At 51.6% G+C, this 48,168-nt stretch carries 45 protein-coding genes and 2 riboswitches (1 of these 47 running past the window's edge); of the genes, 31 read left to right on the forward strand and 14 right to left on the reverse strand.

Annotated elements, in window-relative coordinates; translation table 11 throughout:
- The 3 genes from L6H98_RS26430 to L6H98_RS26440 form a co-directional block, all read left to right on the forward strand.
- Positions 1–1,240, forward strand: partial view of a glycosyltransferase family 39 protein gene (locus L6H98_RS26430; protein ID WP_236420676.1) — the 3' portion only. Its footprint begins 350 nt before the window's first position; 1,240 of the gene's 1,590 nt are visible here — the last part of the coding sequence; the start codon falls outside the window, past its left edge; its stop codon occupies positions 1,238–1,240.
- Positions 1,230–1,823: a hypothetical protein gene (locus L6H98_RS26435; RefSeq protein ID WP_236420677.1), complete on the forward strand. Its 594-nt coding sequence runs from the start codon at positions 1,230–1,232 to the stop codon at positions 1,821–1,823. Before L6H98_RS26430 ends, L6H98_RS26435 begins: the two co-directional genes overlap by 11 nt.
- Positions 1,824–2,220: 397 nt before the next feature.
- Positions 2,221–3,204 (forward strand): phosphotransferase, encoded by a 984-nt coding sequence (locus L6H98_RS26440; RefSeq protein WP_236420678.1) that lies wholly within the window; start codon positions 2,221–2,223, stop codon positions 3,202–3,204.
- A gap of 80 nt (positions 3,205–3,284) precedes the next feature.
- Here L6H98_RS26440 and L6H98_RS26445 read toward each other — a convergent pair whose 3' ends face one another.
- On the reverse strand, positions 3,285–3,851 hold the full coding sequence (locus L6H98_RS26445) for a hypothetical protein (RefSeq protein ID WP_236420679.1): 567 nt from the start codon (positions 3,849–3,851) through the stop codon (positions 3,285–3,287).
- Positions 3,852–4,088: 237 nt separating this feature from the next.
- Here L6H98_RS26445 and L6H98_RS26450 point away from each other — a divergent pair, with 237 nt between their 5' ends.
- Genes L6H98_RS26450 through L6H98_RS26465 form a run of 4 tightly spaced genes read left to right on the forward strand, consistent with a single transcriptional unit; the run spans position 4,089 to position 7,404 of the window.
- Complete coding sequence (locus tag L6H98_RS26450) at positions 4,089–4,661, forward strand: RNA polymerase sigma factor (protein WP_236420680.1); 573 nt, start codon at positions 4,089–4,091, stop codon at positions 4,659–4,661.
- A complete protein-coding gene (locus tag L6H98_RS26455; RefSeq protein ID WP_236420681.1) occupies positions 4,636–5,481 on the forward strand; it encodes an ABC transporter permease in 846 nt (281 codons plus the stop codon). Before L6H98_RS26450 ends, L6H98_RS26455 begins: the two co-directional genes overlap by 26 nt.
- Positions 5,462–6,337 carry an ABC transporter ATP-binding protein gene (locus L6H98_RS26460; RefSeq protein ID WP_236420682.1) on the forward strand — a complete coding sequence of 292 codons (876 nt, stop codon included), beginning with the start codon at positions 5,462–5,464 and terminating at the stop codon, positions 6,335–6,337. Before L6H98_RS26455 ends, L6H98_RS26460 begins: the two co-directional genes overlap by 20 nt.
- Positions 6,334–7,404 (forward strand): ABC transporter permease subunit, encoded by a 1,071-nt coding sequence (locus L6H98_RS26465; protein ID WP_236420683.1) that lies wholly within the window; start codon positions 6,334–6,336, stop codon positions 7,402–7,404. Before L6H98_RS26460 ends, L6H98_RS26465 begins: the two co-directional genes overlap by 4 nt.
- A 414-nt stretch (positions 7,405–7,818) precedes the next feature.
- Here the strand turns inward: L6H98_RS26465 and L6H98_RS26470 are convergent, their stop codons facing one another.
- The gene (locus L6H98_RS26470; protein WP_236420684.1) at positions 7,819–8,304 is read right to left on the reverse strand and encodes a hypothetical protein; all 486 of its coding nucleotides are present in this window, start codon (positions 8,302–8,304) and stop codon (positions 7,819–7,821) included.
- Positions 8,305–8,524: 220 nt separating this feature from the next.
- On the opposite strand from L6H98_RS26470, the gene L6H98_RS26475 reads away from it, so the two are divergent.
- The gene (locus L6H98_RS26475; protein ID WP_236420685.1) at positions 8,525–9,451 is read left to right on the forward strand and encodes a copper amine oxidase N-terminal domain-containing protein; all 927 of its coding nucleotides are present in this window, start codon (positions 8,525–8,527) and stop codon (positions 9,449–9,451) included.
- Between the two features lie 201 nt (positions 9,452–9,652).
- Here the strand turns inward: L6H98_RS26475 and L6H98_RS26480 are convergent, their stop codons facing one another.
- The gene (locus L6H98_RS26480; RefSeq protein ID WP_236420722.1) at positions 9,653–10,057 is read right to left on the reverse strand and encodes a CBS domain-containing protein; all 405 of its coding nucleotides are present in this window, start codon (positions 10,055–10,057) and stop codon (positions 9,653–9,655) included.
- A 148-nt stretch (positions 10,058–10,205) separates the two neighbouring features.
- Between L6H98_RS26480 and L6H98_RS26485 the strand changes: the two genes are divergently transcribed.
- From L6H98_RS26485 to L6H98_RS26510, 7 genes are all read left to right on the forward strand, one after another.
- Positions 10,206–12,311 (forward strand): penicillin-binding transpeptidase domain-containing protein, encoded by a 2,106-nt coding sequence (locus tag L6H98_RS26485; protein WP_236420686.1) that lies wholly within the window; start codon positions 10,206–10,208, stop codon positions 12,309–12,311.
- Between the two features lie 106 nt (positions 12,312–12,417).
- Positions 12,418–12,546: a hypothetical protein gene (locus tag L6H98_RS31290; RefSeq protein ID WP_290371496.1), complete on the forward strand. Its 129-nt coding sequence runs from the start codon at positions 12,418–12,420 to the stop codon at positions 12,544–12,546.
- Between the two features lie 185 nt (positions 12,547–12,731).
- A complete protein-coding gene (locus L6H98_RS26490; protein WP_236420687.1) occupies positions 12,732–13,970 on the forward strand; it encodes an FxLYD domain-containing protein in 1,239 nt (412 codons plus the stop codon).
- A gap of 12 nt (positions 13,971–13,982) precedes the next feature.
- Complete coding sequence (locus L6H98_RS26495) at positions 13,983–15,131, forward strand: trypsin-like peptidase domain-containing protein (RefSeq protein WP_236420688.1); 1,149 nt, start codon at positions 13,983–13,985, stop codon at positions 15,129–15,131.
- Positions 15,132–15,254: 123 nt separating this feature from the next.
- Positions 15,255–15,851, forward strand: coding sequence for a TetR/AcrR family transcriptional regulator (locus tag L6H98_RS26500; RefSeq protein WP_236420689.1), 597 nt, complete (start codon positions 15,255–15,257; stop codon positions 15,849–15,851).
- Positions 15,852–15,939: 88 nt separating this feature from the next.
- A complete protein-coding gene (locus L6H98_RS26505) occupies positions 15,940–17,163 on the forward strand; it encodes an MFS transporter (RefSeq protein ID WP_236420690.1) in 1,224 nt (407 codons plus the stop codon).
- Positions 17,164–17,365: 202 nt separating this feature from the next.
- Complete coding sequence (locus tag L6H98_RS26510; protein ID WP_236420691.1) at positions 17,366–17,533, forward strand: DUF3934 family protein; 168 nt, start codon at positions 17,366–17,368, stop codon at positions 17,531–17,533.
- A 74-nt stretch (positions 17,534–17,607) separates the two neighbouring features.
- On the opposite strand, the gene L6H98_RS26515 is transcribed toward L6H98_RS26510, so the two are convergent.
- A complete protein-coding gene (locus tag L6H98_RS26515) occupies positions 17,608–18,669 on the reverse strand; it encodes a hypothetical protein (RefSeq protein ID WP_236420692.1) in 1,062 nt (353 codons plus the stop codon).
- 332 nt (positions 18,670–19,001) lie between these two features.
- On the opposite strand from L6H98_RS26515, the gene L6H98_RS26520 reads away from it, so the two are divergent.
- The 3 genes from L6H98_RS26520 to L6H98_RS26530 all read left to right on the forward strand — a co-directional run bounded on the left by L6H98_RS26520 (position 19,002) and on the right by L6H98_RS26530 (position 20,966).
- Positions 19,002–19,625: a deoxynucleoside kinase gene (locus L6H98_RS26520; protein ID WP_236420693.1), complete on the forward strand. Its 624-nt coding sequence runs from the start codon at positions 19,002–19,004 to the stop codon at positions 19,623–19,625.
- Positions 19,622–20,278 carry a deoxynucleoside kinase gene (locus L6H98_RS26525; RefSeq protein ID WP_236420694.1) on the forward strand — a complete coding sequence of 219 codons (657 nt, stop codon included), beginning with the start codon at positions 19,622–19,624 and terminating at the stop codon, positions 20,276–20,278. Before L6H98_RS26520 ends, L6H98_RS26525 begins: the two co-directional genes overlap by 4 nt.
- Before the next feature lie 208 nt (positions 20,279–20,486).
- Entirely contained in the window at positions 20,487–20,966 is a 480-nt protein-coding gene (locus L6H98_RS26530; RefSeq protein WP_236420695.1) for a hypothetical protein, read from the forward strand.
- A gap of 630 nt (positions 20,967–21,596) precedes the next feature.
- On the opposite strand, the gene L6H98_RS31450 is transcribed toward L6H98_RS26530, so the two are convergent.
- The 5 genes from L6H98_RS31450 to thiM all read right to left on the reverse strand — a co-directional run bounded on the left by L6H98_RS31450 (position 21,597) and on the right by thiM (position 25,106).
- Positions 21,597–21,692 carry a hypothetical protein gene (locus tag L6H98_RS31450; protein ID WP_356724477.1) on the reverse strand — a complete coding sequence of 32 codons (96 nt, stop codon included), beginning with the start codon at positions 21,690–21,692 and terminating at the stop codon, positions 21,597–21,599.
- 141 nt (positions 21,693–21,833) lie between these two features.
- Entirely contained in the window at positions 21,834–22,580 is a 747-nt protein-coding gene (locus L6H98_RS26535; protein WP_236420696.1) for a MerR family transcriptional regulator, read from the reverse strand.
- Positions 22,581–22,819: 239 nt separating this feature from the next.
- Positions 22,820–23,485 carry a thiamine phosphate synthase gene (thiE, locus tag L6H98_RS26540; protein ID WP_236420697.1) on the reverse strand — a complete coding sequence of 222 codons (666 nt, stop codon included), beginning with the start codon at positions 23,483–23,485 and terminating at the stop codon, positions 22,820–22,822.
- Positions 23,485–24,297, reverse strand: coding sequence for a bifunctional hydroxymethylpyrimidine kinase/phosphomethylpyrimidine kinase (gene thiD, locus L6H98_RS26545; RefSeq protein ID WP_236420698.1), 813 nt, complete (start codon positions 24,295–24,297; stop codon positions 23,485–23,487). Before thiD ends, thiE begins: the two co-directional genes overlap by 1 nt.
- On the reverse strand, positions 24,294–25,106 hold the full coding sequence (gene thiM, locus L6H98_RS26550; RefSeq protein WP_236420699.1) for a hydroxyethylthiazole kinase: 813 nt from the start codon (positions 25,104–25,106) through the stop codon (positions 24,294–24,296). Before thiM ends, thiD begins: the two co-directional genes overlap by 4 nt.
- Positions 25,107–25,377: 271 nt before the next feature.
- A riboswitch (TPP riboswitch) is annotated at positions 25,378–25,477 on the reverse strand.
- 218 nt (positions 25,478–25,695) lie between these two features.
- Between thiM and L6H98_RS26555 the strand changes: the two genes are divergently transcribed.
- From L6H98_RS26555 to L6H98_RS26595, 9 genes are all read left to right on the forward strand, one after another.
- Positions 25,696–26,571, forward strand: a complete 876-nt coding sequence (locus L6H98_RS26555; protein WP_236420700.1) for a radical SAM/SPASM domain-containing protein — start codon at positions 25,696–25,698, stop codon at positions 26,569–26,571.
- A gap of 322 nt (positions 26,572–26,893) precedes the next feature.
- Complete coding sequence (locus L6H98_RS26560) at positions 26,894–27,562, forward strand: pectate lyase (RefSeq protein ID WP_236420723.1); 669 nt, start codon at positions 26,894–26,896, stop codon at positions 27,560–27,562.
- A 192-nt stretch (positions 27,563–27,754) separates the two neighbouring features.
- Positions 27,755–27,864: riboswitch (TPP riboswitch) on the forward strand.
- Between the two features lie 212 nt (positions 27,865–28,076).
- A complete protein-coding gene (locus L6H98_RS26565) occupies positions 28,077–28,670 on the forward strand; it encodes an ECF transporter S component (RefSeq protein WP_236420701.1) in 594 nt (197 codons plus the stop codon).
- The gene (locus L6H98_RS26570) at positions 28,671–30,146 is read left to right on the forward strand and encodes an ABC transporter ATP-binding protein (protein ID WP_236420702.1); all 1,476 of its coding nucleotides are present in this window, start codon (positions 28,671–28,673) and stop codon (positions 30,144–30,146) included.
- A complete protein-coding gene (locus tag L6H98_RS26575; protein WP_236420703.1) occupies positions 30,121–30,915 on the forward strand; it encodes an energy-coupling factor transporter transmembrane component T in 795 nt (264 codons plus the stop codon). Before L6H98_RS26570 ends, L6H98_RS26575 begins: the two co-directional genes overlap by 26 nt.
- Positions 30,916–31,055: 140 nt before the next feature.
- The gene (locus tag L6H98_RS26580) at positions 31,056–33,320 is read left to right on the forward strand and encodes a PQQ-binding-like beta-propeller repeat protein (RefSeq protein ID WP_236420704.1); all 2,265 of its coding nucleotides are present in this window, start codon (positions 31,056–31,058) and stop codon (positions 33,318–33,320) included.
- Positions 33,321–33,451: 131 nt separating this feature from the next.
- Positions 33,452–34,234 carry an ATP-binding cassette domain-containing protein gene (locus L6H98_RS26585; RefSeq protein ID WP_236420705.1) on the forward strand — a complete coding sequence of 261 codons (783 nt, stop codon included), beginning with the start codon at positions 33,452–33,454 and terminating at the stop codon, positions 34,232–34,234.
- A complete protein-coding gene (locus L6H98_RS26590; protein WP_236420706.1) occupies positions 34,224–34,892 on the forward strand; it encodes a methionine ABC transporter permease in 669 nt (222 codons plus the stop codon). Before L6H98_RS26585 ends, L6H98_RS26590 begins: the two co-directional genes overlap by 11 nt.
- A gap of 41 nt (positions 34,893–34,933) precedes the next feature.
- Positions 34,934–35,770 carry a MetQ/NlpA family ABC transporter substrate-binding protein gene (locus L6H98_RS26595; RefSeq protein WP_236420707.1) on the forward strand — a complete coding sequence of 279 codons (837 nt, stop codon included), beginning with the start codon at positions 34,934–34,936 and terminating at the stop codon, positions 35,768–35,770.
- A 419-nt stretch (positions 35,771–36,189) separates the two neighbouring features.
- Here L6H98_RS26595 and L6H98_RS26600 read toward each other — a convergent pair whose 3' ends face one another.
- Positions 36,190–37,419 (reverse strand): nitrate/nitrite transporter, encoded by a 1,230-nt coding sequence (locus L6H98_RS26600; protein WP_236420724.1) that lies wholly within the window; start codon positions 37,417–37,419, stop codon positions 36,190–36,192.
- Positions 37,420–38,250: 831 nt separating this feature from the next.
- Between L6H98_RS26600 and L6H98_RS26605 the strand changes: the two genes are divergently transcribed.
- Both L6H98_RS26605 and L6H98_RS26610 read left to right on the forward strand, forming a co-directional pair.
- Positions 38,251–40,971: a beta-glucosidase gene (locus tag L6H98_RS26605; protein WP_236420708.1), complete on the forward strand. Its 2,721-nt coding sequence runs from the start codon at positions 38,251–38,253 to the stop codon at positions 40,969–40,971.
- Between the two features lie 102 nt (positions 40,972–41,073).
- The gene (locus tag L6H98_RS26610) at positions 41,074–42,618 is read left to right on the forward strand and encodes a glycoside hydrolase family 30 beta sandwich domain-containing protein (RefSeq protein ID WP_236420709.1); all 1,545 of its coding nucleotides are present in this window, start codon (positions 41,074–41,076) and stop codon (positions 42,616–42,618) included.
- A gap of 209 nt (positions 42,619–42,827) precedes the next feature.
- On the opposite strand, the gene L6H98_RS26615 is transcribed toward L6H98_RS26610, so the two are convergent.
- From L6H98_RS26615 to L6H98_RS26630, 4 genes are all read right to left on the reverse strand, one after another.
- Positions 42,828–43,616, reverse strand: coding sequence for a formate/nitrite transporter family protein (locus tag L6H98_RS26615; protein ID WP_236420725.1), 789 nt, complete (start codon positions 43,614–43,616; stop codon positions 42,828–42,830).
- 384 nt (positions 43,617–44,000) lie between these two features.
- On the reverse strand, positions 44,001–44,411 hold the full coding sequence (locus L6H98_RS26620; RefSeq protein ID WP_236420710.1) for a hypothetical protein: 411 nt from the start codon (positions 44,409–44,411) through the stop codon (positions 44,001–44,003).
- Positions 44,412–44,520: 109 nt separating this feature from the next.
- The gene (locus L6H98_RS26625; protein ID WP_236420711.1) at positions 44,521–44,742 is read right to left on the reverse strand and encodes a bacteriocin immunity protein; all 222 of its coding nucleotides are present in this window, start codon (positions 44,740–44,742) and stop codon (positions 44,521–44,523) included.
- 140 nt (positions 44,743–44,882) lie between these two features.
- The gene (locus L6H98_RS26630; RefSeq protein ID WP_236420712.1) at positions 44,883–45,875 is read right to left on the reverse strand and encodes a zinc-binding dehydrogenase; all 993 of its coding nucleotides are present in this window, start codon (positions 45,873–45,875) and stop codon (positions 44,883–44,885) included.
- Between the two features lie 164 nt (positions 45,876–46,039).
- On the opposite strand from L6H98_RS26630, the gene L6H98_RS26635 reads away from it, so the two are divergent.
- A complete protein-coding gene (locus tag L6H98_RS26635) occupies positions 46,040–46,930 on the forward strand; it encodes a LysR family transcriptional regulator (protein ID WP_236420713.1) in 891 nt (296 codons plus the stop codon).
- Entirely contained in the window at positions 46,927–48,027 is a 1,101-nt protein-coding gene (locus tag L6H98_RS26640) for a beta-eliminating lyase-related protein (RefSeq protein WP_236420714.1), read from the forward strand. Before L6H98_RS26635 ends, L6H98_RS26640 begins: the two co-directional genes overlap by 4 nt.
- Positions 48,028–48,168 lie beyond the last annotated feature (141 nt).

Consider the following 48,168-nt stretch of genomic DNA (forward strand, 5'->3'; position numbering starts at 1 on the left):
GTATGACCAGGACTATTCCTCGTTTGATACGACTGGTTATCTGCACATGTTTCCGTTCAACTATTCGATCGTATTGATTTTGAAAACCTTGTTGTACCTATTTCCGGATAACTATCTGGTCATCAAGCTGTTTAACATTTTGTGCACGCTCGTAACGACGTTAATGATCTATCTCATCTATAAACAACTCCATGCCAAATCGGGCGGGCGCGATTACGGGGTTCTTGTCCTGGCAGCAACTTACCTGCCTGCCTTATTTATGAACAACTTGATCTATAACGATGTTATTGCCACCGCGCTGCTTACGTCGAGCCTGTACTTCCTGATCCGGTTCCTGAAGGAGAAAACGTACAAGTGGGTCGTCGCTGCCGCCATCTTGTTGGCCCTTGGCAACGACCTGCGCAGCATCGGCGCGATTGTGTTGATCGCGGCAATCCTTTGTATTCTTTTAAATATCAGGAGCCTTGGCTTCAAAAAATTCATGATTTCCATCGGCGTGCTCGCGCTTTTATTTAATGTCCCGGGGTGGACGCAGAAATGGGCCCTGCAATCCGTCGTGAATGAGCCTGTCGGCGAAAACGCCGCACCCGTCTATATGTGGTTGAACATGGGGATTAACCTGGAGCGCTTCGGGTTCTGGGATAACCGGGAAAGCTACGCCATCTACCAGAGAGAAGCGAATTATAACAAAGCCGAAAGTACGGAGTTGTTCAAGCAGGAGATCGGACGAAAGCTGTCGGAAGCCAGCGCGGGCGACCTCGTGAGGATGTATACGAAAAAACTCATTTGGACCTGGACCGAAGGAACTTACCAAATGGATCGGTACGGCATCGGCAATGGCAGTTCGTTTGGCATGGGCAGAGGTGGGGGCGGAATCGACGGTTCCTATAGTTATGCCACTGCCGCCACGGATTGGTTCCAAGGGGATTCGGCACCTCGAATCGGCATTTTGTGGGTGGTATACACCATGAACGTGCTGATTTATGTTTTCGTGCTCGTCCGGTTAATCGGCGGAATTCGGGCCAAGAGATATGACGAGGTTTCGTTGATATTGGTTATTCTCGGGTTTATCGGATTTTATTTGCTCTGGGAAATCAAATCGAGGTATCTTTTTCCGGTGTACCCGCTGCTGCTCGTGCTTGCTTATATGGGATTCAAAGATGCGCATGACTCGATATTCCGAAGAAAACTTGGCGGGGAACGCATTTCCCCAGGAAAAGGTGATCCATATGCGAAGTAAAGCACTGTTCACATTGTTGATATCGGCCCTTATCGGCTGTTCCGTCCTGCTCACGGCTTGCGATGCCATCACGGCCCAGAATATTGAGAGAACCGGCGCTCCCGGTCAGGGAATGAACGGATTTCCCGGCATGAATGGCGGGGGTGGCATAGATGGTGGCGGCCAAGGCATGAGCAGAGGCGGCCGCATGAACGGCGGCGGAACGAATGGCCGAAACGGCGATGGTGCCGAAGCGATGCAAGGCATGATGGATGCCGACGTTACGGGTCGGATCGTCTCCATAGAGGGTGGCACGATTACGGTGGATCTGTTGGAACAGGAGCAAACGGATGCGACGTCCAATCAAGGGCGACAATGGAATCCGGCAGACGGAAATACAGGGCTGAAAGAAACCGGTGTAGAAATGAAAATCAGCGTCAGCGACGACGTTCAGATCAGTCGGGGGATGACCATGGGCGGTCCGAATAACCGATCCGACTCCAGTGACGACATGTCATTGTCCGACCTGAAAACAGGCGATGTCATTCGTTTATGGTACAAGGACAACACCGAAACGGCAGCACGAATCGTTGTTCAATCCTAGGTTGAGGTAATGGCCATTGCCATATCGATAACTTGTGGATTATTATGGAAGTAACTTTGTTTCCCGAAGGGAGTGAGCGTCATGAAACGACGGGCTAAGATGATGCCAAAAGCGACTACAATTAAGGTGATCGTGAACTGAATAGATGGGTGGACCGACGAGGACAGAACGAAGTGAAAGCTGCTTCGGTTGGTTATTTGGAGTCTGCCGAGATATAGGGATATAACTGCTCATTTTCCTGGTGTTGATGAGGTTTGTTTGCTTATGCATTTTGCAACTTCCTCGTGCATCACGAATTTTTAAGCCGCAGGCATAGCCTGCGGCTTTTTGCGCGCAAAAATAGTCGTTCGGACTTTGCAAGAAACCTACATTAAACGGTCAAGAAGGAGAACTGCCCATGCTAAAGTTAAAATATTTATTTAATAACACCGATCTCGCCGAGATGATCTTGAAAAATTGGAGTTACGATCCCGAGTCTCTGGACATGTTCCGGTATTACCGCATATCCTCTAATGCCGTATATCCGTTCAGGGACCAGGGAGAGACTCGCTTGCTTCGTTTCGCCCCGGTTCAGGAAAAAGATAGAACCAATCTATACGCCGAACTGGAGGTTCTCGGATATCTTCGACAGCGTGACTATGGGGCGATGGAGGCGGTGCCTTCCCATGCAGGAACAAAGCTCGCGGAGGTCAGCACGCCATGGGGCACGTACTACGCTTCCGTGTTCAAGCGGGTACCCGGCACGCAGCTGAGCAGTACGGTTCTGAGCGACCAGGCCATATACAGCTATGGTCAGGCGCTAGGCAAGCTTCATCAACTGAGCCGGGATTATACGCCGGTGCAGGCTAAACGCTGGAGTTATGCCGATGTGCTGGACTGGATGCAGGAGGTTCTGAGGGAATTTCCGGATGAGACCGATGCCGCTCATGAAGTGGAGTTGCTCCGTACACATTTGGCAGCATGGCCGGTGACCAAGCTCAATTACGGATGTATTCATTATGACTTTGAGCCGGATAATGTCTTCTATGACGAAGAAAGTCAGTCTTGTTACGCCATTGACTTCGATGACGCCATGTACCACTGGTATGCGATGGATGTGGAACAGAGTCTGGATAGTTTGCGTGATGAGATTGAGCCGGAGCGTTGGGAACAGGCAAAGCAGACGTTCATGCAGGGGTACTGGGCCGAATCAGGAGACTCCTATGACATGGAATCCATGTTCCCGGTTTGCAGGCGCTTTGCCAACGTATACCGCTATGTACGTATGCTGCGGTCTGCGGCAGAACGGTGGACGCATGAGCCGGATTGGATGAACGTTCTAAGATCAAGGCTGGCTGAACGGATGAAGGAAGCAGCGAAGGGATTTGGCCAGAAGATTTAAAGTCGATCCCAAGAAAGAGCACAGGCTATTCCCGGTAAAAGGGAGAGTCTTGTGCTCTTTCTCCTCATGGATCATGAAATCTAGTACAGATTCAGATCAAAATCAGGCTCACACATATAATCAATCGGGTAGAGGTCGTCCCGAGCGGAGATCAACGCGCGGAAGTGGAGGTAGAGAGGACGAGGATGTTCCGCAACACCACCAACACGATCAGGGGCAAGCTCTGCTACCACGAAAACATCCTCGGCATTTGTGCATTTATAGATGACATTCTTTGGATTGCACACTTCCTCCATATAACTGTAAGTCATGACATGAAATGATCGGCCGCGCCAATTCGTCTTAATCACTTTATAGGACTGCGTCCGTACAAGATCAAGGTAACGCTCCAGCGGAAACGTATGCTCAAATTGAGAAATATATCCTTTATGATCCACATCAATTGTAAATTCCACATCATAGCTTTCGTGAAATTCTTCCTTGTACGTTCCCTTCATCATCGTCATCGCATCAAAGTGCGATCCGAAATTAAGGTCTTCTATGTAAGAGATGGCAATGAGTTCAGGATCAACATGATCGGTAATTTGGCTGTTGCTGGAAGCACCCTTGCTAAAGCGGGATGGCTGAAGTTCAATCGATCCAATCATACTTCCCGGAAAACCGGGACTGCAGGTTATTCGCATAGTCATCTCCTTCGTTGTTAGTCACTAATTAGACGAACAGGTGAGGGGAAAGTTTCACCAGAATAAGGAAGTCAATATGAGACCAATTCTGATGAAGACATAGTTGCATCAGGAACTTGTCTATATCCAAATAAATGAATAAACATTTTTGATCTTTTATGGTCAAATTATCGTTAATTGAATTGAGGGGGTGAGGGAGCGTTGAATGATGAAGAGTTGATTCAGGAGATTCGTGAAGGCAGCCGGGCTGCCATGGAAGTGCTGGTGAAGCGGCATTATAAGTCGATATTCGCTTATGTGTACCGGAAAACGGGAGACTATCATACCGCTTATGATCTAACCCAAGAGGTATTCGTAAAAATGATGAAGTCGCTTGACAGCTACCGGGATAACGGAAAATTCAGTCACTGGCTGCTGAAAATTGCAGTAAATCATTGCCTGGATTATTTTCGGGGACGCGATTTCAAGCAACAACAGAGAGAAAGTGAGTTAACGGAAGAGGCGCTCCCTGCCAGCGAACACCAGAATGTATGGAACATATTCCATAAAAAGCTTCAGAACGAACAGGTCAGGCAGGCGGTATTAAGTTTGCCTGAGCATCAGAGGGACGCGGTGATCCTGAACTATTACAACGGATTGAAGATCAGGGAGGTTGCCGAGCTGACGGGAGCAAATGAATCGACAGTGAAGTCGCGCATACGCTTGGGCATAGCGAAATTAAGGGAAATCATTCTGGGAGGTGGACGGGATGAAACGAAGAGGACAAGGAGATAAACGAAATCGGGCAGCTGAATTGGAGATGGAGGAGTACAACGTAATTGCTTCTTATCTGGACGAGTATGCGGTCGATTTTCCATCCGAAATGGAGATCGACAGAACGATCAGGGCATTGGATGCCCATATGCCGGATCCGGCGAGCGTTCGCCCGAAACCATCATACGGAAGGCGGATGAGGGAATTATTCCAGCTTGTTCGGGGGGAGGTCGCGGTTTTCCACAAATCATACTGGTTGGTTTGTTCCCTGCTCCTGCTGCTCGGATTTTGGCTGGGAACACACAGTAAAATCGATCCTTACATGAGCGGTCTCGTACTGGTTCCCGTACCTTTTGTGCTTGGATTGCTGGAAGTATTCAAAGGCAGGGATCATGGGCTCATGGAAATCGAGCTGACCTGCAAAATTACGGCACAACAGCTGATGCTGACCCGTTTGATCGTTGTACTCGCAGCAAATATGGCATTTGTACTTCTCCTTATGCTAGCGATATCCGGTGGAACAGGCAGTTCCATCTTATGGAGCGGAGTCGGTCTATGGTACGCACAGCTGATGATCGCTGCCGGGGCCAGTCTGTGGTTGGCGATGCGTGTCAGGGGTGGAGCGGCTGTCAGTATCTTTCTGACGCTATGGTTCGGACTGATATGGCTTGCATTAAGTAATCCCAAATTCATTGCGCTCGTTCAATCGATCCAGCCGTCAGTACTTATAATCGCCGCCTTATGCGGAGTGATCCTGTTGAGCAGTCAGATCTACCAGATGGCGCGAAAATACACATCACAAGCGGAAAGAGGTTATTCCTTTGATATTGACCATGGATAACGTATCCAAGAAATACAGGAACAAGTGGGCTGTGAAATCGTTCTCGCTGGAGCTGTCCAGCGGTGGCGTTTATGGGCTGCTCGGACCGAATGGAGCGGGCAAAACAACGTTGCTTCGCATGCTTGTAGACATCTCCAAGCCGACGTCAGGACAGATTCTGCTGGATGGGCAACCCATCCAACAGATGGGGGACCGTTATCGCAGCATATTGGGTTATATGCCGCAGCGATTCGGATTTTACAACCGTTTCAGTGCTCATCGGTTTCTCATGTACATGTGTTCGCTCAAAGGGTTGAGTGTGAGTCAGGCCGGTGTTCGCGTGCAGGAAACTTTGCGGATGGTTGATCTGGAACAGCAGGCCCAGCATAAAATCCGTACGTTCTCTGGGGGCATGAGGCAGAGACTAGGCATTGCGCAAGCCTTGCTGAATGATCCGCAAATTCTAGTCCTCGACGAACCTACGGCAGGTCTTGACCCCAAGGAGCGTATTCGATTCCGTAACATTATCGGGGAGCTGGGAAGAGACCGGATTGTACTGTTATCGACGCATATTATCTCTGACCTGGAGTTCTCGTGCAAGGAAATGATTCTGATGAACGAAGGTCAACTGATCACCCGGAACACGCCGGAAGAGATCATGAACAGGATGCAGGGCAGCGTTTGGAAGGCAACGCTAACTCAGCAGCAGCTTGCCGAGCTTACCTCACATTTCAAAGTAAGCGGCTTGTCCTATCAATCGGATGGCATCGTAGCCAGAATCCTGGCCAAAGAACAGCCTGTACCGCATGCTGTACCGGAGACACCTCGCCTAGAAGACGTATATATGCACTATTTTGACGAGGAGGCGACATCGTGATTCGTTTAACCCAATATGAATTTGCTAAAATAATCACGCGTAAAAGCGTTTATCTGGCACTCGCCGGACTGCTTGTGCTTCTTGCTTTGTATGCCTGTTTCGGGCATCCCGGGCCATTGAACGGTACATCATACTATAAACCCTATGAAGGAGCCATTACGGAGGAGAAGGTTCAAGCTGCGCAGGATCAGAAGCAAAGCGAGGGTTACAGTGAAGAAAAGAATCAGAATCGATATGGCGTATTTTATGACATTTCCATATTTTCACCGGAATCCATCAAAAACTACGCCAGATATGATGACAGCGGGAATGTCATGAAGCGAACCGTAACCGTCTCCGAGATTCACTACAATAAACCATGGGGCTATCTGCTGGAATACATTGATCAATTTGGAGTGCTCTTTATGATGATCATCATTCTGCTCGGACTGGCGCCCGTATTTGCAGAGGAATATTCACGGGGAACCGCTGCATTACTACGCAGCAGCAAACGGGGAAGAAGCCAAATCGTTTCGGCTAAATTAATGGCCTCCATGTTATATGTCGTGCTATGCGTCATACTGTTTACAAGCGTCAATTTGTTGATCTACTGGTTAAGGTTTGGGAATTTGGCTGGAGCAGATACGCCTATCCAGAGTGTTGGGATGTATTTTCAGGGCTTTTACTATGAGTTCTCTCCTTATCGGTTATCGGCGGTTCAGTATTATGGAGTACAGTTGGTCACTCACCTGGCAGGCAGTCTGGTCTTTGCATGTGTTGTGTTATGCGTTTCTGCGCTTAGTTCAACGTCGTTTGTTGCCATCATCATTAATGTTGCGATTGTAGGCGTGCCTTATCTGGCATTCGATGTGTTGAACTTCAACCCGGGATGGGCCAAGTGGATTGAGGAATTTTCATTCAGTACAATGATGCGGGTAACGAGGCTGTTCCAAACGCAGGCAAGCTATTCGGTATTTGGACTGGAGCTGTCCTATTTAAATTTGTATATGATCATCATGGGTGTAGTTACGATTGGCGTCGTATTTGGTACTTATCGTACATTCCGCACTCGCGAGGTTTTTTCTTGATGAACCCGCTATAGAAACCGCATTAATCAATCACACTAGGCCACTGTGAGTGCAGTACCATCTTCCGATCGCTGTTATCCAAAATAGTCCGCAATGTTTTGCGGGCTTCTTCTTTTCATGTTATGAGCAGAATGTGATGTTTCCAAACGTTCTTCGATTTTGATACATTGTGGATATACTTTTCGGAGGAGGAGGGCATCACTCGGACGCGGATGTTTATGAAATTCAAAGATTGAGCCGCCGGGAGGCAGAGGGAACATATGTCTTCAATGCCCCGAATGCCAGCAGCGCTCAGCTGTATACACACTATGGACAGCAGTTTGACATAGCACACGCGATTTCCGAGGTCGTCAGGCTCCGAAAAAGTACCTAATTTTCCCCATTAATAACAGTCAACAAGACTTCCACTAATCCCTAATCAATTAACGCAACTCTCCATGACTCATCTTTATTTTTTGTAAATGTTGTGGTGTGCATCTTAAGTTCTTTTTCATCTCCGCTTGTTCTGTAATAGAATACGATGTTAATTCTTCCGTTTTCGGAGGATTGGTCGATGATATAAGGTGTCCCGACAAATTCAAAGTCTTCATCGTTTTCTAGTAAAAACAGTTGACTATTCGCTACATCCTCTGAAACAAAACTATTTTTAAAGGCAGTTTTATTTTTCGCTGCCCATGCGGTTAAATTCTCTTTGAATAGGATAACGATATCTTGATATTTCTCATCATATTTCATTTCATCTAGTGAAAGTCCTTTTTTGAAGGGGCCCAGCTTATTGATATCTACTTCCTTTGGATCCTCAACCAGCACACTATTGCTTGGGTTCGTGTTCTCAGAGTTACTTCTACATGCCGTTAAGATCAAACAAACACACAAGATTGCAAAAGAAAAAATACGCATAGGAAAATCCCCCCAATAAGAGCTTCAAATTCGGAATCAACGGGACGTTCTTTGATGATAAAACTGCTCGAGATCGCAAATCTACCAAATAAACATTGATTTATATAATATAACGTTACGTAACACTGTATGAAAATGTATTATTTTATTTTTTTAAGTAACCTTATGTCTTTTTTTGCGTCTATAAATATAAAGATTGTAAATTTTGGGAGGTTTTCTAATGAAGAAATTAGCACTGTTTTCTTTGGCTGTTCTATGTTCTTCGCTGTTGGTACTTCCAACCAATGAGGCAGCTGCAGCTGTGCAAAGTTCAAAAGGAACACAGGTTGTTGTGAATAATAACGACTTAGATTCAAAAGAAATTCTCAACAAGAACAATCAGGTGTTTTTTAGTTTGACTTCACTCAAAAGTTTAGGTGGGTTAACGTTTTCCTGGAATAATACTACAAAGCAAGTGACAGTGAAGGGGAGCGACACAAACTTGCAGTTGACAATGAATAAAAAAGTAGCGCAAAAAAATGGAGCTTCGGTTTCATTAAGTACTGCTCCATTTATTCATAACGGTAAAACAATGATCCCCTTACGTTTTGTTGCAGAAGCGTTGGACGGTTCAGTAACATGGAATCAAAAAACCCAAACTGCATTTGTTTCGAAACCAAGCACGAAACTGCTGACTGATGTGAAGAGCAATGTTTTAAGCACAGCAAGAAATGCTGCGATTAATCTTCCTAGAGTTTCACAGCTCGCGGAGGAATTTGAACCATCTATAGAAACAGCCAGTCTTCAATATTATTTTCCGAAAAATACAAAAGATCGATTCATCGAAGTCAATAATAATGTAATCCGTTATTATCAAATTACGAATAACACAGCTTACCTTAAGTGGCAAGCTTTCATTGGGGAAAAGGCCGCTACGCAGCAAAATCTTTATTTCATAAACGGCTCCTTTACAAAAGAGAACGGTTCATTGCCCAATTTTAAAGATACGACATTCGCCAGCTTTCGCTGGATGCCTCATATTACTTCTACTGGATATGGTTTAATCAATAAGGAGAATTGGAAGGATGTTGAGTTTAAAGAAGCTGAAGTTCCCGAAGCTGATCTGAAGGAAAACTATATTATTGTCGATATTCCTGAAGAAAAATAATTGGTAAAGTTATAACAACGACTGACCCGACTGACGTAATGGCAAAGAAATCTGAATACGTATAGCGGATATTTGTTCTTGTGAAATCAGGAAAGGTGATGCACTAAAATTTTATAATTATGATAAAAAAGGCAAGCAACAAGCGTTTCAGCTCGTTGTTTGCCTTTCGAATGCCCGGCGGTCGGGCTGTGTTCGATTCCATTAATCCGAAATGTTGCGTGTGTAGTATTCAATGATGTCTTTGCGCCGGATGATGCCGAGAAAAACCCGGTCCACATCGACGACCGGCACGAAATTCTGGTCTGCGGCAAGCGTCAGCATGTCTTCCATTTCAGCCTTGATGTATACGCATTCATTGTAGACCCGGTTTTTGATTTCATGCACCGGTACCTGGTCCATGTTATCGAACGTCAATCCGGGGGTGCTGCGCATCTTCCATAACAAATCGCCTTCGGACAGTGTTGCAACGTATTTTCCATCCTGGTCAATGACGGGAATGGCGGTGTAGTGCTGGGATTCAAGCTGCTCAATGGCTTCCTTCATGGAGGCGGAGGACTTGATATAGGCCACTTCTGCTTTGGGGAGTAAAAAATAGCTGATTTCCATCATCGGGCTCCTTTGCTGTAAATTTCGTACTTACATTATACACATATTATGTGATGTTCCGGCTAGGTCTAATGATAAATTCGTCATATTTGTTTCATTGTTTCTCGGGCTCAGGAATTCTATAGTGTATCATAGAGGTGATTTGACGATGAAATCGAAACGCAAACTGATGTACGGATTGCTGCCCATTCTGTTCGCAGGCGGGATCGGTATGTACCTATATATGCAGAGCAACAAGGCGCCGGAACCCAAACCCGAAGTCGTCGTGGAACAATACATAGATCATTTGCAAAAGAAAGAATTCGACCAGCTCTACGGCTTGATGACGCCAGCTTCGTTGGAGGCCTCCGGAATGAACCGGGAGCAGTTCGCGGAAAAGTATAACGCGATCTACTCCGGCATGCAGGTTTCGGCGGTCAAGGCAGAGCTGAAACCGCAGCCTGTGGCGGAAACGCCTCAAGACGGCGGCACAACGAGCGGGAAAAAGACTGAAGGAACGGAGGGGCCTGAACAGGATCCCAATACCTACAAGGCTGAATATACATTGCGATTGACCACCTTTCTGGGTGAAGTGAATGAAACGCAAAGCTTGAATCTGGTGAAGCAGGAGCTGGACGATGGCGGCAAGGTATGGCGGATCGAATGGCAGCCGTCCATGATCTTGTCCGATATGGTCAAAGGCAGCAAGGTGAGGGTGCGGACGCTGCTGCCGGAGCGAGGCGACATTGTCGATCGGGATGGATTGCCGCTGGCAACCAAGGGGACTGCCCTAGAGTGGGGCATCGTTCCGAGCAAACTGGGTGACGCCCCGGATCAGATGATTGCCAGCATCGCGCAGCACTATAACGTATCCGAAGATGCAATTAACAAGGCGATAAACCAGAGCTGGGTCAAACCGGACTATTTCGTGCCTATCGCCATGACGGACGATGAACGAATACCGGCAGCGCTGAAAGGCGTTCAAATCCAGACGAAAGAGATCAGGCAGTATCCATTGGGTGAAGCAGCCGCTCATTTGATCGGTTACGTGCGGAAGGTGACCCGGGAGGATCTGGAGAAAGACGCGGAAGGATACTACCGGGCGGAAGACTGGATCGGCAAGGCGGGTCTGGAGCAGTCATTGGAGAAGCAGCTGCGCGGGGAACGCGGAGGAGTGATCGAGATCACGGATGAGAATGGCAATATGCGTTCCGAGGTATTGCGCAAGGATGCCGTTAACGGGCAAAACATTCAATTGACGATTCGCACCAAAACGCAAAAAGAGCTCTATAAGACGTTATCCAGCGGCGGAGATGCCGGCGCGATGGTTATGATGGATCCAACGAAAGGGGATCTGCTCGCCCTGGCGAGCGCTCCTTCCTATGACCCGAACAAAATGGTTACGGGGTTGACGCAGGCGGAATGGGACGCTTATTCCTCGAATGAACAGCTTCCGTTCGTTAACCGGTTCACTAACCGCTATGCGCCCGGCTCAACCTTTAAAGCCGTCACGGCGGCGGCAGGTTTGATGGAGAAGGTAACTACGCCGGATAAGAGTCACGGCATTGCCGGACTGCAATGGAGGAAGGATGCGAGTTGGGGAGGTTACTACGTAACCCGGGTCAAGAACGTCTCTCCGGTGAACATGGTGGATGCACTCGTGTATTCGGACAATATTTATTTTGCGATGGAAGCACTGGAGATGGGCAGCGAGCGGTTCATTGACGGCATTCGCAAATTCGGCTTTGGCGGCAATTTTGGATTGGACGAATTGTATTTGAAACCAAGCCAGTATGCCAACGAAAACAACAAGGAGCTGAAGTCGGAGGTATTGCTGGCCGATACGGCTTATGGTCAGGGTGAAATGTTGATGTCCCCCATTCACTTGGCCACGGCATTTACTCCCTTTGTGAATGAGGGGAAAATGGTGAAGCCGGTCCTGATTTCCGGGAAGGAAACGTCCGCTCCGGAAGTGGTCATCACGCCAGAGGCAGCTAATACGGTGAAAGATGCACTGGGCGAAGTGGTATCCCGGTCAGGAGGGACGGCCCATTCATTAAGCACGCTTCCGACCAAACTTGCTGCCAAAACCGGAACGGCCGAGCTGAAGGCGAAGAAAGGGGAACGCGGGCAGGAGAACGGATTTTTCGTGGTGTTTGATACCGAGCAGCCAAGCTTTCTGCTGGCCGCGGTCATTGAGAACGTAAACGGAAGGGGCGGCAGTCATCATGTCGTCGACAAGCTGAAGCCGTTTCTTGAGAAATGGAATGGATAAGCCGTGAGCCATCTCCCATGATGCATGATAATAATAGACAACGCCAAAAAACTTTCCGGGTTACCGGGAAGTTTTTTTGGTTTTCGCGACCAGGGTGCATTCACACGTGGACCGCAGCCGCCTGAACTTCAAAGCCCGTCAAACGGCACATGCCAATGTGGGACAGGGTGGCAATGCTTTTGCATTCAACGCCAATGAAGTCGGGGACATCCGGGTGCGTGCAGGACGGCAATAACAACGAAGAAGGAAAGGGATGCCGCTTTCGGGCGGGTCTCTTTTTTTGCTGCAGGATATGGTGCAATTTCCCTTTTTGCTATATGATAAATGTCGATTCGTGAAGTGTCGCAGTTAGCGGCGGTAGCATCAACAAGCAAGCTTAGCATAGGATACATACGTTCTTTGGCAGATGGAGGGATTCGGGTGTATTGTCATGTGTGTGGGACCAAGAGCAGCCCCGGAGATGTCGCATGCGGAAAGTGCAAAACGAAGTTAATCAGCGCCAGTACCACGGAAGAGCAGATTTGGGCGGAAACGGCCGTCGGATTGGAAATGGGAGCAGAGTCCGCCCCATTGCTCTCCAGGCAGCAGTCTGCTCCCCAGCAAAGCGGGGGCGGGATCGGCCGGGCTTGGAGCATTCTCGTTCCACTGCTTCTGGCTGCGATCGTAGGAGCATTATTGACGTACTATTACAACCAGGAAAGCGCAGTGAATGATGAAGTGTTGACGTTGCACGAGCAGGCCGAGAAGGCGGCGTTGGAGGGAAAGTATGCGGAAGCGCTGAAGCTGCTTGATGCGGCCCTCGAAAAACGGCCAAACGTGGAAGCATTGACCGAGGATCGTCAGATCGCGGCGAAAGCCTTCAATCAGATGAATCAGTTGAAGCAGGCTGCCGAGAGCCTGAAAACCGGCAAGCTGTCGGAAGCGAGCAAAACGCTTCAAGCCGTGGCCAAAGCGCTCAAGGAGCGTGAAGAACCGGCATTCGACAACGTGCGCAGCGAACTCGGCAAGCAGCAGGTGACGCTGTCCGTGTTGAAAGTGAAAAAGGAAATCGACGGCCTGACTACAGTGTCTGCCCTTGCTGAAAAATTGGAGACCGTATCGGCCTTGAAAGGCAAAGAAGCTCAAGCGGTGCAAAAGCAAATTATCGACAAATTGGCAAGCATCAGTTATCAAGATGCAGAACAGCTGGTGAAGAAGAAAGACTTCACGGCAGCATTGCAAACGGTGGATCAAGGGCTTTCTTACGCGCCGGAGAATGAGAAGCTGACCGAATATCGGGAACGGGTTTTGAGCGAAAAAAAGGCATTCGAAGAGGCCGAGGCGGAGCGGATCCGGCTGGCTGAGCAGCAGGCTGCCGAAGAAGATTTGAAAAACCGTACGGCAGCGGTAAGCGTGCTGGATTTGCAAGCTGAACTCGACGAGTATGGCGATCTGTACATTGGCGGAACCGTCGTGAACAATGCCACCCGTCCGATCTGGTCGGTCGCGCTGACGATCGATATTTACAGCACCGACGGCTATTATATTGGCCAAACCGAAGCGTACGTGTACCCGGGCACATTGGCAGCCTCTGAACAAGGCAGTTTTGAAACGTATTACTACGGCGTGTACCAGTCGGCAAACGTGTCCGTGTCGGGTGCAACCTGGTATTTGGAATAGGAGGCATCGGACATGTCCAAACGAATATGGGGCACCATCATTTCCAGCGCGGTTATTATCGGTGCCGGGGCAGCGGGGGTCTTCTACATTCACCATATTTCAGCCCAGCAGCTGGAGCAGCAGAAGCCGCGTCTAGCCGTGGTGCCGGTGAAGGAAGAGAAGGGCCAAGCGAAAAACGAATCGACCGCAGCTGCGCCAAAAACGATCAAACAGATCATTGAGGACAGTCAGAAAAAAGTCGTTACCATCGAGACCGGCGGCGGACTTGGCTCCGGATTCCTGTATAACGAACAGGGGGATGTAGTGACCAATGCCCACGTGGTAGAGGGTTATACGGAGGTGACGATTCGTACCCTGAACCATGAAGAACTTACGGGCACGGTCATTGGCATCGGGGAGGAAACCGACGTCGCCGTGGTCAGGGTGCCTGGCCTGAAAAAGGTGAAGCCGCTCCCGATCGCCAAATCGAAGGCGGAGATCGGCGACGAAGTCTTGGCCCTCGGCAGCCCGCTTGGCTTTGAGAACACCGTGACAACAGGCATCATCAGCGGTCTGGGACGAAGCTTTGAGATCGACTCCTATATCTACAGCAATCTGTACCAAATCTCGGCACCTATTACCCATGGGAATAGCGGCGGGCCGCTCATCAGCGCGGAGACGGGCGAAGTGCTCGGCATCAATTCGGCCGTCGTTGAACAAGAGGGCGGGATCGGCTTCAGCATCCCGATCACCAGCGTGTTGAAGCAAGTGCAGGCCTGGTCCAGCGCAGGGTCCAATGCGGTGGCCGCAAAGACAGGCAAAGGCGATGCTTCGCAGACCAGTGTGGATGGGCAGCTTGCTGAGGACCTGGTGAAAGCTTTTTATGGAAGCCTTAATGCAGGGGATTACGTTACCGCTTATGCTTTTCTGGGAAGCGAGTGGCAGAGCGGGACCAGCTACACCAAATTCCGCGAAGGTTATATCAACACCAGCTATGTCACGATTGGCGAGGTTTCATCCGCCTCCAAGGGAGAGGAAGAGATGGAGGTCAAGGCCGTCATCACTGCGGATGAGCGAAGGGACGGCGAACGGGTGACGAGCAAATATAAGGTGACGTATCAGCTCGGTTACGAGAACGGACAGCTTAAAATTTTACATGGGCAAGGCAAAAAGATGAAATGAATGAAAAACTTCTTTATTGGGGAAAAGAGATATAACTCTTTTCTCCTTTTTGATTGCTTATATGAGCATGATTTGTTAAAATACAGAACGAACGTTCAGTATCAAGAAAGCGAAGTGGAGTCTATGAACAAGAAACAGCTTCAAACCGAGCAGACCAAACGCAAACTTGCGGAAGCCTCCAAGGCGCTGTTTGCCCAGAAGGGGTACAAGGCAACGTCGATCGAAGACATTGTCTCAGCCACAGGCAGCAGTAAGGGGAATATATACTATCATTTTAAAAGCAAGGAAGGCTTGTTCCTCTACCTCATTGACGAATGGAACCGGGAATGGGAGGAAAGCTGGGCTGCAAAGGTTCATATGTATCCTACCTGCACGGCCAAAATTTTCGGGTTGATGGAGCATCTGGTGATGGATGACATGAACCACCCGTTGACCAAGGCGGCGGATGAGTTCTTCACCGGGGAGAAGAAAGCCAACGATATCGAGGAACGGATCGACCAGATCATGAAAGACCATATTCAATTCAACCGAAACCTGATTCGAGAGGGCATCGAAAACGGGGAGTTCAAGGCAGACAATGTCGACCATCTGGCGATCCTCATGGAGAGCACCATCATCGGTCTGAGCCAGATGTCGCGCGGGATGGAGCCAGAACAGGCGCTTGCGCTGTATCATCAGGCCGCAGAAGTTTTTTTGCACGGCATTTCAGTTACCAAATAGCCGACCTGACCTTATTATTACGTTCTAGCGATCAGGTCGGCAACTCAAACCAACGGATTTTTTCTAAGACATATGGAGGAAGCAAATCATGGCATTGTTAACACGAAACAGGGGCGCACTGCTGCTGTTGATGCTTAATATTTTTCTGGTGTTTACGGGCATAGGACTGGTCGTGCCGATCATGCCGGCATACATGGACCTGTTGCACATTTCGGGTACGACGGTGGGACTGCTCGTTGCAGCCTTCTCGTTTACCCAGTTTCTGTTTTCTCCCATTGCGGGCAGGTGGTCCGACGCATGGGGACGCAAAAAGATCATCGTCATCGGCATGTTGTTTTTTGCCGTTTCGGAGTTCATGTTCGGCGCAGTGAACGCGCCGGTGCTGCTCTTTGCTGCCCGGATGCTGGGCGGAATCGGCGCAGCGATGATTTTCCCGGCCGTCATGGCCTACACGGCAGACATTACGTCGGACGAAGAACGCGGCAGAGGCATGGGCCTGATCAATGCGGCCATCACGACCGGATTCATCATCGGGCCGGGGATCGGCGGTTATATTGCCGAATTCGGCATTCGCGTTCCTTTTTACTCGGCAGGGGTTGCCGGATTGCTGGCAGCGATCATTACATTGGTCATTTTGCCTGAATCGGTACGCCAAACTGCAGAACACAACGCACCGGCTGGGGCCAATGCGGTGAAGGAGAAAGGGCCGGGCCTGGTTACCCAGCTGCTTCGATCCTATCGGGAGCCGTATTTCTTCAGTTTGATCATCGTTTTTGTCATGGCCTTTGGATTGGCTAACTATGAAACGGTATTTTCCTTGTTCGTCGATCATAAATTTGGATTTACAACGAAAGATATCGCCTTCATTATTACTTTTGGCTCGATTGCAGGGGCCGTGGTGCAGGTTGCGTTCATCGGATGGCTGCTGAATCGTTTTGGCGAAAAGTTGGTCATCTCGGTATGTCTCTTCTTCGTTGCGGTATTTATTCTGCTTACGCTGTTCGTTCATACGTACTGGCTGATTTTCGTCGTAACCTTCGTCGTGTTCCTGGGCATGGACATTTTGCGTCCGGCGATCAGCACGCAGATGTCGAAGCTCGCAGAAGAGCAGCAAGGCTTTGTGGCCGGACTGAATTCGGCATACACAAGCCTTGGCAACATTGCTGGCCCAATCGTGGCTGGCGCGTTGTTTGACGTCAATATCAATTATCCGTACGTATCCGCGGCTGCGGTGCTGACTGTCTGCTTCCTGCTCTCAATCCGATTGATGAGAGGCACCAAAGCGACGGGGCAACCGAAAGCGGAGATGTAATGCAATCATTCGATACATCGTTTGTTCAACGAGAAGAACAGGTCAGCTACACGAAAGTGTAACGGACCTGTTCTTTTTTGGAGGTAATGATGGCGATTTTTGTTATAATAAAAGTTGTTGAACTGAATAATATGGACTGGGTTGCCTAACAAGTTGCCAAGAACGATTATTTGAGCATATACGGGATCATTGGAGTGATAACATGAGCAAATCCAAAAAGGGCGGCACGGGTCGCGGTACGGGCAAAAAAGGCTGGAACCGTTGGCAAGCCAGCGCTAATCGGGCCAAAAGTGCCCCGAAGCCTTATAAAAGCAAAGGCACGAAGCGGAAGAACGAGGCCGGGGAGGCCGGAGGAACGACCGAGCGATAGAAAGCTGATACGTACCCCACATCAGAATAGTTAAAAAAGAGATCTGACTGGATTCCAGGCAGATCTCCTTTTATTTAATGTTGTTTAATGTCAAGTTCCTTATAAGTTTTTATGTAGTTTTTGTAGTCCGCTTTAACACGCTCAAACCTGCTCGCAGGTGTATAAAAATAAATTTCGATAAAGTGGTCGGACGTTTCAAGAAACGTATCCAATTGTCCGATTTTGCGATTGTTTACTTCTTTATAGTACTCAATTTGGATTCCCTTTAATCCGTTGATCGTGACTGCTGCCGGTTTCGGTAGGGGATCAGATCCGGCTAGGCTATCAAGCAAGGGTTCATAAAAATCTTTTAGCTTTGTTTGCGAGTCAAATTCGTTTTTGGAATTACGGAAGATGACCAAATAATCTTGATTGGCCCCATTGCTTACCTCCAAGACGGACTCGGGATTTATTTTTTGTTTGTTTATTTTCCAATTGGAAGGTAATCGGATTTCGAAAGGCGAGAACATTCCTCCATTGCCATGAGGAGACAAATAGGGAGAAGAACTCATGATATCCGCGTTTGCTGGGTTATCGTTCATAATGCGAACGCTCTGAACCGCTTTTTCGAACAGCTTAGTGTCCGAGGAATTAAGCGGAGACTTGGACGAGTATGAGACAATGTTAAAGTGCTGTTCGCTTTCGAAAATGACGTAGATGTTTCCGAATACGGACCGGCCATTATCAATGTTGGCTTTCTTATAATATGCTTGATGCTCATTGATCTTCATGTTGCCCTTATCAATTTCATACTCTTTTGCATTCATGGATTCCTGTGTTTTATGTATGTTTTTTTCATATGTAGCTACATAATCTTGAAGTGAGGTGTCTGACGCGTAATCCGCGCGGTTCTTTCGATCAATGCGGAGTATTTTGGACTTATCGGCTGGAATGGCCTTTAGTAACGAGGGACTTTTGTAATCCGTATCGGTTCTCCAATCTGTAGGCAACGTGATGCTTACTTCCTCATACATCGAAAAAAGTTCATGCTCGGTAAAGGCCTTATCGCTACTGCCAGGCATGGTTGAGCAGCTGGTCAGGACGATCATGATAAATAGGATCAATGTTATTTGAATGGTTCGGTTATGAGACGACACGTCCGAAATCCTCCTTCTCCATTTTTCTTCAGATGATTCCTTAAGGTAAAGGGTTATTTTACCATTTAGAGAAAGGAAAGAGTATACATCTTAAGTATTACATTACACGTTTCTATTAGTTAGAAATTGTATAAATATGAAAAAATAATTACATAACTATGAATAACGTTGAAATGATTTGGGAAATGTTGTTAATCTTGTGCATTGGATATTAATTTTGAAAAAAATCCTCATAAAAATAAAACCGGGCTATTCGGAAGCTGTGATACAATAGGTGGGGTCTATATTAGAGACGGTCACACGCAAAAGGTATGAGGAGGAACAGGCACACAATGAACGCAGCCCCGTTTATTGCCGTGGAGGGTCCGATCGGAGCGGGGAAAACAACGTTGGCAACGATGCTTTCCCAAGAGTTCAACCTTCCATTGGTCAAGGAAATCGTAGAGGAGAATCCGTTTTTGGCTTCCTTCTATCAAAATATCGATGAGTGGAGTTTTCAGCTGGAAATGTTTTTCCTGTGCAACCGGGTCAAGCAATTGGAAGACACGGGCCTTCAATATATTGCCCAGCAAAAACCCGTTATTTCGGATTATCATATCTATAAAAACATGATTTTTGCGAGTCGGACGCTGAAGGGCCCGAAACGGGACAAGTATCAGCAAATTTATCATTTGCTGACCGATGACTTGCCCAAGCCAAATGTCGTCATTTATATCGAAGCTGAGCTGGACACGCTCATGTACCGCATTAACAAACGAGGCCGTTCTTTCGAACAGGACATGGACCCTGCATATATGGAGCAATTGATCGCGGATTACAAAACGGGCATGGCTGCGCTCGCGGCACAGCCCAACCCTCCGGCCATTCTGAAGGTAGATGCGGAGCAGCTGGATTTCGTGGAATATCCTGAACACTTCAGGCAGATCGTCAATCAGGTAAAGGAGTATATCATATGAATAAATACGGCATTCCGGCGAATGCGTTGATCACCGTGGCAGGCACGGTCGGCGTGGGCAAGTCCACATTGACCGCTGCCCTGGCCGAGCGGCTGAATTTCAAAACCTCCCTGGAAAAGGTCGACCATAACCCGTACCTGGAGAAGTTTTATCACGATTTCGAACGATGGAGTTTCCATCTGCAAATCTATTTTTTGGCTGAACGTTTCAAGGAGCAGAAGAAAATTTTTGAACTTGGCGGCGGTTTCGTACAGGATCGTTCCATTTACGAGGACACCGGCATTTTTGCGAAAATGCATGCCGATCAGGGCACGATGTCTGCCACGGATTTCGAAACCTATAGCAGTTTGTTCGAAGCAATGGTGATGACGCCGTATTTCCCGCATCCGGATGTGCTGATCTATTTGGAAGGCAGCTTGCCATCGATCCTGAACCGGATTCAGATCCGCGGGAGAGAGATGGAAATTCAGACGGACCGTTCCTACTGGGAGCACATGCATGAACGCTACTCCGTATGGATCGACCAGTTCACGGCTTGCCCCGTGCTGCGCCTGAACATCGACGAATACGACGTGCACGACCCGGCCTCGCTGGACGATATTTTGAAACAGATTGCATCGGTCATTCAGCTGTCCCAAGCCACCAAAGCCTGATTGATTTCTCATCGTACGGAATGAAACCTCTTGCTCTACGTTGATGACACGTTATGCGTGGATTCGCGAAAGGCAGGAGGTTTTTTGTCGTTTAAGCTAGGCCTATAGATTTATATAGCTAGAAAAATGTTGAATTAAAGGATATCATGTGTTTTTATGTAAGAGGTGAATTCTGGAATTTTTATTAGTTTAGGAGGAGTAAAGGAAAGTGGAAAGCGAAAAAAGATTCAGCATTGTTTTACCCATCGTGGGCGCATTGATCGCTGCCGTTCTGGGCGGAGCGTTGTGGGCTGTCATAGCCGCGCAAACGGAAAAGGAAATCGGTTTAATTGCGATCGTGATCGGAGCAATGGCGGGATATGCCGTCGTGTTGTTCTCCAACAAACGAATCGCGACGATTCATAAGATCATTGCGGTCGTTTTTTCGCTCGTGGGCATTTTGCTCGGGAAATATTTCACCGCAACGTATTTCACCGCCGAGCTGTTCAACGATACAAGCGTGATGGATCTGGTGTTTACGGGTGAAATGATCTCCGCGTTCGCCGAAAACATTCAGGAGTATTTCAGCGATCCGCTGGATGCACTATTCATTTTGCTGGCCGTGGTATCGGCTTGGCGAATTCCGGGCCGTATGTCCAAAACGAGCTTGGCGTCGGAAGCATCTTCGGGGGAAGCGCCGAGAGCGTAACGTTTTCTACGGCAAGGCTATAGCTAGCGAGATAGGTATATGACGGAAGCGTATCTTCGGGGAATTTTTTGGTTGGCTATATAAAACGCAAAAAACCTATACACGTTAACGGAGAGGCAGAAGCAACCTGGACAGCGAAGCGTTCTAAAAGCTTTCTGAAGAAAAGCTGCAGCGGTGGGATTACAGCGATTGGAAGATGGTACTGCACTCGCGGTGGCCTTGTGTGATGGATTAGTGCGGTTTATATTGTTGGATAACGAAGGGATCACAAACCGGAGCGAATGGCGCATTCACCAGCGTTGTTTGCATTGCGGCCGGGAGTGTGAGACGAAGTTATGCTCGAAATGGCCTATATCATTAAACCAGTTCCGTAAATGGACGAAGAATACTGCAAAAAGGAGTGAATGGCACGGTGGAAGCACTACCGTGTGAATTCACTCCTTTTTCATCTCTAACGAATCTCAAGCACCTTATATGGCCGGAAAACGTGTGTGCATGGGAATCCCCGAAGAGCGCGAAGAAAAGCAGACGAAAGCACGATAAAAGGCATGATAAAAGGCATGATAAAAGGCATGATAAAAGGCATGGTTAATAGTACGACGAAAATGATGAAGACGTCCGCCGTTTGAGTCAACAGCCTGGGCCGGCAAAGGTGCATCGAAACGTTTCCGCGATCGAATCCATTTCCTGCCTCTGTCCAGGCGCTGCCTTCAGCTTCACGAGCATCAATTTCCGCGACAGCTAGGGAGCGGGATCAAGCGAATGGGCTTGGGTTGCGTCGACCAGCTTGCTCAACTGCAGGATCCGCCGCCATAGGCAATCGAGCAGCAGACTGTGGTACAGGTTGTAGGCCAGTAGGTTGGATGCCTATGGAGTCACCCGGTCGGCATACGCGGCCATCGCGTCACGCATAAATACGGCCAGCCCTTCGCCGAATTTGTCGATATTGCGGGTAAAACGCTCGTCGTCCACGTACATTTGTCCCAATCCGCGGAAAGCCTCCGGCGAATAACTTCCCATTTCGTTCAGGAAATCGTACCAAGCGGCAATCGCGGTTTGTGCTTCCTCGGAAGAAGGTGACAGATGGCGCAATGCTGCGAGGTTGCGGTATATTTCATTCATTCGCTCGCCCAGAGCCTGCTGCTCTTGCGGAGACTGTTGGCCCAAGCGGGCATGCGCCTGGTCTACTGCTTCATTTCCCCAGCGCTGCCGGGCCTCCTGTTCATATGGGTTCCGGCTGAAATCAAAGCCTTCGAATTGTTCTTTGGCCGTCATGTGAATCTCTCCTTTCCAGTGTTGAACGGTTTTATCGATCGTGGCAATCATACGATCGATCCGGTCCCGTCTTTCCAGTAAAATGCGGCGGTGCATGTGAAACGCTTCCTCTCGATCGAAGGAAGGGTCGCTCAGGATATCCTTGATTTCTTTTAAAGAAAAGTCGAGCTCCTTGAAAAACAAAATTTGCTGCAGCTTTTCCAGATTGGCGTCCGAGTATAGACGATATCCGGATGAAGTGGTTTCGTCCGGAGTCAGCAGCCCGATCTCGTCATAGTGATGCAGCGTGCGCACGCTGATTCCGACGAGCTCGGAGACCTCCTTTACTTTCATGGCCATGAAATCCAACCTCCTTACACCACCGATTGTACAGGGTCACGTTACGTGAGAGTCAACAGGGAAAAAAATGTTCCAGCGAAGCATTTTCAGCCATAAATTTTGGTTTATGGGTGTATCGCCGAAGCATTCGCGGTGAGCAGCCGCGCCAAACCGAAAGCAAGCTTGGGAGTATAAGCCGGCAATCACTCGGACCTTGGTGCGCGGGGCCTCATGATGTATGGGGATGCGCGTGTGCGCGGCTATGCCTGCATCCCGCGCACCGCAGCCGCCAGCTCCGCAGCGGCTGCGCGCACGTCGACCGCGCCTGCGACGGCGGAGATGACGGCCACGCCGTCAGCCCCCGCCGCCATGACGGCGGCCGCGGTATCGGCTGCAATGCCGCCGATACCAACCAGCGGAACCGCGATGCCTGCGGCGCGCAGTTCCGCAATCCCGGCGGGGCCCAGCACGGCGTGGGCATCCGCCTTCGAGCGCGTCGGGTACATCGGCCCGACGCCAAGGTAGTCGGCGCCCGCCTGCACGGCACGGCGCGCCTCGGTCACGGAGTGGGCGGATACGCCAAGCATCCGCCCGGGTCCGATGCGGGCGCGCACCAGCGCCGCGTCCGCATCGTCCTGGCCGACGTGCACGCCGTCGGCCTGCAGGGCCACGGCCAGCTCCACGTCATCGTTCACGATGAACGGGATGCCATGCTGGCCGCACACCTCGCGCAGGCGCTCCGCAAGCGCGATGCGCGCCGTGCCCGTCAGGGCGCCAGTTCCTTTCTCGCGGAACTGGAACAGCGTGATGCCGCCAGCAATAGCCTGGCGCAGCACCTCAACCGGGTCATGGGTCGCATTCACACTGCCCATGACCAGATACAGCCGCATGGCGCGGCGCACCCTTTCCATGTCCAATCGTTCCATTACAACGCACCCCGCAATCTGCGCCCATACGCAAAATGGTTCGTCGGCCCGTGGCCTGCACCGATGCCGAGCTCATCCTCAATCGCCGCCTGTATGAAAGCACGAGCCGTTTCCACCGCTTCAGGCACCGCCGATCCTTTCGCCAATTCAGCCGCAATCGCCGCCGAGAAAGTGCAGCCCGTACCATGGGTATGACGCGTCAGAACGCGTGGGTTCTCGAAATAATGAAAGGAATGTCCATCATACAGCACATCCACGACGGAGCCGTGATCGCCTGCATGGCCGCCTTTGATCAAGACGTAGGCAGAGCCCATCTGCACGATGCCCCGTGCCGCTTCTTCCCGCGAAGCCAAACCGCCAATGGACATGCCTGCGAGCAGCTCGGCTTCCGGAATGTTGGGCGTGGTTACCAACGCAAGCGGCAACAAATCCGAAATGAGCGTCTGCACCGCTTGCTGCTGGAGCAGGGGGGCACCGCCCTTGGCGACCATGACCGGATCGATGACCAGTTTGGGCCAGCGATACGTCCGGCATTTTTCCGCGACAATCCGGATCAGGTCCGCGCTGAACAACATGCCGGTCTTGACGGCGCCTGGATAGAGGTCGGTTCCGATCGAGTCGAGCTGCGCGGCCACGCCTTCGTTCGGAACAGCGAAAACACCTTGTACACCGAGGGTGTTCTGCGCAGTGATGGTGGTGATTGCACTCATGCCGTACACGCCGAGCTCCTGAAAAGTTTTCAGGTCGGCTTGAATGCCCGCGCCGCCGCTGCTGTCCGAACCGGCAATCGTGAGAGCTTGCGGGATCGTCATCGTGCACCTCCGGCAGCTTGCCGAATTTGCGACCGTTCTGTCACCAGTGCCGGCGTGACTTGTGCCAGTTGGTTCAGCAGCTCGATTTGGAAGCTGCCGGGACCTTGTTGTGCCGTTCGTTCTGCCGCTTGTTCGGCGGCTATGCCGTAGAAGGCCAGCGCTTCGGCAATGCTGTCTAATCGTTCGCGCCCAGGCTCCGCAATCGCGGCAAACGCCCCGATGACCGAACTCAGCAGGCACCCGGCTCCGGTGACACGGGTGAGCAGGGCATGGCCATTGCCGATCACGTAAGTGGTTTCGCCGTCGGACACTACGTCTTCCTGACCGGTTACGGCTGCGATGCAGCCGAGCTGCTTAGCGGCACGCTCCGCAATGTGGATGCGGTCGCCTTTACCGTGTCCTGCATCCACGCCTTTAATCTCCCAGTTCTCCCCGATGACGTTGGCCACCTCGGCGACATTGCCGCGCAGCACGGTTAGCTGCAGTTCATGGACAAGCTTGCGTGCCGTTTCGGTGCGATAGGCCGTGGCTCCTGCGCCAACCGGGTCGAACACGACGGGCACGCTGTGGGTATTGGCTGCGCGTCCGGCAAGACGAATCGACGTCACGACGTCCTCATTCAACGTACCGATGTTAAGCACGACGGCTCCGGCCATTTTGGCAACGTCGGCGACCTCTTCATGAGCGTACGCCATGAAAGGAGAGGCGCCCAATGCAAGCAGGCCGTTGGCGGTAAAAGGAGCTACGACAATGTTGGTAATGTTGTGGACCAACGGATTTTGGGTACGAACGCGTTCCAAATAGGACATATGTGAATGCCTCCTCATCAAGAATAGGTATTTCTGCGCGCTGGTTTCCGGATCGCAGGAAGATCAGTGAAGGGATGACTGGAAATAAATTCTGTCGCGGTGTGTTCGGCAACAACGATCGCATTGCGCGTTCTGGCATCTGCCCAATCGCCCGATGCGCCCCGTGACAAACAAAGCCCCTCCCATTTCCAAGGAAACGGGAGGGGCTTTTCAACGCAAATAGGGATACATGTCTTACGCAAGCCATACCCCTTGCATAATGTATTAATTGGTAAAGTCCGCTCCACTTCCCTACGCTGGTATGATCCAGATCAGGTTCAAAGGGTCCGAAAATCATTCGTCTCAGCCGTGAGGCTCCCCTAGTGACTGTTTGCAGCTTATGCAGTTGTGCATTCAGCATACCTCACAAGTGCGGATGGTGTAAATAGGACCCGGAGGGGCGAGATCCTTTCCGGCTGGAGCTGGAGAAATCCGTAAGTCGATTTACCTTGCTTGCGGAACCCGATATAATAATAAAGGCGCATTTTGGCCGCATCACGAATGAAGTCGGGAAGGGACTCATCCCCCTGACTGGAATGGGGACCACGCATTGAAAACGTTCAAAAAGGTTTATATAGAGATCACGAGCATTTGCAACCTGGCCTGCAGCTTCTGTCCGCAGACGAAGCGAGCCAAAGGATTTATTGATCCGGAAACGTTCAGCATGGTGCTGGATCAGATCAAGCCGCATTCAAGTTACATCTATCTGCATGTCAAAGGCGAACCGCTGCTTCATCCCAAAATCGATTTGCTGCTGGACATCGCCCATGAGAAGGGTTTCAAAGTGAATATTACGACGAACGGAACGTTGCTGCCGAAAACGAGACACAAGCTGCTCGGCAAGCCGGCACTGCGCCAGATGAACTTTTCCCTGCACAGCTTCGACGGGCATGAGGGCTCCAAAGATCGCGAAGGGTACCTGAGCAACATCTTTTCGTTTGTGCATGAAGCGACGAAGCATAACGTCATCGTGTCGTTCAGATTGTGGAATTTGACGCAGGACAATTTCACGAATGCCCAGAAGCAGCGCAACCGCGAAACGCTCGATCACTTGGAGCGAGAATTCAATCTGGATTATAAAATCGAGGAAAAGGTCGTACCGGGCAGCGGCGTCAAAATCGCGCCGAACGTGTACCTGAACCAGGACCATGAATTCCAGTGGCCAAGCCTGGATGCGCCGGAGGATGACGGTAAAGGATTTTGCCATGCGTTGCGCACGCAAGCCGCGGTGCTTGTGGATGGAACGGTGGTTCCGTGCTGCCTGGACGGCGAAGGCGTCATTAATTTGGGGAACGTGCATGAACGTTCCTTCTCGGAGATTGTGGAAGGCGAGCGCGCCAACAATCTGTTCTATGGTTTTTCGAGACGCGAAGCGGTGGAGGAGCTTTGCCGCAAATGCGGATACCGCCAGCGCTTCGGTGCGTAGGATTGGATTTTGAATAAAAAGACGGGGACGGCTTGATTTCAAGTCGGCCCTTGTTGTCTTTCATCTGAAGGAAAATAAGGTAATTCCAGCACACCGAGAGTTAACAACGGCAGATGCGATGTTCGGAACGGGTACGGATAGGTCTCATTTTCTCAGAGCTGGCGTGAATGTCGGAGAGATGTGAACTACGGATTATTCTTGGAACGTTCCTTTCCTGATAGGATGAGGTTGCGGCCAGGACAAGCGGAGCTGTGCATCTGCGAGGCTTGCCGACAAACCGCCCGTAATGGCGGAAAATCCGATCGCCAAGGAGGAATTCATGATGAAAAAAATGTTGACCGTACTTTTGTCCGCCGGTTTGGTTGCCTCATTGTTTGCTGTGATTCCCGCAGCGGCAGCGCCCGAAATCGTCAAAACGACGATTATTGTCAAAAAAGGCGAAACGTACGACGGTAAGGGGAAAAGCGTGGCTGCCGATCCGAACACGTTGGGAGACGGAAGCCAGGCTGAGAACCAGAAGCCCATTTTCAGGCTTGAAGCAGGCGCAACCTTGAAAAACGTAGTCATTGAAGCTCCTGCTGCCGACGGCGTTCATTGTTATGGCAGCTGCAATATCGAAAACGTGACCTGGAAGGATGTCGGCGAGGACGCGCTAACCCTGAAATCCTCCGGCACCGTTAACATAACGGGCGGAGCGGCGTATAAGGCGTACGACAAAGTATTTCAGATGAATGCCTCGGGAACGATCAACATCAAAAATTTCAGGGCAGACGACATCGGCAAACTGGTGCGCCAAAACGGAGGCACCTCTTATCAGGTTACGATGAGTGTGGACAACTCCAACATCTCCAACGTCAAGGATTCGATTCTGCGCACGGACAGCAGCTCGACCGTCGGCAAAATCACCAATACGCGGTATTCCAAGGTGCCTACGCTCTTCAAAGGGTTCGCCTCCGGCAAAACGAGCCAATCGGGCAATACGCAATACTGAATCATCAGCGACGCGATTGCCAGAGAGTCATCTCTAATGTTCAAGAGTCTTGCCTGACCTTTGCGCCAACGATTGCCGATTCTACCGAAGGCATTCCTGTGATGGGGATGCCTTCACTATCGCTCGTGCATAAATGGGGAATGATTCGGGATTGCCACAAATACCCTTCTGTTGTACAGTATAACCATTGAAATAACGAAAGCCGGGAGCTCAATGAAGTTGGGCTGAGAGGGTGGCCTTGTGCCGCTGACCGTATCTGATCTGGGTAATGCCAGCGTAGAGAACCATTCGATCCATGATGGGGAAAATAAACACGCAATTCGTGCACACAACGTCTCATGAATTCGGCAGCATATCCTTTGCCTTATTCCTGAATGGGATAAGTGTGGGTTGTCCTGTTTATGTGCCATTTTCCGCCCATGTTTCGTCAACTGTACGCATGGCCTGCCCGATATCGGGGAGGCTTTTTTGTTATTTTCAAACTACTGATGATAAGAGAAGGGGAGTAGAGAAAATGGTAAATGCGGGGAGCAGCAACAAATTAAGATTAACGGATATTTTGGTCACGATCGTGATCGCGGTTGTATTCGGGGTGATCTACAAAATATGGGGACCGACCTATGATCTGATGAAACCGTTCGGCGTGCATGCCGAGCAGATGATCTACGGTATGTGGTTCATGGCGGGAACGTTTGCCTTTCTCGTCATTCGCAAGCCGGGCGTTGCCATTCTGGCCGAGGTTGCGGCCTCCACGGTCAGCGCTTTCCTCGGCAGCGAATGGGGCATGTCCACGCTTGTATACGGGCTGCTGCAAGGGCTGGGCGCGGAAATTTTCTTTGCGGCATTCCTGTATCGGAAAACGAATTTGCCCGTGACCTGCCTGGCGGCCATCGGGGCAGGACTTGCTTCGCTTATACTGGATTACCAATACGGATACATCGAGTCCCTCTCGACTTGGAACTACACCCTGTTTATCGGGTTCCGCCTGATCGGCAGCGCCGTGATCGCAGGCGTATTTGCCTATTATTTGGCGAAGGCACTGGAGCTGACCGGCGTGACCCGTACGTTAAGACCTGCATCGAAGCAGGATTACGAGGCATTGGATTAAATGCACAGGCAAGAATGCGTGCGGGAAACCGGGCTAGCAGCGGGCATCGTGAACTTGAGATGCAAATTCCCCGGGGAACAAGGCCTGTTGTTTCAAGGGCTCTCTTTATCGGTGAGCCAAGGAGAGAAGGTGCTGCTGCTGGGAGCAAGCGGATCGGGAAAATCCACGTTGCTGCAAATATTGAGCGGAATCATTCCGCATGCGGTGGAGATGCCCATGAAGTGCGACGACATTCTGGTGCCAAAGCGGGCAGGCATCGTGTTCCAGGACCCGGATGCCCAGTTCTGCATGTCGCATACGGATGAGGAAATTGCATTCGTGCTGGAGAACCGGAACGTTCCTCGGGAGCAAATGGCAGCGCGGATCGGCCTTGCTTTGCAGCAGGTCGGGTTGGCCTTCGAGGGCCATCGTGCTCCGATCCAATCCCTGTCCCAGGGCATGAAGCAGCGGCTGGCCATTGCTTCGATTCTTGCGCTGGAACCGGACGTATTGTTCATGGACGAACCGACGGCGCTGTTGGACGGGGAAGGCACGTCGCAGGTCTGGGATACGGTGAAACGGATCGCCCATAACAAAACCTTGATCATCGTGGAACACAAAATCGACGAAATCGTGGACTGGGTCGATCGGATCGTTGTGCTGTCCCCCGAAGGGCAGGTCGCCGCGGACGGTCCGGCAGCGCAAATATTTGCGGAGCAGCGGGACCTGCTCAGGTCATATGGCATTTGGTACCCGGGCGTATGGGAGGAACAGGGACAGCAGGCAGGGAGCGCGGCAGAGCCTGAACCTGCCGTGCGGCAACGACTTCGCGAGGAACCTGTACTGGAGCTGCGCGACGTCATCGGATGGCGGGGCAGCACCGAGGTGATCCGGGTCAACAAGCTGGAAGTCCGCCCCGGCGATTGGATCGGCGTCGTTGGGGCCAACGGTGCCGGCAAAAGTTCGTTGCTGCTGTCCATGATGCATATTCTGAAAACGACGGGGGACTATCGCGTGATGGGGAAACCCGCCGGCACGACGCAGCAGCTGGCGGAACGGATGGCCTTTGTGTTTCAGAACCCGGAATTCCAGTTCGTGACGAACTCGGTTGTGGACGAAGTGGAATTTTCGCTGCTCGGTACCGCAATGTCACCTGCAGAGAGGCAAGCAAATACGCTGGGCATGCTGGAGGAATTCGGGCTTGCGGCATGGGCAGACCGCCATCCGTATCAATTGTCCATGGGGCAGAAACGGCGGCTGAGCGTAGCTTCTGCCCTCATACGCGGCCAGCGCATCCTGCTGCTGGATGAGCCGACGTTTGGGCAGGATGCCCGCAATACGTTCGCGATGCTGTCAAGGCTTGAAGAACTTAGACGGAAAGGGACGGCTATCGTGATGGTGACCCATGACAGCGAAATCGTAAGCAGGTACTGTACCCGGACTTGGAAGGTTGATGGAGGGAGGGTCATGGATGCAGCTGTCTTTTCCCCATCGTGAGACATGGCTTCATCACGTCAATCCCGGGTTGAAGATGGTCGTGCTGACGCTGCTGTTCATATACGTCATTTTCATCCACAATTTAAACGTGATGGCGAATACGGCCGTGGCAATGCTGTTGCTTCTGATCTGGAGCGGCCATCCATGGCGCAGGCTGCTCTTGTATGCTTCGCCGTTCATCCTCGTGTTTATCTCCACGTCGACGGGCATGATGATGTTCGGGAAAGGAGAGACGACGTGGTTCCGGTATGGCCTGATCCATGTGACCGAAGAGAGCTTCTATCGCGGCTTGCATCTCGGTTTCCGTTCGCTCTGCATGGCTGCTGCCGGATTGCTGTTCGGTTTGACGACCCGTCCCGTCCGGCTGTTCTATTCCCTGATGCAGCAGTGGAGGCTTCCGCCTAAATATGCCTACAGTTTCCTCGCGGCAATGCGCATGATCCCGATTCTGCTGGATGAATTCCAAACGCTGCGGTATGCGATTCGCATCCGCGGTATGGGTGGCCGGCGATCGCGCTGGAACATCTACGGCACCCTGAAACGTTATGCGATTCCACTGCTGGCCCAGAGCATTCGCCGCGCCCAGCGGATGGCGGTGGCCATGCAGGCGAAGGGGTTCGCCGAAGGCGCAAGCCGGACGTATTATGTTCCGGTCGGGTACTCCCGGACAGACACCTGGTTTCTTTTGTACATGGTCATCTCGTTCCTGCTGGCTTATCTGGCTGGCGTGGGTTACCCTTATCAACCGGAAATGGTGGATGTAAGGTAGGTCGCAGGAATTCCGGCAATGCACGCTTAGAATGATATGTCTTTTTGCAAACCGGTAACTTTTTGCCGGGTCCAAACGTCCTTATTTGGAAATAACTTCAATACAAAAAGGCGAAGACCTTGGTGAATGGAGGCCAAAACATGCGGACGAAAAGATATGGGCGGTTGGGAATCGCCGGGGCTGTGGCCGTAATCGCGGCCGGAAGCATCCTGTTGAACATGAATACAAAGGTCATGGGCGCGAAAAACGAGGGAGGCGCTCAGCAGGTACAGCTTGCTTCAGCCGCGTTCAAACGGGGAGACACCGTTGCGCTTCCCGCAAACGTTCCTTTGTTTTCGAACATAAAGGACAGCAGCGTGGCCGCCGATTTGATGAAAATCAAGAACTATACGGCAAATGGAGCTAAGTTGAAAGTGAATGCCGTCAAGGACGATTGGATTCAAAGCAAAGACGAGATCAACGGAGAGCAGTGGTTGCCGGCATGGTATGCAACGAAAGATGCGGCCAGCATCAAACCCGTTTCTCCGCGCACGTTCCATCTCCGGCCTGGAAGCAAGTTTTATCTTTATCCCGGCAGCGCTACGGTCTGGGATGCTGGACCTGCGCTCGAGAAAAAGGCGTTTATCGTCGCGCAGCAGGGGCAGTGGTACGGCGTTTCGCTGGCTCCCCGCATCTGGAACGCGGATTTTTATTCGTTCCGGCCGTCCATGCAATGGATTCAAGCCAAAGACGTGTCGCAGCAGGAGGATATCCCGGACGGGTGGATGAAGTCCGAATCTTCTCTGTCGACGGGCCAGGTGCGCCATCTGACGGATATTCTGATCCATAAGGGAGATACGGAAAGGCAGATCGCGAAGCGGCTTGGCGAACCGGATTGGACCGAGCATTCCCCGAACCTGAGCCAGACCGGCGACCCGATGCGAATAGGGGAAACGTGGCGATACGAGCATGAAGACGGGCAGGTGCTTTTGACGTTTACTCCGGAAGGCAAGCTGGAGAGAATGCATTGGAATTTGCCGCAGAATGGCAGCAATCCCGGGAAGGTTAGTGCAGAAACGGAACGCAGCGATCGTTATGAGTTTACGTCCCGGATGGATGGCAAGGCGCTGGCGGCAACGTTGCCTTGGGAGCCGGTATGGGTCAATCAAGGCGACATTAATTATACGTTCCTTCAGGCAGGGAATGAAGATGTTCTGTTGATCAAAGGCGATGACGGCGGATTCAGCGGTTTTTACCATGAAGGCTCCGTTTATGCACTGGATAGGCATACAGGCAAAAAGCTGTGGCAGATCAATACCGGCTTCGGCATGTTCCTGACAAAACTTGATGCAAGCCGCGAGTATGTGACGCTGTATGCCGACTATGATCCGGCTGAAAGAGATTACGTGCATCGGATACGTCATATTCGCCTGAAGGACGGGAAGGTGATGTGGGAGCGGACGGCCAAGCAAGGTTTCGAAGGTAACACGGTTACTGCTGCCGCGAATGTTGTGGTTGTGGAGGACCAGGTGCAATCGGACGGCAAAAAAGCCCGTATTACCGTACTGAATGCAAAGAACGGAAAAACATTGTGGACGCTGAACCTGAGCGGGGAATATCGCCTTTTGAACGAAGGAGCCGACGATCCTTACGTCCTGTACTGGAATAAAAATAAACTGGTTGCCGCAGAACCTTATACGGGCAAGGTGGTTTGGAGCAAACCGGCGAAAAAGTCGACGATCGACGATCCGCAGCACGATCCTTACTTCGACGGCATCCAACGGCTGGATCCTTTCGCTGATGCTTCACAGGAGCGCTGGATGCTGCTGGATGATCAGTGGGTGTTGATCGACCTGAAGACCGGGGAGGAACAGGCGAAGTTCGCAGCCCGGAATGGTCAGCGTTTCGAGGTGTTGAACGACGGTCGTCTGCTCATCCGGGAAAACCAAAACGGTCAAAATTACGGAGATGTCCATGACTATACCACGACATTATTCGATCCGAAAAGCAACAAAAAGCTATGGGCGATCGAAGGAAAGTTCGACCGTGGATTGGTGGAAGGGAATCGAGTGTATGGCGTCTTGAACGGTTTTCCGGCGGCATTGGATTACGATTCGGGCAGCGTAGTGTGGAACGTCGAAGAGGAAGGGGTCGCGATTCCGATGCTGCTCAATCAGGGAAGCTACGTTCTTGCGGGCGACCAGCTTCTGCTGCCTCGGGGGGATGACCTGCTGGTACTGGACAAAAATACCGGAAAGATCGGCGGACGCATCCACGATATCGTCATGGGTACGCCGGAGCATCGGGATCGGGATGCCAAAAACGGCACGATGAACCGCATCGGCGATGACATTTATATCGGATCGGCCAATGGACGCTTCGGTCTCTATTCGGCAGACACGCTATCAGCGAACATCTCGCGCTAAGGCTTGTCTCCCGCCAAAGGATGATTTATTATAGATGAACAGGATTGCTCGCGCTCCGGTTATCGGCTGTGCGGGCTTTTCTCCATGTGTTCTGAAGAACCATGCATGATCCTATCGCGGGGGGAAGCTCCATGATTTCATTATACGGCGTGAGCAAGCGTTACAGCGAACGCGGATCTCGTACGGATCAAGGATTCGAAGCCCTCAGCGCAGTGTCGCTGGAAGTGGGCCAAGGCGAAATCCACGGCATCATCGGCTCGAGCGGGGCGGGGAAATCCACGTTGCTGCGCATGCTGAACGGGCTCGAGAAGCCGGACGAGGGCGAAGTGGTCGTGAACGGCCAGCGATTTACAGGCATGAACGAACGGGCGCTCCGAGAAGCTCGTCGATCGATCGGCATGATCTTTCAGCATTTCAACCTGGTCAGCAACCGGACGGTGATCGGCAACGTGTGCATGCCGTTGGAGCTTGCGCGCATGCCAAAATCCGACCGGGTTGCGCGCGGCTTGGACGTGCTGCGGTTTGTCGGCCTGGAAGACAAAGCCCGGCAGTACCCGGCCCAGCTAAGCGGGGGGCAGAAGCAGCGCGTGGCCATTGCAAGAGCGATTGCGAGCCGTCCGGACTTGCTTCTCTGCGACGAGCCGACGTCCGCGCTTGACCCGCAAACGACGAGCGGAATCATTGACTTGCTGCGTCATGTCAATGCATCGCTGGGCGTCACCGTCGTGCTCGTGACCCATGAGATGGAGGTAGCACGGCAGCTGTGCCATCGCATTTCCGTGATGCGGGAAGGACGGATCGCGAAGACGTTATCCGAGGCGGAGGTACGCAGCATTCCCGCTCCCGGTCCGGATATGCTCACCGCATTGCTGAAAGGTGATGCCTTAACGGGAGGTGGCAGGAATGATACCTGACATCGTGCTGCAATATCAGCATGAAATCTGGCAGGCGATTGGAGAGACCTTCGTCATGGTGGGCATTTCCATTGCGGCTGCCGTTCTGATCGGTTTGCCCCTTGGCACGCTGCTTTACCTGTTCAGGAAAGGACAGCGTTACGAGAATCGGCCATTATTCACGATCTTGGGGAGCCTGGTGAATATCATCCGTTCGTTCCCGTTCCTGCTGCTCGTGGTGTTCATGATTCCGTTCACGCGCATGGTTGTCGGCACATCGATCGGCACGCTGGCCGCGACGGTGCCGCTGTCGGTGATTGCGATCGCCTATTATGCACGGCTTGCGGAGCAAGCACTGCTCGACGTACCCAAAGGCGTGCTGGAGGCTGCGGCTTCGATGGGGGCTTCGACGATGCAGTTGGTGTTCAAGTTCCTGTATGTCGAAGCACGCTCAAGTCTTGTGCTGGGCTTGACCACCGCAACGATCAGTTTCATTTCCTATTCCACGGTCATGGGGATCGTGGGGGGAGGCGGCGTTGGCGATTTTGCCATTCGTTACGGTTATCAGCGCTTTGAAACAGAGCTTATGGCATTTACGATCATTATCATGATCATCCTGGTCCAAGCGATCCAATATACGGGCACGCGGCTGTCCCGCTGGATTGACCGCAGATCGTGATCCAACAAACAGATTATTTACGAGAAGGGGTTATTACATTGATGAAAGCAAAATGGATGCTGCTTGTACTGGCACTGATGCTCGTGCTGGCCGGTTGCGGCAAAAAAGAGGAAACACCTGCGGCGGAAGGCAACGCAAACGGTTCTGACGCCAAACAGGAAGTGACACTGAAAGTAGCGACCCTGATTCCACCAATGACAGACGTGCTTGATATTGTGAAGCCTTTGCTGAAGGAAGACGGCGTGAACTTGGAAGTGGTGGTTCTGTCCGATAACGTGCAGCCGAACACGGCGCTTGCCAACAAGGAAGTAGATGCTAACTTCTTCCAGCATGTGCCTTATATGGAGCAGTACAACGAAGCGAACAACGCTACCTTGGTACCGGTTCAACCGATTTACAACGCGATTTACGGCGCATACTCCAAAAAGTACAAATCGATGGACGAGCTGCCCGAAGGCGCGACGATCGCGATCGCGAACGATCCATCCAACATCGGACGTTCCCTTGTGATGCTGGAGCAGAACGGCATTATCAAGCTGAAGGAAGGCGTTGGATTTAACGCTACCCAGGCCGATATCGTGGAGAACAAAAAGAACTACAAGTTTGAAGAGGTCGACCTGCTGATGCTGGCCCGCATGATGGATGACGCCGACCTGGTTGCCATGACCCCGGCTTACGCTAGCCCGCTGGGTCTTACGCCGAAGAAGGATGCATTGCTCACCGAAAAGGATGATTCCCATTTTGCAATTACGCTGGTTGCCCGGGAAGACAACAAGGATTCGGAGGCGATCCAGAAGCTGGCGAAACGCATGGCCGGCCCGGAAGTGAAAGCCTTTTTTGAAAAAAATTACGCGGATATCGCCATTCCTGCATTTTAAAAAAAAGTGCGTCAAAGGCCCGAGCCGAATAGGCTCGGGCCTTTTTTTCGGGGTAAGCATTCATCAAATAACGAGAATGGGAGTCCTTGATGAGATGGCTACCGAATTGCTAAAGAACCTGACACACGTTATTTCACGGAAATGGGCCAAGTTTGTGCTCTAATGAACCTGTGACACGCTATTCCGGGGAAATAATCTTGTTTTTCCTGTTGTGACCGTAAGTAGAGTGTCTGAGGTTCGTAAGGATTGGAAAAGGATGCAAAACGGCGAAATAAGGTGTCTGAGATTCGTTAGCGCTCCGGGACAGAAATTGTCGACGCGTTCATTCTGCATTTTCCTCGTGATCGGAGAGAACCGTACAAAAGAAAAAAGCCGCAAGCGCGGCTCTCCTTAGGTAGATCATTGAAACTCGGGCCTCATTAAGCAGAGAAAGAGGTTGATTCCTTTTTAGCTGCCAGCGAGTTTTTAAGCCAGTGGGCACGCCATTTGGACTGCATGACCAGCACAAGCGCCATGGAGGCGGCCGCGATCAAGCTAAGGATGACAAAGCCCGGAGTATAGGATTGGTACGTGCTGTAGAGCTGGCCGAGAATCAGCGGAAGGGCGTATCCTCCGATTCCGCCTGCCGCGCCGACAATGCCGGTCATCAGCCCGATTTCGTTGCCGAATCGCTGCGGCACAAGCTGGAAGACGGAGCCGTTCCCGGCGCCCAGACACATCATGCCCAGGAAAAGCATGACAACGACGACAGGCAATGGCGGCAGGAAGGACACGCCGATTAACATGATGCAAGCTCCCATGTACAGGTATGTCAGCATGCGGGTACCGCCGAGTTTGTCGGCCAGGAATCCGCCGACGGGGCGGAAGAAGCTTCCCGCGATGATGCAAAAGGTTGTAATATCGGCTGCATGCACCGCAGACAGGCCGTATTGCGTGTTGAAAAAGATGGTCAAATAGTTGGCCAGGCCGACGAATCCGCCAAAGGTGACGCAGTAGAAGGCGCAGAACACCCAGGCGTCACGCTGCTTCAACAGGCTGCTGTATTCGGACAGCTTTTTGGGAGCAGGCCGGTTGGGGCTGTTGCGGGCAAATAGGGAGAAAAAGACGAAGACGATTACGATCGGGATCAGTGCAAGGCCGAACACGATTTCCCAGTTGCCGAAATGGGTGGCCAATCGATTGGCAAAGAGGGTTGCGAGCACGGTTCCGCTATTCCCGGCACCGGCGATCCCCATGGCCAGCCCCTGATGTTCCTTAGGATACCATTGGCCGGCAAGCGGAAGCGCTGCGGCGAAAGATGCGCCGGCAATGCCTAACAGCAGGGCGACGACATACAGCTGGTTCAGGGAGTCGACCCACAGCCAGCCCAGCAGCAGCGGAATGACGGTGACGCCCATTCCGATCTGCGCAGTGAGTTTGGGGCCGATGTAGTCGGACATAAAACCTAACACGAGTCGAAGAATCGAACCGCCGAGGATGGGCAAAGCGACCAGGTTGGCTTTTTCCACCGGAGTCATCGGGTAATCCATCGCAATAACGACGGCGAGTGGGCCCAACATGCCCCAGATCATAAAACTGATGTCGAAATACAGGAATGCACCGAACAAAGTAGGCTTGTGGCCGCTTTTCCAAAAACTTTTCCTCTCCATCATCATTCATCGCTCCTCATCCTATTGATCATTCTCTAGTATTTTGTGATCCGTGCATGACTTCAGGCAGAAAAGGCCGCAATTCGTCCAGAAAGCTGAACGAGTTGCGGCCCCATTGCCGACAGGCGGTTCACGTCATTGTGCCCCGCACCTGTTATGATCACTGCACTGTGATTTTGATTCAAATTATAAAAAGTCTTGAATCATATGTCAACTAAAATAACATTATTTTTGAAAAATTTATATTTAAGTGATTTTTATGATGTTTCATGTAATGTTAAATAACATAAATGGTAATTGAGTGAATATGGGTATTATGCTTAGTGAACTACTCTGATTTGCCTGGTAGTCAAAGTTAAAGCTTCTTGGGATCAGCCAGCAGGATGGCCGCCAATGCATCTGTTGTTGGAAAAGGAAGGGGGCTACATGTCGTTTGTTCATTCCAAATCATTGAATTTAATAGAATAAAAAGGAGAATCGGGAATGGGACGATTCGGCTGTTTTTGCATTGGAGGAATTCAAGCAATAAAGGTTACGGAAATGTAATTAATTCGCTTTCTTTTCCTGTTAGATGCATTTTCGAAGGGGTGATTCGCAAGAACTAGATTGTTTAAACCCAATCGATTTCCAATTTTAAGGGGGTGAAATTTACGCTTGGGTCGGCTATCGTAAGAAAGTGCTCGCTTGTCGGTGAACACGACTTTTCTCAGCGATGAGCAGGGGCTCATGATATGGGCAGGTTGGACAAAGCGAGCTTACATTTCCTTGTATACATGTATTCAAAATGTGCGCGAGGAAATGATCAAAGAAAGAGAAGGAGAGCATAACAACATGAACAGAAGCATCAACAGAGCTCTATCCCAACGCCAACGGCGATGGTTTACGATGATGATCATCGTTGCATTGGCAGTCATGCCGCTGCATGCCTATGCCTCGCAAGCGGAATCCAAGGCTGACCGTCCATGGATGAACGCCTCCCTGAGTGCAGAGGAGCGCACGGAGCTGCTGCTCCAGGCGATGACGTTGGAGGAAAAGGTCAGCTTCGTTACTGGTAAGGTCAATAACTATTATGGTTTCTATAATGACGGCGTGGAAAGGCTCGGCATCCCTGCGCTGCAGATGGCAGACGGACCTGCCGGAGTGCGGGTGGCCAATCCGGATGTGCAGGATAAGAAATCCACCGCCCTCCCGGCACCGATTGCGCTTGCAGCGTCCTGGGATACGGAGCTGGCCGAAAAGTACGGAGACCTGATCGGTCAGGAAGCGCATGACACAACCCATAACGTGGTGCTTGGGCCGGGACTGGACATTGCCCGCACGCCATGGGGATCGCGCAACTTCGAATCACTTGGCGAAGATCCGCTGCTGGCTTCCGGGATGGGAGCGGCTTATGTAAAGGGAATTCAAAACAACCCGGTCATTGCGACAGCCAAGCACTACATCCTGAACAACCAGGAGACGGAACGTTTCACGACGAATGCGATCGCGAGCGAACGGGCCATTCAGGAAGTGTATGCACGTCCGTTCAAAGCGATGGTCGAGCAGGCGAATCTGGGAGCAGCGATGTGTTCGTTTAACCAGGTGAACGGTACATATGCTTGCGAGAACAAGGACATGCTGACCGACGTTCTCAAAAAGCAATTTGGATTCGAAGGCTTCGTCATGAGCGACTATGGCGCGAATTTCAGCACCGCAAAATCCGCGAATGCAGGTCTCGATCTCGAAACGCCAGGCGAACCATACGGCAAATGGGGCGACAAGCTGTTGGAAGCCGTAAAACAGGGCGAGGTCAGCGAACAGACGCTGGACGACAAGGTCAGACGGATTTTGCTGCAAATGTTCGAGAAAGGTCTCTTCGATCAACCGGTTCGCAATCAGCAGATCGATGCCAAGGCGGACGGTAAGAAAGCCCGTGAATTTGCGGAAGAAAGCATGGTGCTGCTGCAAAATGACAACAATGTTCTTCCGTTATCCGGCAAAAATATCAAGTCGATTGCGGTCATCGGGCCCGATGCGGATACGTCGTCGGCAGCCGGAGGCGGCAGCAGTTTGGTCAACCCGACCTATACGGTAAGCCCGCTTCAGGGTATTCGCAACCGCGCGGGCCAAGGCGTCGAAGTCAACTATGCTGCCGGTACCGATCCGATCTCGGCAGGAGATGCGTTCAACGGTCCGGATGCGGTGCCATCCACGCTGTTATCGCCTGTCGATGCGGCACAAAGCGAAAGAAATGATAGTACCGACCATGCGGAAAATGGACTGCGTGCCGAATATTGGACCAATGCCAACATGGAAGGAAATCCTGAATTGGTCCGCATCGACCGGCAGGTGAACGTGAATCTCGGCTTCTATAACTACGAAGGCTTCAACGCGCAGTCGTCCAAGCTTCCCGTGACGCCAACGAAGTTCAATAGCAAGATGTCGGCACGCTGGACAGGTTCGATTACTGCCCCGAAATCGGGTGAGTATGCGTTATCCCTGACCAGTCTCGGCTCGGCGAAGCTGTATGTGGATAATCAACTGCTTGTGGACAATGAGGGGAAGGCTTTGGGAACAACGGAAAAGACGATTGCGCTCAAAGAAGGAGAGTCTCGCGAGATTCGGATCGAGTACCGCACGGACTTCCCTGTTCAGGCCAGCCATGACATGGGCGCCCAGGTTCGTTTCGGATGGAAGCCCGCAGAAGGCGCCGTGGATGCCCAAATGCAGAAGGCCGTCGAGCTTGCCAAAAAATCCGACGTAGCGGTGGTGGTGACCCGCACGTATGACAGCGAAGGGTATGTGGATCGGTCTGATCTGGAGCTGCCGAACAATCAGGAACAACTTATTCGCGAGGTAGCCAAGGCGAATCCGAAAACGATCGTTGTACAAATGAGCGGTCGCGCGGTCGAAACCGACTCCTGGCAGAACGAGGTGCCATCTATCGTTCAAGCCTGGTACGCAGGTCAGGAACAAGGAAATGCCGTGGCGCGCGTTCTCTTCGGCGACGTGAATCCGTCGGGCAAGCTGCCCGTAACGTTCCCGGCGGACGAGACGAAAACACCGGTGTCTACCGCGAAGCAGTTTCCGGGCGTGAACGGAGTCGGCAGCTATTCCGAAGGCATCTTCGTGGGTTATAAGGGGTATGAAAAAGAGAACCTGACCCCTGCGTTTGCGTTTGGGCACGGTTTGTCTTATACGAGCTTCGATTATCGCAATTTGCATGTGAAAAATAAGGGCAAGGGTGACAAGGCAACGGTTGAGGTATCTCTAAATCTGCGCAACACGGGTAAACGCGCCGGTGCAGAAGTGGTACAGGTCTATGTCGGCCCATTGCCTGCCCGAGCGGAGACGCCAAAGAAACAACTTGCGGGCTGGGCCAAAGTCGATCTGAACGCAGGCAAGCAGCAGCGCGTTCAGATCGAGCTGGACCCATCGGCGTTGTCCTACTGGGATGAAACGTCGAACAAGTGGGTGACGCCGATGGGCAAAGTCCCTGTTTACGTCGGCAGCGCATCGGACGATATCCGCCTGACAGGCAGCGTGAATATCGGAAATGCTTCCGGCAAATAATCGGTGTTACGAATATGGAAATCAATGAAGTCGCGGCCGCCTGGTTGCGGCTTTTTCCACCCTTGGGAATCCGGGCGGAACGTATGGAAGGAGGGAGCAGCGATGTATCGGCGAACGAGAACTTGGATGGTAAGGGGTGGCATCGGTCTGTTGGTGGCGGGGTGCGCCGTTTGGCTGATGTGGGCATTCAGCCCTGCAGCCGTTCAGCCGCCTGCGCCGATGCCTTTGCCCGAAAAGAAAAGGATGACGGAGGCAGAGGTATGGCTGACGACAGGGGATCAGAGTCAGCTGCTGGCAAGGCAAGAGCCTCGGTCGTGGAAGCCCGTTGGGCCTGACGATGAGAAGAAACGCCAAAACGTCGCGTCCATTCGAGTAAATGCCGGGCAAGCTCATCAGAAGATGGAGGGGTTCGGCGCGGCCATGACGGGGTCATCCGTTTACCTGATCAACAGCCTTCCCCAAGAGCAGCGGGAAATGTTGCTGCACGAGCTGTTTACCGCAGAGGGATTGAATCTCAATATGGTACGGCATACGATCGGTGCATCGGATTATTCCGTGAATGCATCCGGAGAACCTTCAAGCTATACGTATGATGACGTCGAAGAAGGAACGGATTACGCCCTCGAACATTTTTCGATCGAACAAGATGAGGGAGTCGTAGCCATGCTGGAGGATGTTGTTCGGGTCAAGCCGGATGTGAAGGTCATGGGTACGCCCTGGACTGCGCCGGCCTGGATGAAATACGGCGAGCGGACGCATAACGGCTGGTACCTCAACTATAATGATCCTGGGGTGTATGCGGCTTATGCAGCATATTTCGTAAAATACATTCAGGCCTACCAGGCCAGAGGGGTGCCGATTCACAGCATCACGGTACAAAACGAACCGGAATTCACGTCGCCGAACTACCCCAGCATGAGCATGGGGGCAGCGGAGCAGGCGATGTTCATCCGGGATTATCTAGGTCCTGCCTTCATGGAGGCCGGGCTGGATACGCGCATCATAGCGTATGATCACAACTGGGACCAGGCCGTGAGGTATACGGAAGAGTTGTTTGAGGATCGCCGGACGGCAGCCTCCGTTGAAGGCTCGGCCTTCCACTGTTATGCGGGCGATCCGTCTGCAATGACTGAGGTCCATGACAGGCACCCGGACAAAATGATCTATGTGACCGAATGCAGCGGAGGCGAATGGAGCCCGGATTTCGGAACTAACCTGAGCTGGCAGATGTCCAACCTGATCATCGGTGCTGCGCGAAATTGGGCCAGCAGCGTACTGTTCTGGAATATCGCGCTTGATCCGCAAGGTGGACCGACCAATGGCGGATGCGCCAACTGTCGGGGGATGGTGACGATTGACCCGGAGAGCGGCAAGGTCGAGCGGAACGTGGAATATTACGCCATGGGGCACATCAGTCGGTATGTTCGTTCGGGAGCCGTTAGGGTGGAAACGAACCAGGAACCGGGCGTTTTGGAGAATGCGGCTTTTCGCAATCCGGACGGTTCCATGGTGCTGATCGCCAGCAATTCTGGACAGGATGCGGTGGCTTTCGAGATCGTGATGGACGACAATGCATTGCGTTACACATTGCCTCCGCAATCGGCGGCGACCTTTCGCTGGAAGGAAGCCGGGTCCGCAGCACGGTAATTCGATGGCGGCAAAAAACATAATCGTGGTCACGCGCTGCGACAACGAGATCGAAGACATTCCGTGGAAGGGCTATCCTTGATATATCCGCCACGGAAGATTACGGAGGGAAGGCCAGTGATATATGCCTTCCCGTTGCAAAGCCCCGTGCAGCCTTTCCCTTTGAAGGGATAAGCTGCACGGGGCTTTGGCTTTCTTTTCAACATCCATTAATGTTGTTCCTCATCCAGGAAAGGTTTGTTCACCGCATAATACATAAAGCCCATCAGCAGCACTCCGCCTACCAGATTGCCGAACGTGACCGGGACCAGATTGTGGAGCACGCCCTCGAACGAGATCGTTCCCGGATGGTTCAGTACCAGCGCAATCGCAAACGTACACATATTCGCCACGCTATGCTCATATCCCGAAATAAAGAAGCAGAACACGAACAGCATCATGGCAAACATTTTGGCGCCGTTTTCCTTCATGAACATCGGGATGAAAAACGCCAGGCAGACGAGCCAGTTACACAGAATTGCCCGGAAAAAGAGCTGCATTGCCGGAGCTTCCATCTTGTGTTCGACCACGCTCAGGAGGAAGCCGTTGACCTGGGACGAATCAAACAGTCCTGTCAGGTAGATCAGCAGCGCAAACACCGCCGCACCCATCAGGTTGCCCCCGTAACTCGCCACCCACAGCTTGACCACCTCTAACCAGCGTAGTTTCTTACGCAAAGCGGCATAGGTGTAATAGAACGTGTTTCCGGTAAACAGATCCCCGCCGCCGTAGGCGATGAGAATGATTGCTGCTCCAAACGTCAGTGCGGCCATCGGATAGGTCAGCGGAGATTGCTCCATATAGAAGAAATTGCCCGTCTTGAACGCCACGATGACCCCGAAGCCGATGAACATGCTGGCCAGCATGGAACGTGACAGATAACGGACCAGACTTTGTTTATATATTTTGTGCTTTTTTAATGCCAACTCTTCGACTTTGCGCAGACCTTCGGTTTCCATCATTCGCCTCCTGTACTTATGGGTAGTATTGCATCTATTTACATATTTTTTGAACTTTCTATATTATAACGAAATTTATGGGAGAGGCACCTGTTACATATAAATAAAGGGTTGATTATATAGGTTCATATAACATGCATGCAAACATTTTGCATTTATGTGCTAATTCTTAGCATCTTTTTCTTGGTTGAACAAAGTACCAGGATAATCCGGATGATATCGATGATCGGTTGAACCTAAAATTTGAAGGGAGAAAGACATGAATGCGAATAAGATGCGGGTATTCTGAATGGCTGTAAATCAACGATTTAAAAAAGTATGGGGCATCGTACTCAAATGAATGATAGAGCGCAAAGAGGCAGCCGCCAGGCCTGCCTCTTTGTACTATGATAGCGGAAAGGGAAACATGCAGCTTCGGAGAATTTCGGCCTTCAGTTCCTCGGATCGCTCTCGAGGAGCCAGCTCTTCCGCATAGGATCGCTCCAGTTTCTTCCGCATAAAGGTCTCGGCATGCGGGTTGGGGCGTGCGTGGAAGCTCTCCGCAAATTCCCTGTAAACGTCCGCGCTAAACGCCTTTTCCAGCACGCTATTAAGCAGAGGGCTGCCTGCATACAGCAGCGAGTCCGTTTCTTCGCACTCAAATTTCAAATACATGATGGCTTTCCGCAGGGCATTCAACTCGCCTTGGGTCAAGTATACGGGAGTGACTGCTTCTTCTCCGCCTTTGAATTGCAGTTCTGGAGCGCGATGTTTCGTTGGACGGTGGGAGCTGTCTGAACCTCGGGATTCACTCATGCATGATCACCTCCTAGAGTTTGTCGAACTTCTTGTAGAAATGCCGGTCTTCCGGTTGGTGGTGTAGCGAATCATTGGACTCGGTCATATCGGTTCGCAACTCTAAACATTAAGGTTGTGTTGGCGGAAGGATGATTGGGCGTGCGGCTAACGCTTCCTCTACGATCTGTTCCGGAGTCAATTCACGGTCGTCCCAAAATATCAGGTTACTGATCGCAGGGTGTGGGACCTGACGTTCCAGTTCTGACAGCATGTCATCCAATTCGGCTTCGGTTCCTTCCGCATGCATCAATTTGCGTACCAATTCTACCAAATGGGTTCTATCGTTCATTGTGGGAACCTCCTTGTCCTGTTCCAAAATGCTCTAGCTATGTCAGTTGAACCAATGATTCTGCACGGAATCACTACGTGGTCAGAACCATCTTCCGATTGCTGTTAAGCAACGGGAGCAAGAGTCATTGTCTATGATCATCAGTCGATCCGGATGGCGATATTACCGAACTGTTCGCCTTGGGCTATTCGTTCAAAAGCGCTGCGGGTGTTCTCCAGCGAATATGCGCGATCAATGACAGGACGAATATGATGCCGGCCGATATACTCCAGCATGTGTACATACTCTTCACGGCTGCCCATAGAGGTGCCCAGCAGGCTCACTTGCGGGAAAAAGATGGTACGGATCGGCACCTTCAGCTCATCGCCGGAGCTTGCTCCATACATGACGATTCGTCCGCCGGGGCGCAGCATTTCGAAATAACGGGAGAAGAGGCTCTGTCCGATGCTGTCCATGACGAGGTCGACGGGTCCAAGCGCATTTTCTTTCTGCCAATCTCCGTGGCTGTCAAAGGTCTGGTTCGCGCCAAGGCGCAGCGCTTCCGCACGTTTGGCTTCGCTGCGGGACGTCACCGTCACGCAGGCTCCGGCGGCCTTGGCCAGCAGCAGCGCCGAAGTGGCCACCCCGCCGCCGATGCCCGGAATGAGCACATGCTCGCCGGCAAGCAGGTTTCCGCGTGTGAACAGCGCGCGGTAGGCGGTCAACGTCGACAGCGATAATACGCCGGCTTCTTCCCAGCTAAGCATAACGGGTTTGGGCAGCGCATTGTCGGCAGGCAGCGTAATGCATTCGGCCAGCGTGCCGTGATCGGGCCCGCCCACAATGCCAGGCACGGCAGGCACATCGGCGGCGTGGTTCCAGCCCAACGTAGGGTGGATGATGACTTCGTCGCCTTTACGGAATGCATCCACGCCTTCCCCGATTTCTTCTATTATACCAGCTCCGTCCGACCCCGGAATGAGCGGTGAGTCCTGTGCGGTGCGATCGTTCATGATGAACAAGTCGCGATGGTTGATGCCCGCAGCCTTCAGACGAATTCGTACTTCTCCGTAACCAGGCGCTTTCGCAGGAGCTTCACTCGTATATTGCAGTCCTTCAAGGCCGTTTTTTCCAGTGTGATACATAGCTTTCATGGTCGTTCATCCTCCAGTGCATGTTCATTCGTCTAGCCCGTGATTGAAACTGAGGCTCATTGTACAGCCGACTGGCTTTGGCGTAAAATGAACAGAAACGAACGCAGATATCAAAAATGTTCATAGCAGATACCGGCGTGATTGTAGAAAGAAGGTGAACGCGCTTGGATGCCGGCGATTTGAACATTTTCCGGACGGTTGCCCGTGAAGGAAGCATCAGCAAGGCCGCGAAAACCTTGAACTATGTGCAATCCAATGTCACGGCGCGCATTCGGCAGCTGGAACAGCAGCTTCAGGTGCCCCTGTTTCATCGCACCAATCGGGGGATGACGCTAACGTCGGCCGGGGAAAATTTGCTGGGTTATGCGGATAAAATATTGCACCTGCTCGACGAAGCCGAAGAGGCTGCACGGGCGGGGACGACTCCAGCAGGACCGTTGCGGCTGGGTGCGATCGAGGCAGGCGCTTCCTCGTTTCTGACGCCGTTCATGGCGGAATACCAGGCGAGGTATCCGGACGTGCAGCTTTCCCTGATCACGGGCGGAACCCATGAACTGGCGCAAAAAGTCATTCGCCACGAACTCCATGGTGCCCTCGTATATGGGCCGATGGTTCATCCGGAGCTTGAGTACGTCAAGCTGTATGACGATGAACTGGTTCTGGTTGCCGGGAGGAGCATGCATGAATCGAACGGGCTGCCGGAGCTGCTGCATAAACCGATGCTTTTTTTCGAAGTAGGGTGCACGCATCGGACGCAGGCAGAGGCTTTTCTAAAGGAACATGGGGTTGAAGCGCCGAACATAACGTCTTACGGCACGCTCGATACGATTCTGAACGGAGTGTCGGCAGGCTTGGGCGTAACCCTTTTGCCGAGATGTTCCGTAATACGTGCTGAAGAACGGGGTGAACTTGTTACGGTCACATTGCCGGAACGTTATCGCAGGTTGGAAGCAGGGTTCGTCGTGTCGACGGGAGAACGCCGGGCAGGGGCGTTAGGGGCATTGGTTCGCATGTTGAGCCCAAAACAGGAGGAGAAAAGGAGCGAAGAATCATGAGCAGTGAAACGTTGACGCTTGCGGACGCGTTCCGGCAGGCCGAATACACGGTAGGCGGAAATGGTCCGCGCAAAATCAAAGTGCTTCAGGAAGCGATATTACATCTGGATGGAGAAATGGACAGCGATCATTACGGCCGCGGCGAAACGATCGAGCAGTTTCAGCGGCAAATGGCCGAAGTGCTGGGCAAAGAAGCGGCCGTCTTCTTTCCGAGCGGCACGATGGCCCAACAGATTGCTCTCCGCATTTGGTGCGACCGCAAGGGCGTAAAACGGGTAGCGTACCATCCGCTGAGCCATTTGGAAATCCATGAAGAAGATGGATTGAAAGAATTGCATCAAATCGAAACCGTTCTGCTTGCGGACAAGGATCGGCTGATTCGGCTGGAAGACGTAACGGGCATGAACGAGGAGATTTCCTGTCTCCTGCTGGAGCTTCCCCAACGCGAGATCGGCGGGCAGCTTCCGCCATTTGAGGAATTGGAGGCGATCTCGGCGTACTGCCGGGAGCGCGGAATCAAGCTGCATCTGGACGGTGCGCGCTTGTTCGAGATCACGCCATACTATCAAAAGACGCCGGCCGAGATTTGCAGTCTATTTGATACGGTATATGTGTCTTTTTATAAAGGGATCGGAGGAATCGCAGGAGCGATTCTGGCCGGGGAAGCTGACGTGATGCAGGAATCCAAAGTATGGAAAAGGCGTCATGGCGGGGATTTGATCGGCCTGTATCCGTACATCTTAAGCTCGCAATATTACTACAACAAACGTATTGGCAAAATGGGGCTCTATTACGAGCAGGCCAAAGAACTCGCCGCCCTGTTGAACGAATGCCATGGCATCCGCACGCTGCCTGAGGTACCTGTATCGAACATGTTCCACGTGCATTTTGCATATCCCCCCGCCGAGGTCGAACCTGTTCTGGCCGAAATGTACCAGCGATTCGGGATCGGCATGACGCCGTATTTGAATAGGACGGACAGCGGATGTGTTTTCGAATGTTCGATCGGGGACCAGTACGAGACGGTTCCGCAGGACACCTTGCGTGCGGCGTTGAAATGGCTGGATGCGGAGCTGGAATTAAAACACACGATCTGATCGAAGAACCTATCCGTGTAACGGGTAGGTTTTTTTACATTGGGCGTGCCCAGCTAAGCACGCATCTTCTAGCCGGTGAAAGTCCGGTCGCAGGAGGGGCCAAGCCCCTGCGTAGCTAGGATACTTGCGTATAGCGAAATC

Origin of the sequence: Paenibacillus sp. JJ-223 (genome assembly GCF_927798175.1) — a bacterium.
In the GTDB taxonomy this organism is placed as follows: domain Bacteria; phylum Bacillota; class Bacilli; order Paenibacillales; family Paenibacillaceae; genus Paenibacillus; species Paenibacillus hubeiensis.

Excerpts from the sequence above, each read along its gene's own strand:
- L6H98_RS26475 (WP_236420685.1), top strand. The coding sequence starts at position 8,525 with ATGAAGAAATTAGCACTGTTTTCTTTGGCTGTTCTATGTTCTTCGCTG.
- L6H98_RS26565 (WP_236420701.1), top strand. The coding sequence starts at position 28,077 with ATGGTAAATGCGGGGAGCAGCAACAAATTAAGATTAACGGATATTTTG.
- L6H98_RS26620 (WP_236420710.1), bottom strand. The coding sequence starts at position 44,411 with ATGAGTGAATCCCGAGGTTCAGACAGCTCCCACCGTCCAACGAAACAT.
- L6H98_RS26505 (WP_236420690.1), top strand. The coding sequence starts at position 15,940 with ATGGCATTGTTAACACGAAACAGGGGCGCACTGCTGCTGTTGATGCTT.
- L6H98_RS26580 (WP_236420704.1), top strand. The coding sequence starts at position 31,056 with ATGCGGACGAAAAGATATGGGCGGTTGGGAATCGCCGGGGCTGTGGCC.
- L6H98_RS26560 (WP_236420723.1), top strand. The coding sequence starts at position 26,894 with ATGAAAAAAATGTTGACCGTACTTTTGTCCGCCGGTTTGGTTGCCTCA.
- L6H98_RS26525 (WP_236420694.1), top strand. The coding sequence starts at position 19,622 with ATGAATAAATACGGCATTCCGGCGAATGCGTTGATCACCGTGGCAGGC.
- L6H98_RS26595 (WP_236420707.1), top strand. The coding sequence starts at position 34,934 with ATGAAAGCAAAATGGATGCTGCTTGTACTGGCACTGATGCTCGTGCTG.
- L6H98_RS26600 (WP_236420724.1), bottom strand. The coding sequence starts at position 37,419 with ATGGAGAGGAAAAGTTTTTGGAAAAGCGGCCACAAGCCTACTTTGTTC.
- L6H98_RS26625 (WP_236420711.1), bottom strand. The coding sequence starts at position 44,742 with ATGAACGATAGAACCCATTTGGTAGAATTGGTACGCAAATTGATGCAT.
- L6H98_RS26470 (WP_236420684.1), bottom strand. The coding sequence starts at position 8,304 with ATGCGTATTTTTTCTTTTGCAATCTTGTGTGTTTGTTTGATCTTAACG.
- L6H98_RS26570 (WP_236420702.1), top strand. The coding sequence starts at position 28,671 with ATGCACAGGCAAGAATGCGTGCGGGAAACCGGGCTAGCAGCGGGCATC.
- L6H98_RS26455 (WP_236420681.1), top strand. The coding sequence starts at position 4,636 with ATGAAACGAAGAGGACAAGGAGATAAACGAAATCGGGCAGCTGAATTG.
- L6H98_RS26640 (WP_236420714.1), top strand. The coding sequence starts at position 46,927 with ATGAGCAGTGAAACGTTGACGCTTGCGGACGCGTTCCGGCAGGCCGAA.
- L6H98_RS26615 (WP_236420725.1), bottom strand. The coding sequence starts at position 43,616 with ATGGAAACCGAAGGTCTGCGCAAAGTCGAAGAGTTGGCATTAAAAAAG.
- L6H98_RS26435 (WP_236420677.1), top strand. The coding sequence starts at position 1,230 with ATGCGAAGTAAAGCACTGTTCACATTGTTGATATCGGCCCTTATCGGC.
- L6H98_RS31450 (WP_356724477.1), bottom strand. The coding sequence starts at position 21,692 with ATGCTCGTGAAGCTGAAGGCAGCGCCTGGACAGAGGCAGGAAATGGAT.
- L6H98_RS26610 (WP_236420709.1), top strand. The coding sequence starts at position 41,074 with ATGTATCGGCGAACGAGAACTTGGATGGTAAGGGGTGGCATCGGTCTG.
- L6H98_RS26500 (WP_236420689.1), top strand. The coding sequence starts at position 15,255 with ATGAACAAGAAACAGCTTCAAACCGAGCAGACCAAACGCAAACTTGCG.
- L6H98_RS26585 (WP_236420705.1), top strand. The coding sequence starts at position 33,452 with ATGATTTCATTATACGGCGTGAGCAAGCGTTACAGCGAACGCGGATCT.
- L6H98_RS26480 (WP_236420722.1), bottom strand. The coding sequence starts at position 10,057 with ATGGAAATCAGCTATTTTTTACTCCCCAAAGCAGAAGTGGCCTATATC.
- L6H98_RS26445 (WP_236420679.1), bottom strand. The coding sequence starts at position 3,851 with ATGATTGGATCGATTGAACTTCAGCCATCCCGCTTTAGCAAGGGTGCT.
- L6H98_RS26605 (WP_236420708.1), top strand. The coding sequence starts at position 38,251 with ATGAACAGAAGCATCAACAGAGCTCTATCCCAACGCCAACGGCGATGG.
- L6H98_RS26590 (WP_236420706.1), top strand. The coding sequence starts at position 34,224 with ATGATACCTGACATCGTGCTGCAATATCAGCATGAAATCTGGCAGGCG.
- L6H98_RS26575 (WP_236420703.1), top strand. The coding sequence starts at position 30,121 with ATGCAGCTGTCTTTTCCCCATCGTGAGACATGGCTTCATCACGTCAAT.
- L6H98_RS26535 (WP_236420696.1), bottom strand. The coding sequence starts at position 22,580 with ATGGCCATGAAAGTAAAGGAGGTCTCCGAGCTCGTCGGAATCAGCGTG.
- thiD (WP_236420698.1), bottom strand. The coding sequence starts at position 24,297 with ATGACGATCCCGCAAGCTCTCACGATTGCCGGTTCGGACAGCAGCGGC.
- thiE (WP_236420697.1), bottom strand. The coding sequence starts at position 23,485 with ATGGAACGATTGGACATGGAAAGGGTGCGCCGCGCCATGCGGCTGTAT.
- L6H98_RS26495 (WP_236420688.1), top strand. The coding sequence starts at position 13,983 with ATGTCCAAACGAATATGGGGCACCATCATTTCCAGCGCGGTTATTATC.
- L6H98_RS26510 (WP_236420691.1), top strand. The coding sequence starts at position 17,366 with ATGAGCAAATCCAAAAAGGGCGGCACGGGTCGCGGTACGGGCAAAAAA.
- L6H98_RS26440 (WP_236420678.1), top strand. The coding sequence starts at position 2,221 with ATGCTAAAGTTAAAATATTTATTTAATAACACCGATCTCGCCGAGATG.
- thiM (WP_236420699.1), bottom strand. The coding sequence starts at position 25,106 with ATGTCCTATTTGGAACGCGTTCGTACCCAAAATCCGTTGGTCCACAAC.
- L6H98_RS26485 (WP_236420686.1), top strand. The coding sequence starts at position 10,206 with ATGAAATCGAAACGCAAACTGATGTACGGATTGCTGCCCATTCTGTTC.
- L6H98_RS26630 (WP_236420712.1), bottom strand. The coding sequence starts at position 45,875 with ATGAAAGCTATGTATCACACTGGAAAAAACGGCCTTGAAGGACTGCAA.
- L6H98_RS26520 (WP_236420693.1), top strand. The coding sequence starts at position 19,002 with ATGAACGCAGCCCCGTTTATTGCCGTGGAGGGTCCGATCGGAGCGGGG.